At 55.6% G+C, this 57,671-nt stretch carries 46 protein-coding genes (1 of these 46 only partly in view); 20 read left to right on the top strand and 26 right to left on the bottom strand.

Going from position 1 to position 57,671, the window contains the following annotated elements:
- The 9 genes from H6F46_RS14725 to H6F46_RS14685 form a co-directional block, all read right to left on the bottom strand.
- Positions 1-325: the 5' portion of a Ni/Fe hydrogenase subunit alpha gene (locus H6F46_RS14725; RefSeq protein WP_099535042.1), read on the bottom strand. Its footprint begins 1,115 nt before the window's first position; 325 of the gene's 1,440 nt are visible here — the first part of the coding sequence; the start codon lies at positions 323-325; its stop codon lies beyond the left edge, outside the window.
- 97 nt (positions 326-422) lie between these two features.
- Positions 423-785: a hypothetical protein gene (locus H6F46_RS14720; protein ID WP_190355509.1), complete on the bottom strand. Its 363-nt coding sequence runs from the start codon at positions 783-785 to the stop codon at positions 423-425.
- 15 nt (positions 786-800) lie between these two features.
- On the bottom strand, positions 801-1,394 hold the full coding sequence (locus tag H6F46_RS14715; RefSeq protein WP_099535040.1) for an oxidoreductase: 594 nt from the start codon (positions 1,392-1,394) through the stop codon (positions 801-803).
- Complete coding sequence (hoxU, locus tag H6F46_RS14710; protein WP_190355508.1) at positions 1,382-2,098, bottom strand: bidirectional hydrogenase complex protein HoxU; 717 nt, start codon at positions 2,096-2,098, stop codon at positions 1,382-1,384. The genes H6F46_RS14715 and hoxU overlap by 13 nt, the downstream gene beginning before the upstream one ends.
- A gap of 149 nt (positions 2,099-2,247) precedes the next feature.
- Entirely contained in the window at positions 2,248-3,879 is a 1,632-nt protein-coding gene (locus H6F46_RS14705) for a NuoF family protein (protein WP_190355507.1), read from the bottom strand.
- A gap of 157 nt (positions 3,880-4,036) precedes the next feature.
- A complete protein-coding gene (gene hoxE, locus H6F46_RS14700; protein WP_190355506.1) occupies positions 4,037-4,603 on the bottom strand; it encodes a bidirectional hydrogenase complex protein HoxE in 567 nt (188 codons plus the stop codon).
- Positions 4,604-5,982: 1,379 nt separating this feature from the next.
- Positions 5,983-6,192, bottom strand: coding sequence for a hypothetical protein (locus tag H6F46_RS14695; RefSeq protein ID WP_190355505.1), 210 nt, complete (start codon positions 6,190-6,192; stop codon positions 5,983-5,985).
- Between the two features lie 78 nt (positions 6,193-6,270).
- Positions 6,271-9,363, bottom strand: a complete 3,093-nt coding sequence (locus H6F46_RS14690) for an efflux RND transporter permease subunit (protein ID WP_190355504.1) — start codon at positions 9,361-9,363, stop codon at positions 6,271-6,273.
- A gap of 179 nt (positions 9,364-9,542) precedes the next feature.
- A complete protein-coding gene (locus tag H6F46_RS14685; protein ID WP_190355503.1) occupies positions 9,543-11,018 on the bottom strand; it encodes an efflux RND transporter periplasmic adaptor subunit in 1,476 nt (491 codons plus the stop codon).
- Positions 11,019-11,172: 154 nt separating this feature from the next.
- On the opposite strand from H6F46_RS14685, the gene H6F46_RS14680 reads away from it, so the two are divergent.
- From H6F46_RS14680 to obgE, 3 genes are all read left to right on the top strand, one after another.
- Positions 11,173-12,531 carry a DUF389 domain-containing protein gene (locus H6F46_RS14680; RefSeq protein ID WP_242027973.1) on the top strand — a complete coding sequence of 453 codons (1,359 nt, stop codon included), beginning with the start codon at positions 11,173-11,175 and terminating at the stop codon, positions 12,529-12,531.
- Positions 12,532-12,727: 196 nt separating this feature from the next.
- On the top strand, positions 12,728-13,378 hold the full coding sequence (locus H6F46_RS14675) for a Mo-dependent nitrogenase C-terminal domain-containing protein (protein WP_099532896.1): 651 nt from the start codon (positions 12,728-12,730) through the stop codon (positions 13,376-13,378).
- Between the two features lie 152 nt (positions 13,379-13,530).
- Positions 13,531-14,664: a GTPase ObgE gene (gene obgE, locus H6F46_RS14670; protein ID WP_190355502.1), complete on the top strand. Its 1,134-nt coding sequence runs from the start codon at positions 13,531-13,533 to the stop codon at positions 14,662-14,664.
- Positions 14,665-14,697: 33 nt separating this feature from the next.
- Here the strand turns inward: obgE and H6F46_RS14665 are convergent, their stop codons facing one another.
- From H6F46_RS14665 to petB, 7 genes are all read right to left on the bottom strand, one after another.
- Positions 14,698-15,393 carry a DUF4333 domain-containing protein gene (locus H6F46_RS14665; protein WP_190355501.1) on the bottom strand — a complete coding sequence of 232 codons (696 nt, stop codon included), beginning with the start codon at positions 15,391-15,393 and terminating at the stop codon, positions 14,698-14,700.
- Between the two features lie 66 nt (positions 15,394-15,459).
- Positions 15,460-15,885: a biopolymer transporter ExbD gene (locus H6F46_RS14660; RefSeq protein ID WP_190355500.1), complete on the bottom strand. Its 426-nt coding sequence runs from the start codon at positions 15,883-15,885 to the stop codon at positions 15,460-15,462.
- A 73-nt stretch (positions 15,886-15,958) separates the two neighbouring features.
- Positions 15,959-16,687: a MotA/TolQ/ExbB proton channel family protein gene (locus H6F46_RS14655; RefSeq protein ID WP_190355499.1), complete on the bottom strand. Its 729-nt coding sequence runs from the start codon at positions 16,685-16,687 to the stop codon at positions 15,959-15,961.
- 142 nt (positions 16,688-16,829) lie between these two features.
- Positions 16,830-18,011, bottom strand: coding sequence for a hypothetical protein (locus tag H6F46_RS14650; RefSeq protein WP_190355498.1), 1,182 nt, complete (start codon positions 18,009-18,011; stop codon positions 16,830-16,832).
- Between the two features lie 270 nt (positions 18,012-18,281).
- Entirely contained in the window at positions 18,282-19,436 is a 1,155-nt protein-coding gene (locus H6F46_RS14645) for a sulfate ABC transporter substrate-binding protein (protein WP_190355497.1), read from the bottom strand.
- 464 nt (positions 19,437-19,900) lie between these two features.
- On the bottom strand, positions 19,901-20,383 hold the full coding sequence (gene petD, locus H6F46_RS14640) for a cytochrome b6-f complex subunit IV (protein ID WP_099533292.1): 483 nt from the start codon (positions 20,381-20,383) through the stop codon (positions 19,901-19,903).
- Positions 20,384-20,598: 215 nt separating this feature from the next.
- Positions 20,599-21,246: a cytochrome b6 gene (gene petB / locus H6F46_RS14635; RefSeq protein WP_099533293.1), complete on the bottom strand. Its 648-nt coding sequence runs from the start codon at positions 21,244-21,246 to the stop codon at positions 20,599-20,601.
- 315 nt (positions 21,247-21,561) lie between these two features.
- On the opposite strand from petB, the gene ctpA reads away from it, so the two are divergent.
- On the top strand, positions 21,562-22,836 hold the full coding sequence (gene ctpA / locus H6F46_RS14630; RefSeq protein ID WP_370567161.1) for a carboxyl-terminal processing protease CtpA: 1,275 nt from the start codon (positions 21,562-21,564) through the stop codon (positions 22,834-22,836).
- 135 nt (positions 22,837-22,971) lie between these two features.
- Here ctpA and H6F46_RS14625 read toward each other — a convergent pair whose 3' ends face one another.
- The 5 genes from H6F46_RS14625 to H6F46_RS14605 all read right to left on the bottom strand — a co-directional run bounded on the left by H6F46_RS14625 (position 22,972) and on the right by H6F46_RS14605 (position 28,359).
- Positions 22,972-23,748, bottom strand: coding sequence for a BMC domain-containing protein (locus H6F46_RS14625; RefSeq protein WP_099533294.1), 777 nt, complete (start codon positions 23,746-23,748; stop codon positions 22,972-22,974).
- Positions 23,749-23,880: 132 nt separating this feature from the next.
- A complete protein-coding gene (locus H6F46_RS14620; RefSeq protein ID WP_190355496.1) occupies positions 23,881-24,909 on the bottom strand; it encodes a hypothetical protein in 1,029 nt (342 codons plus the stop codon).
- Between the two features lie 36 nt (positions 24,910-24,945).
- Entirely contained in the window at positions 24,946-26,913 is a 1,968-nt protein-coding gene (locus H6F46_RS14615; protein WP_190355495.1) for a ribulose bisphosphate carboxylase small subunit, read from the bottom strand.
- Between the two features lie 330 nt (positions 26,914-27,243).
- On the bottom strand, positions 27,244-27,579 hold the full coding sequence (locus H6F46_RS14610) for a EutN/CcmL family microcompartment protein (protein WP_099533297.1): 336 nt from the start codon (positions 27,577-27,579) through the stop codon (positions 27,244-27,246).
- Positions 27,580-28,050: 471 nt separating this feature from the next.
- The gene (locus tag H6F46_RS14605) at positions 28,051-28,359 is read right to left on the bottom strand and encodes a carbon dioxide-concentrating mechanism protein CcmK (protein ID WP_099533298.1); all 309 of its coding nucleotides are present in this window, start codon (positions 28,357-28,359) and stop codon (positions 28,051-28,053) included.
- Positions 28,360-29,303: 944 nt separating this feature from the next.
- Here H6F46_RS14605 and H6F46_RS14600 point away from each other — a divergent pair.
- The 6 genes from H6F46_RS14600 (at position 29,304) to H6F46_RS14575 (ending at position 37,850) form a co-directional block, all read left to right on the top strand.
- Positions 29,304-31,157 (top strand): NAD(P)H-quinone oxidoreductase subunit F, encoded by a 1,854-nt coding sequence (locus H6F46_RS14600; protein ID WP_190355540.1) that lies wholly within the window; start codon positions 29,304-29,306, stop codon positions 31,155-31,157.
- A gap of 148 nt (positions 31,158-31,305) precedes the next feature.
- On the top strand, positions 31,306-32,817 hold the full coding sequence (locus tag H6F46_RS14595; protein WP_099533313.1) for an NADH-quinone oxidoreductase subunit M: 1,512 nt from the start codon (positions 31,306-31,308) through the stop codon (positions 32,815-32,817).
- Between the two features lie 313 nt (positions 32,818-33,130).
- The gene (locus H6F46_RS14590; RefSeq protein WP_190355494.1) at positions 33,131-34,255 is read left to right on the top strand and encodes a CO2 hydration protein; all 1,125 of its coding nucleotides are present in this window, start codon (positions 33,131-33,133) and stop codon (positions 34,253-34,255) included.
- A gap of 57 nt (positions 34,256-34,312) precedes the next feature.
- Positions 34,313-34,699 (top strand): DUF4346 domain-containing protein, encoded by a 387-nt coding sequence (locus H6F46_RS14585; protein ID WP_099533300.1) that lies wholly within the window; start codon positions 34,313-34,315, stop codon positions 34,697-34,699.
- A complete protein-coding gene (locus tag H6F46_RS14580; RefSeq protein WP_190355493.1) occupies positions 34,677-37,118 on the top strand; it encodes a hypothetical protein in 2,442 nt (813 codons plus the stop codon). Before H6F46_RS14585 ends, H6F46_RS14580 begins: the two co-directional genes overlap by 23 nt.
- Before the next feature lie 138 nt (positions 37,119-37,256).
- A complete protein-coding gene (locus H6F46_RS14575) occupies positions 37,257-37,850 on the top strand; it encodes a Uma2 family endonuclease (RefSeq protein ID WP_190355492.1) in 594 nt (197 codons plus the stop codon).
- A 4-nt stretch (positions 37,851-37,854) separates the two neighbouring features.
- Here H6F46_RS14575 and H6F46_RS14570 read toward each other — a convergent pair whose 3' ends face one another.
- From H6F46_RS14570 to H6F46_RS14560, 3 genes are all read right to left on the bottom strand, one after another.
- A complete protein-coding gene (locus tag H6F46_RS14570) occupies positions 37,855-38,526 on the bottom strand; it encodes a Uma2 family endonuclease (RefSeq protein ID WP_199291585.1) in 672 nt (223 codons plus the stop codon).
- Positions 38,527-38,583: 57 nt separating this feature from the next.
- On the bottom strand, positions 38,584-39,987 hold the full coding sequence (locus H6F46_RS14565) for a (Fe-S)-binding protein (RefSeq protein WP_190355490.1): 1,404 nt from the start codon (positions 39,985-39,987) through the stop codon (positions 38,584-38,586).
- Positions 39,988-40,080: 93 nt separating this feature from the next.
- Positions 40,081-41,379 carry an FAD-binding oxidoreductase gene (locus H6F46_RS14560; RefSeq protein ID WP_242027978.1) on the bottom strand — a complete coding sequence of 433 codons (1,299 nt, stop codon included), beginning with the start codon at positions 41,377-41,379 and terminating at the stop codon, positions 40,081-40,083.
- A gap of 502 nt (positions 41,380-41,881) precedes the next feature.
- Between H6F46_RS14560 and H6F46_RS14555 the strand changes: the two genes are divergently transcribed.
- From H6F46_RS14555 to H6F46_RS14535, 5 genes are all read left to right on the top strand, one after another.
- Complete coding sequence (locus H6F46_RS14555; protein ID WP_099533307.1) at positions 41,882-42,466, top strand: hypothetical protein; 585 nt, start codon at positions 41,882-41,884, stop codon at positions 42,464-42,466.
- Positions 42,467-42,740: 274 nt separating this feature from the next.
- A complete protein-coding gene (locus H6F46_RS14550) occupies positions 42,741-43,619 on the top strand; it encodes a hypothetical protein (protein ID WP_190355488.1) in 879 nt (292 codons plus the stop codon).
- 500 nt (positions 43,620-44,119) lie between these two features.
- Entirely contained in the window at positions 44,120-45,619 is a 1,500-nt protein-coding gene (locus H6F46_RS14545) for a TAXI family TRAP transporter solute-binding subunit (RefSeq protein ID WP_190355487.1), read from the top strand.
- A gap of 825 nt (positions 45,620-46,444) precedes the next feature.
- Entirely contained in the window at positions 46,445-48,490 is a 2,046-nt protein-coding gene (locus tag H6F46_RS14540) for an elongation factor G (protein WP_190355486.1), read from the top strand.
- A 508-nt stretch (positions 48,491-48,998) separates the two neighbouring features.
- The gene (locus tag H6F46_RS14535; protein WP_190355485.1) at positions 48,999-50,057 is read left to right on the top strand and encodes a Fe(3+) ABC transporter substrate-binding protein; all 1,059 of its coding nucleotides are present in this window, start codon (positions 48,999-49,001) and stop codon (positions 50,055-50,057) included.
- Positions 50,058-50,326: 269 nt separating this feature from the next.
- Here the strand turns inward: H6F46_RS14535 and H6F46_RS14530 are convergent, their stop codons facing one another.
- Positions 50,327-51,334 (bottom strand): hypothetical protein, encoded by a 1,008-nt coding sequence (locus tag H6F46_RS14530; RefSeq protein ID WP_190355484.1) that lies wholly within the window; start codon positions 51,332-51,334, stop codon positions 50,327-50,329.
- Entirely contained in the window at positions 51,331-51,846 is a 516-nt protein-coding gene (locus H6F46_RS14525; RefSeq protein ID WP_190355483.1) for a pentapeptide repeat-containing protein, read from the bottom strand. The genes H6F46_RS14530 and H6F46_RS14525 overlap by 4 nt, the downstream gene beginning before the upstream one ends.
- A gap of 770 nt (positions 51,847-52,616) precedes the next feature.
- On the opposite strand from H6F46_RS14525, the gene H6F46_RS14520 reads away from it, so the two are divergent.
- The 5 genes from H6F46_RS14520 to tgt all read left to right on the top strand — a co-directional run bounded on the left by H6F46_RS14520 (position 52,617) and on the right by tgt (position 57,668).
- The gene (locus tag H6F46_RS14520) at positions 52,617-52,880 is read left to right on the top strand and encodes a DUF3493 domain-containing protein (protein ID WP_099532774.1); all 264 of its coding nucleotides are present in this window, start codon (positions 52,617-52,619) and stop codon (positions 52,878-52,880) included.
- Between the two features lie 721 nt (positions 52,881-53,601).
- Positions 53,602-54,156, top strand: a complete 555-nt coding sequence (locus H6F46_RS14515; RefSeq protein ID WP_242027970.1) for an LptA/OstA family protein — start codon at positions 53,602-53,604, stop codon at positions 54,154-54,156.
- A 58-nt stretch (positions 54,157-54,214) separates the two neighbouring features.
- Positions 54,215-54,943: an LPS export ABC transporter ATP-binding protein gene (gene lptB, locus H6F46_RS14510; protein ID WP_190355482.1), complete on the top strand. Its 729-nt coding sequence runs from the start codon at positions 54,215-54,217 to the stop codon at positions 54,941-54,943.
- 153 nt (positions 54,944-55,096) lie between these two features.
- Positions 55,097-56,218, top strand: coding sequence for an LptF/LptG family permease (locus H6F46_RS14505; protein ID WP_190355538.1), 1,122 nt, complete (start codon positions 55,097-55,099; stop codon positions 56,216-56,218).
- 298 nt (positions 56,219-56,516) lie between these two features.
- A complete protein-coding gene (gene tgt / locus H6F46_RS14500; RefSeq protein WP_199291584.1) occupies positions 56,517-57,668 on the top strand; it encodes a tRNA guanosine(34) transglycosylase Tgt in 1,152 nt (383 codons plus the stop codon).
- Positions 57,669-57,671 lie beyond the last annotated feature (3 nt).

Genomic DNA, 57,671 nt, shown 5'->3' with positions numbered 1-57,671 from the left:
AGCTGAGGGCATGGGATTGCAAAATTTGCCCCAGGTTCATCATCCGCCGCAACTTTTCACCCGCGATCGGGACACGCACGGCCAAAATTTTGTCGCCGGTTTTTGCAGAGGCCAACAAGTGGCTCACGGGGCAAATGCCACAGATGCGGGAGGTAATTCCCGCCATTTCCCACATGGGTCGTCCTTCGCAGAATTTTTCAAATCCGCGAAATTCAACCACATGAAAGTGGGCATCTTCAACCTTTCCCGCATCATCCAAAAATAGGGAGATTTTGGCATGACCTTCAATGCGGGTGACCGGATCAATAACCAGTTTGGAACTCATAATGCTCGCATGATTTCAGAGGATTACCGCAGTCCAATTTGCCCATTTTCAATGGCTAATTTCTACCAACGCTAGCCCTACTTTACTGGGGTTACGCTTAGGTTAAGCCCGGGAAGCTGGTGACAAACTGAATTTTGAAGTCAGGAAATGCCGTCACAAATTTGATTTTGAAGTCGGGGAAAGCATTGACAAATTGCCACTCACCACACCGATCGGGAAATGCGTTGACGATTTGCACTTTCAAATCGGGGAATGCTTCAACAACCTGCACCGTAAAATCGGGAAAGGATTCAACAATTTGCACCTTGCCAAATAGGGGGCGCTCTTTGTATTGACAGGTGCTGGGGGAATTGGCCCTGGCTCCTAAGCTCCAAAGGGATAAGATCAGCCCGATCGCCCCGATCAAGAGTCCCCTCGAAAGCCAAATTCGCCATGGTTGCCGCCGTCGATCGCCTGCCATTGCTGCCCCCTGTCCCTAACCGAATTTCAGCTTGGCTGCTTGGGCTTCGCCGGTAAAAAGTGACTCCAGGGCGCTTTGAATTTGAGCAGCCGAGGGCGGACAACCGGGCAAAAACACATCCACAGGAACCACTTGATGGACGGGCAAGGCCTGTTTAATCAAGGGCGGTACAATGCCCGGTTCTCGAGGATATTGCGGCGATAAATCCGCCAATTCCAGATAGCAACGATCGAGAATTTCTTCAACGGTAGCGCTCGGATTGCGCATGGCGGTTACATTGCCATTCACCGCACAATCGCCAAAGGAAATTAACAGCTTGCTACGCGATCGCACCTTTTGGATAAATTCCAAATTTTCCTCATTGGCAACGGCTCCTTCTGCCAGGCAAATATCCACCTGATCGGGAAAAATCTTGGCATCGCTGCCCACGGGGCTAAACACCACCTCCGCGTATTTCGCCAGCTCAAACAGCCATTCATCTAAGTCCAAAAAGGACATGTGACAACCGGAACAGCCCCCTAACCAAACGGTTGCAAAGCGCAATTTGGGGCGATCGGCTCCTTCCGTGGCCACCGCAGCCCCTTGAGCGGGATTGGTTAGCGTGTCCATTGGTGTTCCTCCCTGGCGGATTGCAAAAATTGCAGGCGATCGCGATCGCGCGTCATTTCCGCAACCGTTGATCCTTTTTTAAACAAAGCACCCGTGGGGCAAGCATCCACGCATTTACCGCAGGATGTGCAAGCCTCCACATCACCCCAGGGCTGATCCAAACCGGCAATTAATTTGACCCGTTCGCCCCGGAACGCAATATCCCAAACCCTGGCTCCTTCAATTTCGTCGCACACTCGAATGCAGCGGGTGCAGTAGATACAACGGTTGCGATCGAGTCCGAATTTTTCATGGGAAACATCCACATCCCGCTTGGGAAATTGGTAGGCAAAATGGCTATGATCCATTCCCACCGTGGTGGCCATATCCTGCAATTCACAGTGATTATTGGCCACGCAAACGGAACAAACATGGTTGCCTTCTGCAAAGAGCAATTCCACCAAGGTTCGGCGGTAGGACTGCAACGTGGGCGTGTTGGTTTGCACCGCCATGCCCTCGGCCACTTGGGTCACACAGGCGGGCAATAGTTTGTTAATTCCCGCCACTTCCACCACACAAAGACGACAGCCTCCCACATCCGAAACCCCTTCCAAATGGCACAGGGTGGGAATGGCAATGCCAGCCGATCGCGCCGCCTGCAAAATACTGGCTTTTGCTTCAGCGGCGACCGCCACCCCATCAATTGTCAGCGTTACGACAGCCATACGTTAAATCCCTTCAGTCCCATGAAATTGCTTGCTTCGATCAGCCAAAGAAGATCAGCAAAAGATCAGTAATTAGGTTCAATCATTAGGTTCAATCATTAGGTTCAACCACTGGGTTTAATGATTAGGTTCAACCTGATGCATCTCCCTCAAGAAACCGTCGCCGGAATTCGCCAGCGATCGGGCTGCAACAGGGCTTGATATTCCTCCGGGAAATAGCGCAACGTGCTCATGATCGGATTCGGAGCCGACATGCCCAACCCGCAAAGGCTGGTGTGGCGCACCACCTGACAAAGGCTTTCCATTTGCGCCAGATCGAAGGCCGTGCCCCGACCTTCCACCAGCTTGGTCAGCAAATCATGGAGTTGAACCGTGCCCGTCCGGCAAGGCACACAGCGCCCACAAGACTCACTGCGGCAAAATTCCATATAGAACCGCGCCACCTCCACCATGCTGGTTTTGTCATCCATCACCACCATGCCGCCGGATCCCATCATTGACCCCAATGCCGCCAAGGACTCGTAATCCACAGGCGTGTCCAGATAGCTGCTGGGGATGCAGCCGCCCGAGGGGCCGCCCGTTTGAACTGCTTTCACCTGCCCTTCGGAAACACCGCCGCCCATTTCTTCCACGATCGTTCGCAAGCTAATGCCCATCGGCACTTCAATGAGGCCGGTGTTGCAAACCTTGCCGGTCAAGGAAAAGATTTTGGTGCCCTTGCTGGTTTCCGTGCCAATGCCCGCAAACCAATCCGCGCCCTTGCGAATGATCGGGGCAATGTTGGCGAAGGTTTCCACGTTGTTGATCAGGGTGGGCGCTTGCCAGAGGCCCGAAATGGCCGGGTAGGGCGGCCGGGGGCGGGGAGTGCCGCGCTTGCCTTCCACGGAAGCAATCAGGGCCGTTTCTTCGCCACAAACAAAGGCCCCAGCCCCCACCCGAATATCCACCTTGAAATCAAAACCCGATCCAAAGATTTGGCTCCCTAAAAATCCCTTTTGCTTGGCCTGTTGAATGGCCTTTTGCAGGCGATGAATCGCTAGGGGATATTCCGCTCGCACATAGATAAACCCTTGGTCAGCTCCCACGGCATAGCCCGCGATCGCCATGCCTTCTAGGATCCGGTGGGGATCGCTCTCCAGAACGCTGCGATCCATGAATGCGCCTGGATCCCCTTCGTCTCCATTACAGATCACATACTTCTGGCCGGGGGGCATTTTGGCCACCGTGGCCCACTTCAACCCTGTGGGATAGCCCGCACCGCCTCGACCCCGCAGGCCCGATTTCGAGATTTCTTGAACCACCGCTTCTGGGGTGAGTTCAAACAGGGCATGGTGGAGGGCTTGATAAGCACCAAGGGCGATCGATTCTTCAATGCGCTCCGGGTCAACTTTGCCGCTGTGGTTCCGCACAATCAGCAACTGCTTCGCAAAAAATGGGTGTTGCGAATTGCCCTGTAGGGCATCGGTTTCGCCCCCTTGAATGGTGTCAATAATTGAGGGGGCCTGTGCCGGGGTCACCTTTTCGTAATGGGTGGTTGTTACCTGGGGATCGGTGGAGTCCAATTCCACCATCGGCCCCTGACCACAAAACCCCATGCAACCCACGCCAACCACTTCCACGCGATCGGCTAGTTGGCAATCCTGAACCCGTTGTTCAAGGGCTTTTTTAACTTCGAGCGATCGAGCCGCTTGGCAGCCCGTGGAAGTGCAGCAATGTACACGAATGGGCTTTTTCGCCTGGGCACATTGTTCCGCGAGATCGAGCAGTTCATGACCATCCATGGATTCGGACTCCTCAGGCAGCTTGGTCAGTAGATTGGGGGCAAACGGGGCGACAAACGGGGCAGCACATTAACGGATAATGCACGTCATTTTGAGTAGGTCATTCAGGGCGAATCATGGGCAGGCCACAGGTAACCACGATTCGCAACCCAACGATTCATGCATCACCACGCCACTGATCAATGCGGGCGATCGCCTGTTCTGTGGTCACCTGCGCCGCCACTTGCCCGTCAAACACCACCGCTGGCGCAATGCCGCAGGCTCCAATGCAACGGGCCGTCACCAACGAAACTTTGCCGTCGCTGGTGGTGGCTCCCGACTGAATACCGGTGTGTTTTTCCAAAGCATTCAGCACATCGCCGCTCCCCTTGACATAGCAAGCGGTTCCCAAACAAACCACGCAGGTATGTTCACCGCTGGGCTTGAGGGAAAAGAGGTGATAAAACGTGGCGACACCCAACACATGGCTCGCAGGTAATTGGAGCGATCGAGCCACATGCAGTAGCGTTTTTTCCTCTAAATAACCGAAAATTTCTTGGGCCCGGTGCAGAACTTCAATCAAAGCATCCTGGCGATATTGTTGGCGTTTCATCACCAAATCCAACGCCTTGAACCGTTTATCAACCGCCGAAGAATCAGTTGCCCTTGCAGTTTTAGAACCCTTCGACCCAGAAGCCTTTGATCCAGCCGACCCAGCCGACCCAGCCGATCCAGATTGACTCATTGGGGCATTCGCAGAGACAGCACCAGAGGGTTGACTGACCGGCTGATCTTGATCAGGCTTAGTTGCAATAGCCATAGTTCCACTCACTTTCATGACTCTCAACCAATGTTGTGCCGTTGTGCCAAGGCAGCACAAAGCAACCCCTTACAGCGCTGCCATGGCAACAACCTTGCAGCGATCAAGCGGGTGATTGGTTATCTCAAATGTTCAAAAATGTTCAGAAAACTGGATCAGGCGAGCTTCCTTTGGCAAAGGCTGAACCTCAGAAGCATTGAGCTGATGCGGGTAGATTCAGGACAGCCAATTCAAAGGAATTAATTCAGGGCAGCCAATTCAAAACAGCCAACTTCATTGGGCGCGGTTGAATTTGATTAGGCTAGCTTGATGCGGCTAATGGGTTGGTTAAGGCAAAGGAAAGCAATCAAGTCGTGAGCTGGTAGCGCTAGATCCGGTGCAGAAGCCACGGAAGGGTTAGCCAGAAGCATCAATCCTTCGGGGAATTCATGCCAAAAGAGAAGGGAAAATCATGACCCGATCGCCGTTCCGTGATTTCCATCCCCGATCGCCCGTGGAGGTCGAGCATGGGTGGCCACAGCGGGGGCAAGATCGAATCACAAATCTAGCCTAGCGTCAGTTCCCAGATGAATTGAGGGAGCGATCGGTTTTCTTAAGGAATGCCGAGCAAAATAGTGCGATTTTTGTAAAATTTGTAAATACTTGCTTGGGCGATAGAAATCTAAACAAATTCTCTTGGGTTGTTTAGCGGCCGAATTTTCCCAAATTAGCAAAAATTTCCGATGAAAAGTGTCGATTGATGCATTTTGGAAGAAGCCATTAAAACAACAAAAAGCGATCAAAAATTACTTAATTTCTTGCATCGATCGATTCTTAACCGGTTCCTTCCCATTTTTACCGTGGCTTCGTGGGGCAATTAGCACACCCTCCGGCTAATTACTGGCCAATTACCGGCTAATTGAGAAATTATCTATGAAACGGAGCAACCAGCCGATTAGACTCGATCGAGATCTGAAGTTTAACCCAAGTTTAAATCACGGTTTCTTAACCTATCTTGATGAAATATCTGAACAGAATTCGCCAGAAAATTCGCTAACAAGTCGCATCATTCCCATCAAGGCGAATGGAAACCTCACTCAACCAAAGCATTCTCGTTTAATGGAGCTTTTGATCTCGGTTCAGCCGCCTCATGCAGTCACCCCATTGGGCCGATCGATTTAGCTACAGAATTGGGCTATTGGTGAAATTGCTTTGGAAATTTGATAGGAAGTTTGATAGGAAATTTAATAACAAGAGGCGGGCATGGACAACCTAATTGCCACACCCGCCATCCACAGGTCACTGAAAATCGCGCAGCTAAAGACTTAACCCAAGTGGCTGCGAACATCCGCTAGGAGAAAACCCATCTCACACTCATAGCAAGCGGGTTGGTTGTCGGCGGCAGGGCGCACCGCATGGGCACAGGAGAGGTGACCATTCTGCCAACGCGGGTTACCCGTGCGATCGGCCCACAGGCAACCTTGGCAAACATCTTTAGGGGTCAACAAGCCACTGTTCAGGAGCATGACCAACATCAAGACACCCCCAGGCTTAGGTTCGCCGGTTCTGATCTGATTGTATGCCGTTCTTAGGGGGCGTTCCTGTGGCGGAGATCACGACTCCAGAACTTTGCGAACGGTCGATCGACGGCGGCGACGCGGCTCAATCCCCACCAGTTGCTTGAACCAATGCTGGATATTGTCCACATAGGTAAACAACACAGGCACCACCAACAGCGTCAGCAGGGTTGAAGTGGTGAATCCGCCAATCACGGCGACGGCCATGGGGCTGCGCTCTTCGGCTCCGGCTCCCAAACCCAAGGCCAGGGGAAGCAACCCCACCACCGTTGACACGGAGGTCATCAAAATGGGGCGCAGGCGGGCCACACCGGATTCAATCACGGCTTTCGATTGGGGGAGTCCGTGGCGTTCCGCTTCGAGAGCAAAGTCCACCAGCAGAATCGCGTTTTTGGTGACCAGCCCCATCAACAGCACAATCCCAATCAGGGCAAAGAGACCCAGTTCCTTTTGCATCACCAACAGGCCCAGGAAAGTGCCTCCCGTGGCCAACGGCAGGGCCGCCAGAATCCCGATCGGGTAAAGGAAGCTGTTATAGAGCAGCACCAACACCCCGTAGATCGAGAGCACGCCTAACCCCAGCGCGGACAAAAACCGGCTGAAAATATCGCGCATGATTTTGGCATCGCCGGCCGGTTCTTCTTCAATGCCGGGGGGCAAGGGGTTCATGGCCGGCAGGGCGCGAATCTGTTCCAGAGCCGTGCCCAGGGAGATGCCTTGCAGATTGGCATCTAGGGTGACTTGACGCGATCGGTTGTAGCGATTAATTTGGGCGGGCCCGCTGATGAGCTGAATATCCGCCACGCTGGTGAGGGGAATCATGGCTCCGTTGCGACCGGGAACCCGCAAATTTTCGAGGGTTTCGATGTTGCTGCGGAATTGAGGGGCAATTTTTACCCAAATCGGGATTTGCCGATCGCTCAGGTTGAATTTAGCCAAGCTCGATTCGTTATCCCCGATTGTAGCCAGGGTAGCAGTACGGGCAATGGCCTGAACCGAAACGCCCAAGTCCGTTGCCCGTTGCACATCGGGAATGATGGCCACTTCTGGCTTCACCAGGCTGGCGCTGGAGGTGACTTCCACCAAACCGGACAGTCCGCGCATTTGTCGCTCCAAGTCAGCGGCGGTTTTGGTCAGCAGTTCCGGGTTTTCGCTCTTGAGCACAATCCGCAGATCTTTGCTGGTGCCGCCTCGGCTTTGCAAGCTTTGGAAGGTGACCCGGGCCCCGGCGATCGACTTGAACTGTTCCCGCATCTGTTGCTCAAACTGCCGCTGGGTGACGCTGCGTTGGTCTTCGGGTTTCAGGTTCACATACCCCGTGGCCAAGTTGTTTTGGCGAGCGGCAAACAACACCCGATCGACCGCTGGATTTGCTTTCAGCAGACCGTAGGTACGGCTCATGACTTCCACGGTTTCTTCGAGGGGCGTGCCCGGTGGCAGTTCAATTTCCACGGTGCTGAGGCCCGTGTCACCGCTGCTAAACAAGCCTTTGGGAATGAAGGGCACTAACTGCAAACTGGCGATGAAAAAGGCGATCGCGATCATCAAGGTGGCGACCCGATGCCGCAGGGCCCAAACCAGCACCCGGCGATAGGGGCCCGGTTGGGTTTCGGTCGATTGCGCCTCTGCCACCAGCTCCAGGTTGGCCTTGGGTTTCAGCAAGTAGGCGCTCATCATGGGCGTGACGGTACAGGCAACGGTGGTGGAAAAGACCGTGGACACGGCCACCGTGACCCCAAAGGGCTGGAAAAATTGCCCCGGAATGCCGCCCATGAAGGCCACCGGCAAGAACACGCCGATCAGGGTTCCGGCGGTGGCCAGCAGGGAAAAGCCCAATTCTGACGACGCATCCAAGGCCGCCTGTCGGGGCGATTTGCCCATGTTCAAGTGCCGATCGACATCCTCCACCACGCACACCGCGTCATCGATCAAGTTCCCGATCGCCAGGGCCAAGGCCAGCAGGGTCATGCTGTTGAGCGTGTAGCCCAGCATTTGCATCACCGCAAAGGTTGGGATGATCGACAACGGCAGGGCCGCCCCCGCAATCAGCGTGTAGCGAACGTTGCGCAGAAAGATGCCTACAACGATCGTGGTGAGGATGCAGGAAGAAATTAGCTCCTCAACGGTCGATCGATAGGTCATCCGAATCGGATCCGCGTCGCTAAAAATCAAATCAAATTTGAGATTAGGCAAGCGCTTTTGCAGTTCCGCCACCGCTTTGGTGACATTTTCTTCCACGGTCACCAGGGTGCTGCCAGTGCTGCGGAGCACGGAAAAGGCCACGGCCGGCTCCCCATTCAAAAAGGCCGCTTCCTTGGGTTCCGTGAAACTGTCGCTGACACGGCCCAGGCTCGCGAGGGGAATCGTGCCGCCATTGGGCAGGGTAACTCGGTAGTTTTGCAGTTGGCTGAGGGTGCGGGCGCTGCCCAAGGTACGGATCGTTTGCTGGCTGCCACCCACGTCCACCTGGCCGCCGGGGAAGTTGGCATTGAGCGATCGCACCTGGTCATTCACCTGGGTGGCCGTAATCCCATAGGCCGACAGTCGCCCCGGATCCAAATCAATCCGAATTGCCCGACTCACGCCCCCCAATCGCTCCACCTGGGCCACACCGGACACGGACAGCAATTCCCGGGCAATGGTGCGATCGACCAAATCGCTCAATTCTTCAACGGATTTTCCCTCGCCCGACAAGGCGTAGGTCATGATCGCCCCGCCGCTGAATTCCACCCGATCGACCAACGGCTCATCCACCGAAGCGGGCAGGCTCGATCGAATCTGGGAGATGGCATTGCGCACATCATTGGTGGCCTGGTTGGCATCGGTTCCCAGCACAAAGTTGACCAGCGTGAACGATCGCCCATCGGTCACCGTGGAGGTCATCTGGTCAATGTTGCCCAAGGCGGCGATCGCGTCCTCCACCTTTTTGGTCACCTCGGTTTCCAGTTCCACGGGCCCCGCGCCGGGTTGAATCACCGTGACGGACACCGCCGGTACATCGATATTTGGGCTTTGGTCGATGCCCAAATTCAAAAAGGAGGCAACCCCCAAGATGGCCGCCACCAAACAGGCCAAAATCGTGGGGATCGGTTTCCGAATCGAACCAGCGGACAGGTTGAAGTTACTCATCGGTCAAAAATCCGTTCGTCCGAAGTGACGGCATTGGGCATCTGAAAACATCGATACAACGGGCATTTGATCAATGGGCAATTGATCGACAGGCATTTGATCATTTGATCAATTGATTCAGCTAATCAACGGGCATTTGATCAACTCATCAACAAGCATCAACGGGCATTAACGGGCATTTAATTGGGCATCACACGCACCCGATCGCCATCTTTCAGGTAGGGCCCACCCTTGACCACGACTCCTTGGCCCGCTTGCAAACCGCTGCGCACTTCCACCCGCCCATCGGGGAGCACCTTGCCCACTTCAACGCGCTGGGCACTAACTGTGTTGTCGGGGTTCAGGCGATAGGCGATCGCCGTGCCATCCGGCTGTGGCAACACCGCTTTGGCCGGAATCGCCAGGCCGCGACCCATGGAAACCCCCACGGCGGCCCGCAAAAACATCCCCGTGCGCAGTCCCGGCGAGGGTTGCAGTTCCACCTTGACCGTGGCCAGGCGGGATTGGGGGTCGATCGTGGGGTCAATTTCGCGCACCCGACCGTTAATCACCTGCCGGGTGGCATCCACGATCGCCTGCACCGGTTGCCCCGGCTGAATACCCCGGAGTTGGGTTTCGGGAACTTTCAAATGCAGTTCCAGCTTGCCCACCGCTGCAATTTGGAAGAGCGGCGTATTGGCCGTCACATTGCCCACGGTGGTTTCCCGCTTCACAATCACCCCCGGCGCGGGAGCCAAGACTCGCGAATTTTTGAGTTGCTCCATGATTTGGCGCACCCGGCCACGCGCCTGCAAAAAGCGGGCTTCCGCTTGGGTAATGTCTTCTCGGCGGTTACCGGTGGCTAACTGGCGGTAGCGCTGCTGGGTTTCCGCAAAGCGGGCTTGGGCCTGTTCAAGGGCCGCCTCGTCGCCCCGGGCCCGGGTAATCACTTCATCCAAGCGATCGCGCGAGATTGCCCCCTCATTGGCCAAGGACTGGTTGCGATCGACTCGCAATTTTGAAAGGGCCAGGTCAGCTCTGGCGCGATCGACCCCCGCCGCAGCCTGGCGGGCCGCCTCGCGGGCCTGGGCAATTTCCTCCGGCCGGAACCCACTGCGCAACTTTGCCAGGGCCGCTTCCTCTTCCAAGGCCTGGGCGCGGGCTTGACCCAACTGGGTGCGCAACAAGGAATCATCCACGATGGCCAGGGTTTGCCCCTGCTGCACCACTTGCCCCTCATCGGCCAAAATTTGCAGCACCTTTAGCCCAGTACCCGGCGGTTGCACGGGCACTAGCTCACGGGCCTCGATCGTGCCGCTGGCTTCGATCGTCCGGCTCACTTGGGCCAATTCTGCGGTGGCAATGGTCACCGGCTGTTCGCTGCCGGTCGCCGGGGGCGCGGGGGCCGTCGCGGGCTGTTGGGCCACGGCGGGTTGCGCTTGGGGATTGCGGCCTCCCAGGGCAAAGCTCACCCCCAAACTGACCAACACCCCCGCCCCCAGTCCCACCAACAACCCCCGGGGGCCGCTCAGCCAAGCAGTTCCCGGGAGCCACAGGTCATCTCCAGGGTCAAGGGCTTCGTCATCCAGATCAAGGATCTCGTCATCGATCGGGGTCGGTGGCATGGGTGCGGGTGAAGCGTCCGTTGTGGTGCGATCGGGCAAGTCGAGGGCCATGGTTTAACCCCAGGCGGGTGGCAAGTGAGAGGCAATTGGCGGCGATGGCGTTAGGCGGTCTGTTCGCCCAACGTCACAGGGGCAATTCCAGCGGGTCAATTCCACAGGGTAAGGAATTCAAACCTGAATCGTGATCCCTGGAAGCTAAAGAAACATGAAATTTTTTTGCATCCTCTTTAAAGATTACCCCAACCATGCCCTGAGCTTGGGATCGATTGGCAGTTCCGATGACAGTTCCGATCGCCCCTCCATGCCCCCAATCGCTGCCAATCAACAGCCGACGCGGATTGGGCATCCAAATCCTCTCCATCCCCCCCGATCGCACCGCACCGATCGCGCCGTCAACCTCCTGCGGGCGCGATCGATAATGGAGCCTGCCCAATCCCACAGCAGTCCAGCAATCAGGAGCCAGTTCATGGCACAAAAGCAGCACAAGTCGGGGTGGATCAGGCAAGGGGGGTGGCGGGCTAGCCGGTCTGACCTTTGGCAATGGGGCAAGGCCGCCCGTCAGCGGCTGATTCAGTGGCAGCGCTTGTCACCGGAGCGATCGGCCCAGCTCAATCACATGCTCTGGGAAGATGCGCGGATCGATCGCCCTTACCTCACCCAAGTCCTCGCAGCCTGTCTGATTGCCTCCTTTGGACTGTTGGCCAACAGCGTCGCCGTCATCATTGGGGCCATGATCATCGCTCCCCTGATGTTGCCCATTCGGGCGATCGCCTGGAGCGTTGTGGCGGGCGATTGGTCTCTGTTTCGGCGGGGTTTTGGGTCGCTCAGTTGTGGTGTGTTTCTGGCGATCGGGCTGTCTGCCTTGGTTGGCTGGTTGGCAGGCATTCCCGCCTTTGGCAGTGAAGTGCTGGCCCGGGGAAATCCCAACCTGTTGGATTTAGGCGTGGCCCTCGTGGCCGGAGCGGTCAGCGCCTATGCCATGGTGCAGCCCAAGGTTTCGGGAACCGTGGCAGGAACCGCGATCGCCGTGGCCCTGATGCCGCCCGCCTGTACCGTTGGCCTCGCCATTTCCCAGGGCTATGGTCTGTTGGCCCAAGGGGCCGCCCTACTGCTGTTGACAAACCTCTGTGGCATTGCCTTGGCTGCGGCACTAACCTTCTGGATTCTGGGGGAACTGCCCCTGAAAACCGGCCGCCACGGCATGACCGCGATCGTCGGCATGACCCTACTGTTAGCCGTGCCGTTGACCTACAGCTTTTCCGAACTGGTGCGCCAGGCCCGGCTAGAAGCCAGCTTGCGCCAAGCCCTGCTCGATCGAACCCTCACTTTCCGGCGCGTGCAGCTCATTGACAGCAGCGTTAACTGGCTGGCCAGCCCACCAGAAGTTCGCCTCACCGTTCAATCGGCCGAGAGCATTTCGCCCTTTCAAGCCCAATTGCTCGAAGAATTTCTGGAAAAAGCCATGGGTCAACCGTTCCGGCTCGTATTCCTGGTCAGTAAAGTTTCGGAAATTCACTCAGATTCGCGCACTGAGCCGGAGCCACCCCCGCCAGCCCCCCAATAGTTTCAACCGATCAGCCCGATTCCTTGGCCAAATTCACCAGCCAGATTCAGTTGTTAAAACAGTTGTGATCCGTTGTTCAAAGATCAGTTGTTAAGAGAAGTGGGTACTGCGGGCCAGGGCGCGATCGCCCCTCTTAGGATATTGATCAAGACACAAAGGGATTGAGACACAAAGTTGCGATTAGGTGTCAGTTTTTATGACTCTTGTGGCAGAACCATCCGATCGCGTTCGTACCCTGCTGTGGTTGCGAGGCCTGACCACCGTTGCTTGGGCCGATGGTCACCTTGATGATGAAGAACGGGAAATCATCACCTCCCTCACCCACGAAACCCTCGACCCTGAAGCCATCCTCGAACCCCTCACCCCCGAAGAACTGGCCGCCGAACTCGGAGACGACCCCCACCACGCAGATAACTTCCTGCGCACCGCCGTGATGGTGGCGATCGCTGACGGCATTTACTCCGACTCCGAAGATCAGCTCATTCGGCAGTTCAGCACCGCCCTTGGCCGCAAAATTCCCGCCTTTGAAGCCCTACAACAAACCCTCAATTGCGCCGAGCCGATTCAGACCCACCCCGACCCACACCGGGGCGATGTGCTCAACCCCGTGCGCCATTGGCTCGATGGTTTGGAAATTCACAATCCCAAAGTTGCGCATTTTCTCTGTAAAATGATCCCCGCCCAATGCCCCTTCGAGCGGGATGTGGTCGTTTTTGGGCGCAAGCTGGCCCACATTCCCCCCATGTGCAAGCTCAACCCACTCTACGACCAGCTCATGGGGTTGCGATTCCGTGCTCTCTCCTACTTGGCAGACGACTGTGGTGAAGACATCACCCCCTACTGCTAGGTGGGTTCTGGGGGCGATCGGGGATCTCCGCCCAACCCAAAGCTACCGCTAGCTCGATCGCGAGCCTTCATCCCCCGGATCATCTGCGATCCCCGGCTAGGGTTGCTGGACTTCCCCAATACTGCTTTCCCATCATTTCGCGCCACTATTTCATGCAATTTATTGATCATTCAGAAATCGTCGTCCAAGCTGGCAACGGGGGCGACGGCATCGTTGCCTTTCGTCGGGAAAAATATGTGCCCGCCGGGGGCCCCGCTGGCGGTAACGGGGGCCGGGGCGGCTCCGTTTACTTTGTTGCCACCGATCGCCTGCAAACCCTATTGGACTTTCGCTACAACGCCCGCTTCAAGGCCCAAGATGGAATGCGCGGCGGCCCCAACAATTGCACCGGCCGCAGCGGCGAAGATTTAGTGGTGGAAGTGCCCTGCGGAACAGCGGTTTATGATGCCAACACCCGGGTTTTGGTGGCCGATTTGGTGCAACCCGGCCAGCGGATTTGCATCGCCAAAGGGGGCAAGGGCGGCCTCGGGAATGCCCATTTTTTGAGCAACCGGAACCGCGCACCGGAACTGGCCCTGCCTGGGTTACCCGGCGAAGAATTTCGGCTGTATTTGGAGCTGAAGCTGCTGGCGGAGGTGGGGATCGTGGGGCTGCCGAATGCGGGCAAGTCCACAATGATTTCCGCGCTCTCGGCGGCCAAGCCAAAAATTGCCGACTACCCCTTCACCACCCTCGTGCCGAACTTGGGCGTGGTGCGCCGGCCCACGGGCGATGGCACGGTATTTGCGGATATTCCCGGTTTGATTGAAGGGGCCCACGAGGGCTTGGGTCTGGGTCATGAATTTCTGCGGCACATTGAACGAACGCGGCTGCTGTTGCACTTGGTGGATGCGACAGGAGAAGACCCGATCGCGGCCTATCACACGATTCAAAACGAGCTACAGGCCTATGGACGCGGCCTGACCGATCGCCCGCAGATCCTAGCCATTAACAAAGTGGACGCGGTGGATGCCGATTGGGTAGATACCCTGATCGAGGAGCTGCAACCCCACCACCCGGAACCGATCCTGAAGGTATCCGCCGCCACCCGCCATAACTTGGATGGGCTGTTGCAGCGGGTTTGGGATTGGCTGGATCAGTTGGGCCCCGTCGTTTTGGAGTTGCCCACCCTGCTCGATCGCCCCCTGCGCGGTGATGGGGTTGAGTTTGATGATGAGGACTTTGACGAGGACGAAGACTGGGAAGACGACGAAGACGGCCCCGAAGTGATTTGGGTTGGCCATTAAGCGCCGGAATCTCCTCAGGTCAACCCAGGCCGGTTAGTCGGCTAATTCTGTCCAGCCGGTCGCATCCTTGGCTGGGCCGGGAGCTGGGGCAGCCGCCGGGGCGGAACGCGGGGCGGCCGGCGTGGTGGCGGTGGCGGGATCGGTGCTGGCGGGGGTGGAACTGGTTTCGGGGGCGATCGCCTGGGCTGGTAGATTGCTGGGCCGCTGGGCCGTCAAGGCCGGCGGGGGCGTTTGCCAGGTGATTTGCCCCTGATCGCGCACATCCACCGTGATCGATCGCACCTGTCCTGCCCCAATCACTTGGCATTCAAAGCGGTCGCCCGGTGAAACCACTCGATAGGGTTGTCCACAGTCAATTTTCAGGCTGTTGCTGGGGCCGCTGGTGGCCTCTTGGGCCGCCAAGGCTGTTTGTAAGTCGGTCTGCAAGGAGCCTAAATCCAGCAGCCGCCAAGAATTAATCACTTCCCAACGAATGGTGGCGCGATCGTCCACTTGGGTCACAGCCACAAAGAAATTGCCCTCCGGTTCCAACTTGCCCACACATTCAAAAGTTTGCCCCGTCCGAGGGGTTAAATTCGCCGGGCAACGCAACTGGTTGACCGGTACTTTAGCGTTGAGTAATTCCTGCTGAATTTGAGCGGAAATTTTTTCCGTATCGAGTTTGGAGCAGCCTCCTAGAAGCAGCCCCAAGCCAGCCAGGGCGATCGCTGATCGAGCACTAATTAACATGATCAATAAATAGTGAAATAGATCAAGATTCCAGTCAAATTAAGGTTTTTAAAAAATCATGACTATCTAGGGTGACTCGATCGCCAATGACACGCGATCGCCCCCAGCTTTCTGCAACTTACCCAAGAGTTTGGCGAGTTGCTCATAGGCAACTTTGTTATCGGCTTTTAATAAAACAGCACCTTCGGGACTTTTGCTCAAATAGGTTTGCACCTGCGAGATCAAATCTGCTTCGGAAACCAGTTGGCTACCCACCGAAATTTGCCCAGTACTGGACAGGCTCACCATCAGCGGGTCGGGTGTTTTTTCTTTGCTGGCTGGGGGAGCATCTGCCTTGGGCAGGTTAATTTTCAGGGCGCTATTATTCCCCGTCAAGGTCATGGAGACAATGATAAAAAAGGTCAAAATGGTCATGATCACATCCATCATGGGCACCAAGTTAACCTCGGGAATCTGCGAAGAAGGCTGATTACGACGATTGCGGGAATACATATCATGTGCTCCTAGAAAACTGTTTTGCGCTCTGCATCAATCAAGATTTATTCATAACTTAACTTGGCATGAGTTAGTTAGTTGTTGCAGTTTTTTCAGATCTTAGATTGATGCCATTCAAGTTTGAGTCAGATTCTGCTTCTGACGCATTCGTGTTTGAATCATCTCGGTTGGCTTCATACCAGACCTGCCGATAAATCAGTTCGAGGGCAGCGCCTACCTGGGAAAAGTACTGCATTTGCTTAGTTTGGAAAGTCACTAAGATTCTGAGAATACTCAAGGCTAAAATCGCCGCGATCATTCCTCCGGCCGTTGTGGTGAGGGCTTCCCCAATCCCGGCTGCTGCTTTGCTGGCTTCTTCCGCACCGCCAGAGCCGCCGATGTTGAGGTTGGCAAAGGTGGCAATCAAGCCGGTCACTGTTCCCAACAGACCCAGGAGCGGGGCAATGCCCACAACGCTTTCAAGGAGTTTGTCCCCACGATGCATTTCAATAAACTCGCGATCGGCTGCTGTTTCCAGGGCAAGACGGAAGGTTTCTGGGGTGGGATCTTGGAGCCGCAAAGGAGCTAATAAAAATCGCCCGATCGGCAATTCCTTGGCTTGGCGGGCGATCGCTGCTGCATCTGCCAAATCGTAGTGGGCGGCTTCTAAAACTTCCCGCACAATACGATCTTCACGGCTCAGGAGTTGATACCAAAACCACGATCGCTCTAGTCCGCAACCAACCGTGGCGATCGACATCCCGACAATGGGGATCATCACCGGCCCACCAACAGCAATCAACTGAAACAAATTCGACATCGATTCCTAGCTCCTATTTGGGTTCCTGAACAATGGCTACGATCGGGCGATCAATGAATCCATATTTTGTGGAAGGTGATCATTGGAAATTAAACAAGCGATCGCCCAGGTAATTCTGGTTTTGTGCGGCTGGGTTAATGTCTCATTGAGGTGCAACCCGCCAAACAACCACGATCGTGCCGCTGTTGTCAGCCGTTGGTACTAGGTTGAGGTAAAGCACCAAGCTGGCTTTTTTCACGCGATAAACAAAACCACCGCCATATTGCTGATTGGTTTCTTGGGGATCAAAGCCGTTGTTAACCAGGTTGGTGCGGAAATAGGCATCAAAGAACGTCGTGGGATCTTCGCCAGCCACAAACTTCATGGCAGCAATTTCCGATCGAGCCGTGCCAGCCGGGAAGAAATCATTGGGTTGAGCAAACTGAGCGGCGGTTGCATCCTCTGCCGCCAAACCACTCAGCACGCTGTAGATTTCATTCGGCACTTCGATCGCCTTGGTCAAATCTCCCAAGCCAACAGGCTGCTCTGACAAAACATAAATTGCCCCCAATTCCTCCGCATTCAAAATGCTCAAAAATTGCGTTAACCCATCACGGGAAACCTGCAAAACAATCCCGCCGTTGGCACTACCATTAGCCGGTTGAACTGAATACTTGCGAGCCGCCAATTCTTTTTGGAAAAACTGCGACACTTCCGCCAGAGATGTGCCCGTACTGAGGCAAGACTGCAAATTAAAGCAGCCTGGTTTTGCCCCTGGATATTGTGGAAAGTCTTGCCAGGGGTTGGCTCCGGTGGCGGGTGGGGCGGTGGTCGCGGGTGCAGTGGTCGCGGGTGCGGTGGTGGCAGGCGGGGTCGTCGCGGGTGGCGGGGTTTGGCGAGGCCGCTGCACGATCGGCCGCTGGGCGGGGCGCACAGGGGGGCGATTAGTCGCTGGTCGTTGAATGGGCGATCGCGCGGGCGGTGTGGGTCGTGCCGGTGTCAGGGGGGCTGCCTTCGCGATCGGCTGGCCCGGCATGGGCAACTGCACGATGCGCACCTTTTTCTCTTGAGGATTGGTGGGCGGTGCTTTTGCCTCATCTCCAGTGGAAATGAAGCCGAGCACAAGATGCAGACCCAATGCCAACGCCATCGTGCCCCAAAACAAACCCTTCGATTGCGGAACCGGACTTTCTAAAACATGCAACCAAGCGATCGCCTCGGGGGAATCGTCATCAGGATTCGCCGCCAAATCGACCTCGATCGAGGGCTGAAACTCTCCGGTCTTTCGTTCAAAAGCCAGAGAGTCCAAATTCGGTAATGAAGGAAACAGTTTAGGTAAAGCCACGATTAGGGAGCGAGGAAGGAAGCGTCACGTCAATTGACGAGATAATTCACTAGAGGCAAGCAATGAAGGCAAACAAGACCACACAACATCATCAGAGAAGTCATTCGAGGTTAACGTCTTTGCTTACAAGGAAAGGCTGCCTTCGCAAATTCACTCATTTTCGTGAACTTGCAAAAACTGCCTTTGAGTTAACCTCGACATTCTTCAACAAACTAGTCAAGCCACTCCAGAAAGTTAATTACTTTTGATGTTGCTCAAAAGCATCTTTCATTAGCGGTTGGTATAGATTTGATCGAAGACTGCACCCTCATCAAAGAACTTTTTGTTGACGGCATCCCACCCGCCAAAGTCATTGACCGTGTAGAGTTTGTTCACCTTGGGGAATTTATTTTCAAACTCGCGGACAACACCAGGCTCCACAGGACGGAAGCCAACTTTGGCAAATTCGCGTTGGGCTTCTGGCGTGAATAGGAATTTCACGAAAGCTTCCGACACCGCCCGAGTGCCACGACGGTCAACAATTTTGTCAACCACTGCTACAGGCGTGTCGATCGAAATATTGGTTTGCGGAACCACATAGAACAGGGATTGTTGGCCTTGCAGTCCGGCCAAAATCACTTCGTTTTCATAGTTCAGCAACACATCGCCTTGATTCGCTCGGAAAAACACATCCGACGATTCGCGAGCATCCTTGGGCAGCACCGGCACCTTGCGATAAACCTGCCGCACGTAGTCCAAGGCTTGTTCTTCGCTGCCACCGGTATGGGTAACTGAACCCCAAAGGCCTAGGAAATTCCAGCGAGCCACCCCGGAAGTTTTGGGATTGGCGGTAATGATGCTGACTTCAGGCTTCAGCAAGTCTGGCCAATTGCGCACAGCCTTGGGATTGCCCTGACGGGTGACGAACGCAATCACCGATCGCGTCACGATCGCATTATTGGGCGCTTCACTTTCCCAACCGGGGTTAATTAAACCGCCCTTTTCTAGGCGCTTGGTATCTGCGGCCAAAGCCAACGCTACCACGTCCGCTTCTAGACCATCCAAAACTGCACGTGTTTGGGATCCGGAGCCGCCGTAGCTAGCATTAATAACAACTTCTTGCCCCTGTTCGCGTTTCCATTTCTCCACGAACAACGGGATGATTTTGTCGTAGGCAGCCCTGGTAACGGCATAGGTCACCAAGGTAATTTCTACAGGCTTGTTCTGGCTAATTTGTAACGGCTGATTTTGGGGAGACGGATTGCCTAGGCGTGCGCTCGCCGCATTGGTGCTGGTGGGCGACAGTGCCAAAACACTGAGTCCGCTGGCCACGGCCAGGGCGATCGATCGCAGGGCTGTGCGGCGGCCAAGGCGCTGGGCCTTTGAGTTCAGGGGGTCGAGCTGTGAGCGGAGAGCTTGCAGGGATTGGAGGAGAGACAATCGCATGGTGCTTGGCTGAAGGGGGGCAGGCTGTTTTTTATAAACCCCGGTATTCCGATCGGCTTTTAGGATTTATTGAGCAAGATGATACTCATGCCCCCAGGGAAAGTCAATCGAATTTGCTCAAAAACGGTCTAAAAATCAGGAAATTCTCAATTAGCTCTGCAAAACGAAAGCCGCCTATCAGTTTGATATGCTCAAGACAAGATCTTTAGAATACAAAAACGGAATACAACAACCAAAATAGGCAATTCGGCACTTGAGCTTAAGCCAGAAATAGAAAGATGAAACTAAACAGAAAGCCCAAACCAAGCAAAAATTCAATCAAGAATTCAATCAAGAACCCAATCAAGAACCCAATCAAAACGGGGCGATCGAACTGAATCGATCGCCCCGTTTGATATCAATGGCAACTGATAGCAACTAATCGCCGCAATCAGTCTCAGCAGTTGTCCAGCAAACCCGCTGCCTTAGAACAAGCCCAAGGTCAGGGACTTGTCGATCGGCATGATTGCGCCGATACCCAACCAGATGGCAAAGGCAGTTCCAAACAGGAACGAAGCCATGGCCACCGGACGACGGAAGGGGTTTTGGAACTTGTTCACGTTCTCAATGAACGGAACCAGCATCAAGCCCAGAGGAATGCCGCCCATGCAGGCGATACCCAACAGCTTGTTCGGCAGAATCCGCAGGATTTGGAACACCGGATACAGGTACCACTCCGGCAGAATTTCCAGCGGCGTGGCAAACGGATCCGCCGGTTCACCCACGATCGCCGGATCCAGCACAGCCAGACCCACCATCAGGGCGAAGGTTCCTAGGATCACCACCGGAAACACATAGAGCAAATCGTTCGGCCAAGCGGGTTCACCGTAGTAGTTGTGACCCATGCCCTTGGCCAGCTTCAGGCGCAAGTTCGGATCGCTCAGATCCGGCTTTTTGAGGATGGACATCGCTAAACGCTTCTCCGTGAAGGGAATTTAAAACGGCAGGTGGGACAAGGGTGGAGCCGGTTGCTCCCTGTGTTCTTTAGTCCGATCCTGAACGATCCTTAAGACCAATCCTGAAGACCAATCCTAAAAAAGCTCCCGAGGGAGTTCAAGACGGTGATACACAATTCAACAACCGGCGAATGAGCACCAAGCCAGCCACACCCGGTAGCGCATCTTTAGAGGGGGCCCGAGATCCCTTGCTTGCGGATCATCAGGAAGTGCATCAGCATGAACACGGCGATCATCCAGGGCAGGACGAAGGTGTGCAAGCTGTAGTAGCGAGTGAGGGTGCCTTGGCCAACGCTTTCGCCACCGCGCAGCAGTTCAACAATGGTCGAGCCGACGACCGGGATCGCCTCAGGCACGCCGGACACGATCTTCACAGCCCAGTAGCCCACTTGGTCCCAGGGCAGCGAGTAGCCGGTCACACCGAAGGAAACGGTCAACACGGCCAACACCACACCCGTTACCCAGGTCAGTTCGCGGGGCTTTTTGAAACCACCGGTCAGGTACACGCGGAAGACGTGCAGGATCATCATCAGCACCATCATGCTGGCAGACCAGCGGTGGATGGAGCGGATCAGCCAGCCAAAGCTCACGTCGGTCATGAGGTATTGCACCGACGAGAACGCTTCTGCCACGGTGGGCTTGTAGTAGAAGGTCATGGCAAAGCCGGTGGCAAACTGGATCAGGAAACAGACCAGCGTGACACCGCCCAGGCAGTAGAAGATGTTGACGTGGGGCGGAACGTACTTGTCCGTCACGTCGTCGGCGAGTGCTTGGATTTCCAAACGCTCGTCGAACCATTCGTACAGTTTCGACATAGCTGCGGAGTCCCTTGCTGGAAACGGATGAGGCTGAAACTTAAAAATGCATGGCGCTTTTTAAAAAATTTAACACACTGGAAATCCTCCCAACCTGATACGGAGACCCGATCAGTGGTGCGATCGCGCGGAGGGGGGGATTTACTTTGCCTTCGGGAGTGCCTGGCTATGGCGCTGACCCATCCGGGGAGTCCGTAAGCCATTCTCAGGAAGGGGATGGCTCAGGGGGCGATCGCGCCGGGCCGGGTTGTCACTCGACCGCGCAAGTTAAACAATTTTGGGTAGGGTTTGAGGAAGCCCCTTTCAGCAGTTAGGATCGGTTTCATGCTTAAGAATCTGATTCAAAAACCATTTAGGGTTGGACTCCTCCTAGGGTTATGGGTGCTGCTGCTGTGGCTGGGTGGGCCCACCGATCGCGCTTGGGCCATGACCCAGGAGCAAAAGCTGCTGAGTGAAGCATGGCGAATTGTTAACCGCGCTTATATAGACGACACGTTTAATCATCAAAACTGGTGGTGGATTCGTGAAAAGGCGCTGAAAAAGCCCTTGCGCGATCGAACGGAAACCTATGGAGCGATTCAAGAAATGCTGGCGGTCTTGGGGGATCCCTTCACCCGATTCCTGTCGCCGGAGCAATATCGCAGTTTGCAAACCAACACTTCCGGGGAACTGACCGGGGTGGGGTTACAAATCGCGCTCGATCCCGAAACGGGCGCTTTGACGGTGGTGGCTCCCTTGGCGGGTTCACCGGCCGATCGCGCGGGAATTTTGCCCCAGGATCAAATTCTGAGCATTAACGGCATCCCCACCAAGGCCATGAGCTTGGATGAAGCGGCGGAGCGAATGCGCGGCCCCTCGGGCAGTCAGGTGCGATTGCAAATTCAGCGATCAGGGGAACCGGAACCTAAGGACTACGACTTGGTGCGCGATCGCATTGCGATTAATCCGGTAGTGGCGGAGTTGCGGCGCGATCAGGGGCGCAATATTGGCTACCTGCGCCTCAGCCAGTTCAATGGCAACGCAGCGGCGGAAATGGCCACCGCCATCAAGCAACTGTCGCGACAAGGGGCTGAGGGGTTTGTGCTCGATCTGCGCAATAATCCCGGCGGACTGCTACAGGCGGGCATTGCGATCGCCCGACAATGGATTGATAGCGGGCCGATCGTTTATACGGTGAATCGCCAAGGGGTGTTCGACTCCTTCGAGGCCAGCGGCAATGCCCTCACCGATGCGCCGTTGGTGGTGTTGGTGAATCGGGGAACCGCCAGCGCCAGCGAGATTTTGGCCGGGGCGTTGCAAGATAGCGGCCGGGCCCAATTGGTGGGCGAACGCACCTTTGGCAAGGGGTTAATTCAATCCCTGTTTGACTTGGCCGACGGCTCCGGACTGGCGGTAACCATCGCTAAATATGAAACCCCATCCCACCGGGATATCAACCAAGCCGGCATTGAGCCGAATCGCCCCATTGATGGCCCACCCCCGCTGCCGATTGGGGATCGATCCGCCCCCGATCGGGTCGATCCCCAGTATGATGCGGCGGTGCAAACCCTACTGGCCAACTTGACGGGCACGGTAACGGCCCGTCGCTAAAATCAGCCCCTGGCGCAATCATCATGCCCAGGGGCGATTAACTTGGCTATTCAATTTGCAGGTTTTGGCTGGTTGCAGCTTGGCCGGATGCAGATTGGCTTCAATCAGGCAACCATCACGAAACCCAAGCGCGTCCTAGAGGCGCTCCTCAAAGCGTTCCAACTGCTGAGGCTCACGCATCGGCAGCTCCACCGGTTCTAAGCGTTGCAGCTCCGGCAGGGCCACCGGTTGCATCACCCGCCGCTCCACTTGATGCAGCTCGATCGGGATCGCTCGGCGAGTTTCCACTGTCGCTTGCCAATGTTCCGCCAAGGGCAAGGCCCGTTCCAAGTCTTCCAAGGCGCGGGGAATCACCATCACCGCATGGAGTTGGCCAATCCGTTCTGCTTCAGCCATGCCAATTTGAATCGCCATACCCACGTCAGCCACGGAGCCGCGAATGATGGCGGTGCAAAGGCCATCCCCGATCGTCTCGTAGGCGGCCAACCGCACATCGGCTCCCTTGAGCATGGCATCGGCGGCTCCCACCATGGCCGGAAAGCCGACGGTTTCTAATAAGCCCACCGCTTGATTAGCAAACGGGCTGCGGGGCATTTCCGCCAAAGCGTCCCAACTGGGTGGCCGAATCGGCAACACCGCATCCAAGTTAGGCAGCGGCCGCGGAATCACGGTTTTGCCCACCAGTTGCCCAAATTGTCCGGCAGTTTCTGCGCCAGCTTCCACGGCAATTCGCACATCAGCAACGTTGCCCCGCACGATCGCGGTGCAATGGCCGCTACCGGTTTTCTCGAAACCCACCAGGGTCACCCCCGAAGATTTCAGCATCATGTCCGCAGTGCCGACAATTGCCGGAAAACTGCGGGTTGAGACCATGCCGAGGGCAGATTGATTTGCGGGAGTGGCAGCGGTCATCGGAGAAAAGGGAGGGACGCAAGGGGAACGATCGGGGCAATTCGGGGCAATTCAGAACATTGCTGCCTCTATCTTAGGCCTGCCACAGGTTCGGCCCGCCACAGAGATTGGCGCGATCGGGAGAAGAGGGACTCAGGGTTCATCCCGATCATCCGCGCCTGGCGAGTGGGCAGAGGGCAGTTGACCGGCTCCATGGGTTCCGTTCAGGGATTGCTGATAGGGAAACATCATGGACAGCAACCGATTCACGTGGCTGCGTCCATAGACTTCCACCTTTTGCTCCACAATTTGATGCTCAGTGGTTTGGGTAACGATCGCGCTTGGGGTGGGCGGCAGCTCGGCCACAGTCGGTGTCGAGGCCAGCGGCTCTGAGGTGGTTGAGGTTGCTGAAGTGCCGGGAAGAATGGCTGGCGTGGCGATCGGGCGCGGCTGGATGGGGCTGACACCGGGGGCCAAACCCGGCGGTGCTTGGTAGGGCACGGGTTCCGGCAAGGGCGGCGCAGCGGGCGGTGCAGGCGGAAAAGGACTCCCGGAAAATCCCGGGCGGTAGAAACGGCCGCTCCGATCCTGGCGTTCTTCATCGTCCTCATCCCAGGGAGAGGGCAACGGATCGGGCGGGTCGTCGGTCACCGGGGCGTTTGGTTGCGGGCTGGGGGCGATCGAGCTTTGGTTGAACTGAGCGGCGGCCGGTAAATCTTCAGCCCTCAAATCTCCCGTATTTAAATTCTTAGCCCCTGGATTTTCAGCCCCTGAATTTCCCGGATTTGAATTTTGAGTTCCTGAATCTCCTAGGTCTGAATCTCCTAGACCTGAATCTCCTAGATATTGACCCGGCGCAATTCGCTGACCAGGGGCGATCGACTGGTTCAAAACAGTCGTGCTGGGGCCAATGCAAGCCGATCGGCCCACCCGTACCGCACCAATCAGCAGCACAGCGGCCCCCAGATGGGCCGAGGCTTCCAGGACAATCTGCCCCCCTTGACAGGCATGGACAACAGCGCCCATCCCGATCGTCACGTGGGGGCCGATCGTAATTCGGCTGCCCGGATCCGCCTGTAACAGCACCCCGGGGGCGATCGTCGCCGTTGGATCAAGCGTCACTTCGCCGGAAATCCAGGACTGGCGATCGTCCACCGGATGTAGCGGTTGCAGGGTCATCATGCGGCAGCCGAATAGGGGGATGGGGGCCTCCGGGTCTTAGCGACCGGGACGCTGAACCACTTCTTCGTAAACGCGCTTCTTGGCCGTCGGGTCGATGCCAATCACACGCACGTAGCTTGTGGGATTATTTGCCAAGCAAGCCGTCAGGGCCGCCAGCACTTGGTTAGCCGAGGAGCCTTCCAGACCGCCGCAGCTCGTCCAAGCATTAGCCCGGAACCGACGCGCATCGGCATATTCAGCGCCAATTCGGTAGCCTTGGCTCAGGAGCTTTTGGATTTGCTGGGCCACGGCAGCGGGCACGTTTCCGGCACTCACCGGAGCAGAGCCATTGGTGCTGGCCGCCGCAGGAGCGCTGAAGCTCACCGCATTGTTGGCCGCTTGCACACCGGGACGCTGAACAATGATTTCAGCGGCGCGGCGCTTGCTGCCGGGTTCCACAGCCACCAAACGCACATAGGCGGTGGCGTGCTCGGCCATGCAGGCGCTCAAGGACGCGATCGCCTCCCGTTCCGAAGTGGCTTGCACCGAACCGCAAGTCGTCCAAGCGTTGGCTCGGAAGCGACGCACATCGGCAAATTCCGCCGTGATTTTGCAACCCCGGGCCACCAGTTGCCGAATTTGGGCTGCTGCTTCCGCCGAAATGCCACCCGTAGCCACCGCTGCACCATTGCTGGCAGCGGCTGCCGAAGCACCGGTCACCGCCTTGGCTCCGGAACCGTCGGGCCGTTGAATCACCGATTCAAAAACGCGCTTCTTAGCCCGTTTATCAATCCCAATCAGGCGCACATATTCGCCCGCATGGTCAGTCAAGCAGCCTTGGAGCTGGCTCAACACCTGGGACTCGCTGGTGGAGTCGATCGGCTTGCAGCTCGTCCAAGCATTGGCCCGGAAGCGGCGCGGATCCGCATGTTCCGTACCAATTTGGTAGCCCTGGGCTAGCAGTTGGCGCACTTGGGTGGCCAAATCACCACCAACCGCACCGTTACTGGTCGGAGCTTTGGAGCCGTTGCCGTTACTGCTCGGTTGGCTGGCTTTGGCGCTGGTGACCGTGCCTTGACCCACCTTGTCGCCCGGGCGATGGACAACCGATTCATAAACCCGTTTCTTAACCGCAGGATCAATTCCGATCACCCGCACATATTCACCCGCGTGATCACGCAGGCAGCCTTCTAGGGCCGTCAGCACGTCGCTTTCATAGGCCGATCGCGGCAGGGCGCAGCTCGTCCAGGCATTGGCCCGGAAGCGGCGTGCGTCGGCATATTCAGCGCTGACTTGGTATCCCTGAGCCAGCAATTGGCGAACCTGTTGCACCAACTCGGCGCTCAACGTCGTCGTAACCACGGAACCCCCAGAACCTTCAGAACGATAATCTTGAACAGCAGAACCGTTGGCGGGCCAATTGCCCGTCGGGTTGGCGATCGCCCCCTCAGGCCAATGATCCAACCCGGCCAACTGGCGCACAAACTCCCGATCGCGCTCCCGAGCCACCGGCAACGCATCGGCCTGTTCCTGCGTCAGAATCGTTGAACCCGACGGCACGTAACGCCCCGACGGAATTTCCACGTCTTGAATCAGCACATGCATCATCACAATACAGCCATCGCCGACCCGCGCATTAAACACGGTCGATCGAAAGCCAATGAAGCAATCGCTGCCGATGTAGGCGGGGCCATGAATCAGCGCCAGGTGTGATACTGTCGCCGATTCACCAATCCAAACCGCATAATCTTGGCCGTCATCCCCCAACACACAGCCGTCGGCCAACCCATGGATCAACGCTCCATCTTCCACCGATGCCCCCGCACCGATGTGAAACGCTGCGCCCCGATCGGCTCGCACCGATGTGCCTGGCCCCACCCTTGCCCCAGCGGCGATCGTTACTTGACCAACCACGTTGGCGAACGGATGAACTTGAGCCGTGGGATGGATGGCGGGCCGCACGGATTGATCGGAAGCCAGTGACTTCCGATCAATAACCGTTCCATTTGCCCCTCGCGATCCCATGCTTAAAACCTCCGTCACGACTTCACTAACAATTGCTGCGATTCGCTAGCGAATGCTGCAACCAGGAAGCTTCCTACTCAATCGCGGTGCAGGTGGCTGCGTTTGCGACCCAGGCTGGCAGGGCCGAACTGGCTGCCTTCCATGTCGTTGATTTAGATGATCAAGTGACTCCATTGAGTTGACCTGATCACTAGATCGCCGCACTTCAGTTGCCATTCACCCAAGCTGCCATGAGTCCCCATTGCCATTAGCCACCCTTAATTGCAAATCCCTAGAACAGACCTAGAAGTAAGTCCCTAGACCATTCCTGGCAACTCCGCACTGGTGACCCTAATTCGGCAACCGGGCATTATTGGGCAACAGCAGCCGGTCTTCATCACTCTTGCTGTACAAGCGCATATTCTCAGCGCTCACGGTGTCGATGATCGCAATGGCCGCCGCGTCAATTGGACGACCTTCGCCCCCCTCCACTTGACGAGCAGCACTGCCCCGGGCCACCAGCACCCATTCATCCATGCCAGCCCCCACCCCGTCAGCCACCACCTCATATTTCGGCGTGAGCTGACCAGCCGCATCGACCAACTGCACTAACAGAAACTTCACACCCCGTAGGCTGGGTTCCTTTTGGGTGCTAACCACCGTGCCGCAGACCCGTGCAATTTGCATAGCAACTGATTCAAACCAGCACTGTGAACGATCGCGAAAACAACAGGCACTTTGAAGCTTTTTTTACGAGGACTCACCCTCAACACTCCTATCCGTTTTAGCCACTGACCTGATCGAAGCGATCGCCTCGATCAGAAAGTTCTAAAAACGCTTTGCAATTCAATAAATTGCATTGTTTCGGAATATCGGGACAAGCACTGACTAACCGACAGTGCGATCGAGTCGTTATCAGACCCAAACAAAAATTTTTGGCCCGTTGGATGAAGTTAGGTCTTAACCAATTTCGATAGGGCGATCGCGTCATGCCAGCGCATTCGGAACCTTGATCTCAACACCAATGGTTTAAGCTCCCCAGTCCCCTGGGGTTTGCCCGCTGATGGAGACGACTGATTCTCATGCTCGATCGCTTAAAAACTGCTGCCCGCTGAAATTGCGTCAAAGCCTAACGCAGCCAACTTCGCGCTTGGATGACTATTCCGAGAACTGTTGCACTGCCTCGGTGTAGCGGATCGGCAGCACATACTCCAGGTTTTCGTGGGGACGAGCAATGATGTGGGTCGAAACCACTTCACCACCGTTCACGCGGCGCACGGATTCCACGCCAGCGGCCACGGAAGCTTGCACTTCCGACACATCGCCACGGACGATCACGGTCACGCGGGCGCTACCAATCTTCTCGTAGCCCACCAAGGTCACCCGAGCGGCCTTCACCATCGCATCAGCGGCTTCCACAACGGCGGGAAAACCACGGGTTTCAATCATTCCGACTGCAATAGGCATTGCCGAACTCCTTATGTTGTGTCGTAAACGCGAATGTTGTAGAACGCCTTGGTTGTTTCCAAGGACGATCGTCCCTGCGCTAGTGCGATCGCGGCATTTATCGTACCCCCCTTGGGGATCTGGCGCTAGCCATTATTTCTCAAGAATTGGAAATAATACGCACGATAGAACGCGGGTTTTCGTAAAAAAACCCACTAAACCCGCGATTCCCCCGCAGAATAGCGTTGACGAACTTCCCAAGCCTAGTTACGGCTCCCTAAGCATTAGGCTACAGGGGGCAGCACCTAAGGCAATTCGCCCCGCAACGATTCGTTACGGATTGCTACCTGGGCAGGAATGAACGCTTTACTAACTAGTTTGCCTATTCCCTAGTGTAGTGAAAAGCGTCCCCAATCAGCTTTTTTAATCTCAATCGTTTTGATAACTTGCGGTTAAGCCCTCGTTCGCTTATCAGAAAATCAGAAAAATTAATCCCCCTGCAAAGGAATTGCAAAGTTGATCTCGATTGCCCAAGGCATCCCATCAACGCCTTTGCATGACCTTTGCATGAAATGATCAAAAACATTGGATCATCGTCTTCAACGTTGATATCCTCCCCAGCCTAAAGGCGTAGGGATTCCGGCCCTAACCGAACAACTGAAGTTGCTCGACTAGACCATGGGGTCAAAATACCCGATCGCCCCGGGCGCAATTCCCTTGGCAGCGGCACGAACCCAGCTACAGGGGATGCCAAACTGAGGATCGTAGAGGATCAAAACCGATCCAATCCCTTGCTAGGCTTAACGATGGCCGGCCAACTTGCCGTCGGTTTCGCGCCTGATTGTTTTTAGCTCTATTGCTGGCTATTGCTGTCTTTTTCGCCTGATTGCGCCTTTTTGCGCCTTTTTAAATTTTCCTGTTCACCCTTACCTTGAACGCGATCGCCCATGACCGCCTTACCCCCTCTGACTCAATGGCTGGTGCAAACCGTCTGGCTTGTGCCGGCCTATGGCTTGATTGGGGCGTTGATGACCCTGCCTTGGGCCACGGGAACCATCCGACGCACGGGGCCCCGGCCCGCCGCCTACATCAACCTATTGATGACGATTTTGGCCGCCATCCACGGCGGTTGGCTGTTTCGGGAGTTTTGGGGCCAGGAGGCGCAATACCTCAGTTTTAATTGGCTGGAGGTGGCGGATTTCAAGCTCTCCTTTGTCTTGGAGGTTTCGCCGGTCAGTTTGGGGGCCATGGAGCTGGTCACGGGGCTGAGTTTGGTGGCACAGGTCTACTCTCTGGGTTACCTGGAAAAGGACTGGGGCTTAGCGCGGTTCTTCGCCATGATGGGCTTTTTTGAAGGGGCCATGAGCGGCTTAGCGATCAGCGATTCTTTGCTGTTGAGCTATTGCTTGCTGGAAATGCTGACCCTTTCCACCTATCTGATCGTGGGCTATTGGTATGCACAGCCCTTGGCCGTTACAGGGGCCCGCGATGCTTTTCTGACCAAGCGGGTGGGGGATATTTTGCTGCTGATGGGGACATTGGCCCTTTCGACCCTCAGCGGCAGTTTGAATTTTTCGGACTTGGCGGATTGGGCCCAAACGGCTCAGTTAACGGACTGGCAAGCGGGTTTGCTAGCGATCGCCCTCATTGCGGGGCCCACGGGCAAATGTGCCCAATTTCCGCTGCACCTGTGGCTAGACGAAGCCATGGAAGGGCCCAATCCAGCTTCCCTGATGCGGAATTCGATCGTGGTGGCCTGTGGAGCCTATGTGCTGATTAAGCTGGCTCCGGTGTTGGCCCTGTCGCCCTTGGGGTCGGCGATTCCCATTGCCTTGGGAACCATGACGGCGATCGGGGCTTCGTTGGTGGGAATTGCCCAAATTGACCTGAAGCGGGCCCTGTCCCACACCACCAGCGCCTATCTGGGGTTGGTGTTCATTGCGGTGGGGTTGCAACAAACGGATGTGGCGTTGCTGTTGCTGCTGACCCATGCGATCGCGAAGGCGGCTCTGTTCACCAGCATTGGCGGTGTCATTCTGAACACCAGCACCCAAGATATGACCCAAATGGGCGGCCTGTGGTCAAAAATGCCCGTTTCGACTATGGCTTTTGTGGCTGGCTCCATGGGGATGGTCGCCCTGTTGCCCTTGGGATCCTTTTGGGCCATGGAGCGGTGGCTCAGTGAGCCAGCCATGCCCAGTTGGTCGATCGCGGTGGTCTTGTTGGTGAATGGCTTGACAGCACTGAATTTGACCCGGGTGTTTGGGCTGGTGTTTGGTGGCTCCACACAACCCAAAACTCGCCGGGCCCCGGAGGTGGGCTGGACCATGGCCGTGCCGATCGTGTCCTCGATCGTCCTGACCCTGTTGGTTCCCTTGATGTTGGAGCGGTGGCAACTGCTGTTAACCCGAGTGGGAATGCTGCAATTTCCGATCACAGAAACGATCGCCCTGGTGACTTCGGCGGCCCTGGGCGCGGCGATCGGGATTGCCATCTATAGCTTTGGGGTTGTGGCGCGGCCGGTGAAGTTGCCGATTCCAGCCCTACAAGATTTGTTGGCCTACGACTTTTATATCGATCGAATCTATCGGTTTACCATTGCCCTCGTGGTCGGGGCGGCGGCCCGGTTCACGGCCTGGATCGATCGCTACGTCATTGACGGCCTGGTGAATTTGGTCGGGGTAGCGGCCCTATTTGGTGGCGAGGGCTTGAAATATAGCACCTCTGGCCAATCCCAAGGCTACGTTTTGGTGGTGCTGATCAGCGTCAGCATGATGGTCGTTTTGGCTGGATGGTCTTTGGCGCAACTGTGGTTCTAGGAACCCAGTGGGCAAGAAACGGAAGATTCAGAAGCGAATAGCAGGCAAGTCACGGGCGAGCCACGGGCAAGTAAACGGCTGATTGATGGCTGAGATAGATGATTGGTTGCTGATGATTGATGGCTGAGACAGAGAGGCAAAAACTGTGCTGCTGAGTTTGTTGGTTTGGATTCCCATTGTCGGAGCGATCGCGATCGCCCTTTGGCCCGGCAAAGTCAACGCCACCCAGGCCCGCCAGGCGGCCATCTTGAACTGGATTGGCCTGACAATTATTACCGGGGTGATCGTGACCCAGTTTGACCCCGGCACCGATCGCCTGTCCCTGGTTGAATCCTTCCCCTGGATCGATCGACTCGGCCTCAGCTACAGCCTCGCCATTGATGGCCTGTCCTTCCCGCTGGTGGTGCTCAACACCATGCTGGTCGGCATCGCCATCTTCAGCACTAACGAAGCCATCAACCGCCCCCGGTTTTACTACAGCCTGCTGTTGTTGCTCACCAGCGGTGTCTATGGAGCTTTCCTAGCACAAGACCTGCTGCTGTTCTTCCTGTTCTATGAACTAGAACTCATCCCGCTCTATTTCCTAATTGCCATTTGGGGCGGGGCCCGGCGCGGCTATGCGGCCACCAAATTTTTGATCTACACGGCCGTTTCTGGAATTTTGATCTTGGCCGCCTTCCTAGGATTAGCCAGCGCCGCCGGTTTCAGCACCTTTGGCTATGAACCCCTGCGGGAATTTGCGATCGCCCAAGCCACCGCCCCCGAATCCCTCTTGCCCGCCGCGTCCCAACTCTTGCTGCTGGCGCTGCTCGTGGTGGGCTTTGGCATCAAAATTCCCCTGGTTCCTCTGCACACCTGGCTGCCCGATGCCCACGTGGAAGCCTCCACGCCCATCTCCGTTCTGCTAGCCGGTGTGCTGCTGAAGCTGGGAACCTATGGCTTAATCCGGTTTGGGTTGGGCATGTTCCCCGAAGCCTGGACCCAAATTGCACCTTGGATGGCCGCCTGGGCCGTGGTGAGCGTGCTCTATGGTTCCTTTGCCGCCATTTCCGAAGGCATCGCCAATGGGGACATGAAACGCCTGGTCGCCTACAGTTCCGTGGGGCACATGGGCTTTATTTTGCTGGCGGCGGCAGCGGCCACCCCCGTCAGCCTCATGGGTGCGGAATTTCAGATGGTGGCCCATGGCTTGATTTCTGGCCTGTTGTTTCTGCTGGTGGGGATTGTTTATAAAAAGGTGGGTACTCGCCAACTGAGCGCCCTCAGCGGGTTGTTTAATCCCCAACGGGGGTTGCCGGTGGTGGGGTCGTTGATGGTGTTGGGGGTGATGGCCAGCAGTGGCATTCCCGGAATGGCGGGCTTCATTGCGGAGTTTTTGATCTTCCGAGGCAGCTTCCCCACCTATCCGATCTATACCTTGCTCTGCATGGTTGGCACGGGGCTAACGGCGGTCTATTTCCTGATTTTGCTGAATCAGTCGTTTTTTGGGCGGCTGACGGAGCGGGTGGCCAATTTGCCCTCGGTGAGTTGGCTCGATCGAGCCCCGGCCATTGCCTTGGCTGTCCCGATCGCCCTGTTTGGTCTGCAACCCAGTTGGCTAGCCTACTGGAGCGAGCCGGTCACCACCGCGATCGCCCTAGCGGCCCATCACAGTCCCTAAATAATCACCGCTTCAGGCCCCGTTTCAGGGCTTGGCACTGCCCGATCGCCCGTCATCACCCCGCGATCGGGCACGAACATCACCAACCGCCGGCCGATTCTGATTGCTCCTTTGGGATCCTCATATAATCAGATCATCATCAGTAATCAGACCATCATCAGACCCGATCATTAGAACTGTCAGTTCCCAAACTGTGAATTCAAACTGCGAATTCAAGCTATGAATTCAAGCCACGAATTTAAACCGCAAATTCAAGCTGTGAATTCAAGCTGCGAACTTCAACACCATTGCCCCAGCTTAAGGTTTTCAACCCATGCTCTCTATGACTGCCACCCATCCCCTAAACAGCACGATCGAGCGGCTCTTGCAAGGGGAAGCCATGCTGAAAGACAGCCCCAGCAACGTACTGGAAGTGGTGGGCATTTTGCATAGCTATGGCATTGTTTTAGATGCCTATTCTAACAACCTAAACTATATTGCTCTGCATCAGTTTTTGCGATTTTTTCCATTTTTTAAATACTTTAATGGCGAAATTTCGCTACCGAAGTTACTGAAACATTGGCGGCACGATCGAATCAATTTTGAATATGCCGAATATTGCATGAAGGCTATGTTCTGGCATGGGGGCGGCCGATATGATAACTATCTAGATTCACCAGAATTTATTGCCCTTGCCAAAAAAGCGATTCGGGCCCGTTTTGCCAAAAACCCGATCGTCTTGGGAATGGATCAGCTCTTTCCTGAGTTTTTGCTAGAACAAGTGCGGCAATTAGCCTATTACCGAGCCTTGGGGCAATTTTGGCGAATCATGAGCGACATGTTCATGAGCCTTTCAGATCAGTACGATCGCCGCAAAATCACCACCATTCCCCAGGTGGTTCAACATATCCAAGATGGTCTGGTGGCGGGGGCCAATTCCCCCATTGAATATGCCGTGGAATTGGGCGGGGTGACCTATGACATTGTGCCCCGATCGGCCAAGATGACCTTCCTGATGGATGCGGCTGTGCCCTACGTGGAGGCGGTCTTTTTCCGAGGAACCCCCTTCAGCGGCACGATTTCCTACAATGCCCAAGCGGCCCGCATTCCCACCGAACAGGGCGATTTTGCCTATGGTGCGCTCTACGCTGACCCGTTGCCCGTGGGCGGCGCAGGCATTCCGCCGACTCTCCTGATGCAGGACATGCGGCATTTTGTGCCCGATTATTTGCACCAATTCTATGAAAATAGCCTGCGCCATGAAGACGATTTATTGGTGAAAATTTGCCAATCATTTCAAAAGTCCATGTATTGTGTCACCACGGCGGCTCTGCGTGGCTTGGCTCCCCATCCCCTGGAGTCGGTTGACCCGGCCCATCAATCGGCTAATATTGCCTACTTGAATGGTTGGATGGATCGGTTTATTTCGTCGCAGCTTGGCAATGTGAACCGTGATTAGGCATCAAATTCATCTGATAATTGATCCATTCATCTACCCGTCAATATGTCAGTTGATATGACCCTCAATTCTGTGGAAACACGCCAGGCGATCGACGATGAATTATCCAAACGGCCTTTAGACCTTGACCCGGCTGGCTATTTCGTGATCTACCTCGATCGGGAACAGGCCTTAATTTGCGCCAAGCACTACAGCACCGTGATTAACGATCGGGGCTTGGCCACGGATCCGGTCACCGGCAAGGTGATTCCGGCGAAGGGTTCTGTTCCGCGCACGGCCGAGGCCCTCTATACCGGACGCACCGCCAAGGAACTCTGTGTGAAATTGCTCGAACAAACCCAGCCGATACCGGTTTCAATGCTGGATCATGCGGCTTATTTAGGCCGAGAGTTCATGCGTGCAGAACAGGCTTTGGCCACCGGTGCGGAATATATTCAAGACTAAGACCAAGGCCCTGGCAGCGGCCTGGCGCAGCGCCCGAACACAACATCCTCAGGGGTGGTGGTTGGCGGCGCTGTTGTATGGTCTGCTGGGGGTTTTGATTTTGGGGCCCCAGCCCTGGCTCCCGGTGGTGGGAGCGGGGGACACGGATCTCTGGGAAGCGATGGGATTTTATGTGCGGGAGCATTGGCACTGGTGGCCCCTGCCGCATATCGATTTAGTCAGCGATCGGGCGTTTTATCCCTACGGGGGGCAAGTGGCTCTCCAGGCCTGGGGTCTGGAGCGAGATTTGTTCTATGCCTTGCTTTTCAGTCTGGGCGGGGCGGGCCCTTGGCTGAAGCTATATTTTCTGCTGTCGGTGGCGATCGCCCTCTTTGGCATCGCGCGAATTTTGCAGCCGGACTTTGGGGAACGGCGGGCAATTTTAACGGCGATCGGGGCGGTGTTTTTGAACATCTACGCCCTGATTTGTAAGTTTCCGTTTCACAGCAACATGGCGATCGTCCATTGGCTGGGTCTGAGCCTGGCCACGGATTTTGTGTTGGTGTGGCGATTTGTGCAGGGCCGGGCGATCGGGCGGGCCTGGTGGCTGGGGCGCGGGGCGTTGGTGCTCCTGAGCTTGGGCCAGGACTTGGGCTATGTGGCGGGGTTTGGGCTGCTGTCGCTGGTGCTGTCGGGGGGATGGATGTTGGCGGTGAGGTGGTGGCGGTGGCGAACCCAAGCAATTGAGCTGGCCGCCGATGCCCACCAAGACGCAAAGAACCCAGATTGGCAGCTCCGGCTTGGCTATTGGATTTATGGCTGGCCACCCTTCCGCCCGATCGAGTGGGGATTGATCGCCCTCATCATTTGGGCCGCTTGGTTATATCTGCTGCCGGTGATTCCCATCGTGCAGTTAGCCAAGGAGTTGGACTGGAGCAACACCTTTGATCGCGCTTGGTTTGCCCATCCCCTGCGCCTTTTGGCCCCCTATTGGCCGCAAATCAACCCGATCGCGGCGGCCGGCTGGTGGCGAGCCGTGCTGCCCAGTCCCCTAGAAACAGATTTTGATGGGGTGGTTGGCTGGGGGTTGTTGCTGGCGGGGGCGATCGGCTGCTGGCAACGGCGGCGCTGGTGGGCGGCTTTTGTGCCCCTCGGTTTGCTGATGGGCTGTTTAATCGCCTATCGCCCCTGGGATTTACCGATTTTGCAGTGGTTTCCCTGGTTTTCGTTTAATCGCGTGGCCGGACGGGGTACGGTGGTCTTCCCAATCGCCCTGGCCCTATGCAGCCTGGGTTGGCAGCCGGATGCAAGCCGATCGGCCCGAACGCGACAATGGAACCGCTGGGCCGCCTTGGCCGTAGCAGGCATCTGCTTGCTGGACTTAATCGGCGGCTATGGCCTCAAACCCCGCGCACAACCCCTAGACCCCAGCTTTCAGCCCTACATGGCCCTGGTGGCCCAGCAGCCAGGCACGGCTGTTTTGGACTGGCCCTTTTGCGTAACAGGGGGAAACGGCGTGGGCAGTGGCGATGGCACCTGCCCTTTTTTTGCCCATCATCCCAGCACCCACGCCCTCAGCCGGTTTCACCACAAAGCCACCGTGGGGCAATACTTGGGGCGATTGCACCCCAGCCAGCTCACCCCCTACCTCGAAGCCGGTTGGCAATATTTGGCCCTGCCCGATCATCCGGATTTAAACCAAACCCAACGCCAGCGCCGCTGTTTTCGCAGGGACGAATGGGAGTTTTTTCGGCGATTCTTCCAATTAGGCGATTTTGCGGGCATTAATCTCTATGTCGATCGCCTGGCCCGGGGATGTGAAAGGGAGTTTTATGCCCAATTGGGCCACCCGATCGCCCAAACCACCGTGCCGGGCATGGGGCGTGTGGTGTTTATTCCCAAACCAGCCCCCTGGCAAGGCCTAGTTGATTTGGATCAGGCGCGACTGTTGCGTTTTTCGCCCTTTCTCGACCCAGCCCCCGTCAGCCCGGATCCTGCCAATCGCGATCGCCTGGATCCGGAAGCCACCCCCCTGAAAACCGCCGTGCCGGAGCTAGACCTCGTGCAGTTCGGAACCGTGCGCGGTGTGGAAATTCGCGGCGGGTTAGATCGCAATCGCCAAGGTCAACGCTGGGGTTTGGCCCCCATGACCGTCCTGGATTTGCAGAGCGATCAGTCTCAAACTCGACAGCTCAAAATTCAAGCGACAGTTCCTGTGACCAATCAGCAACTCAGCATCTTTTTAGATGATCAACTCCTGTGGCGCAGTGAGCTTTTATCCCGTAACCAAGCCCTGGATTTGAACTTACCGATCGCCCTACCGGCCGGCAGGAGTCAGCTATGCTTGGTTTATGAACAATCCATCATTCTGCGCGATCAAATTCCTGCGGCTGGCAACCGCCCGATCGCGTTAACTTTCCAGCATTTAGCAATTGAATAATTGTCAATTCAAGTTACTTAAAATCACAATAATCACTAGCCCAAATCACGATCAGACAAAATCCCAAGCTATCTCGAACTTTAATGGAATCAAGATTTCAAACAAGAACCAAAATAGCCAACATCAGGACAGAACTCGATGGTTACAACTCGCGATCGCCTCTTGACCTTTGAGGACTATCTGAATCATCAAGCCGATGACTCAGCCAGTGATGTTCGTTATGAATTAGTGGATGGTGAACTAATTCCCATGAATCCACCCAGAATCGAGCACTTTTTGATTGCTCAGTTTTTAAGTGACTATCTTCGCCAGGTAATTGGTCAAAACAACCTACCTTGGATGGTATTTGCCGAAATTGGTGTCAGAACGGGATTTAGGCGATCGCGCGTGGTGGACTTATGCGTTGTGCAACGGGAGCAGGTGCAGGAATTAGCGGGGCGATCGGCAGTTTTTGAAACGCCGCCCTTGCTCGCTGTGGAAATTGTCAGCCTCGATTCGATCGGGCGGGATTACCGGTACAAGCGATCGGAATATGCCGCAGCGGGCATTCTTGAATATTGGATTGTGGATCCCCTCGAAAATCGCTTAACCATTCTGCAATTACAAGAAGGGTTTTACGATGAAATTTCACAAGATGCGTCTGGGTTAATTCTGTCGCCAACCTTGGCTCAATTCAACCCATCACCACGCCTGATGGTTGAGCAAATTTGGCAAGCAGCCAAGGTTGATTAATGCCTTAAAGGGCTGAATCATCAGACACCGAAGCCAACTCAGACGCATTGTCTAGATTGCGATCGAACCGAACTTCCTCATAGATCATCGCCAAAGTGCTGTTGAAGTTCAGGCTTTGGAGTACAAAGGAAATTTCAGCTAGTAAGCGCTGTTGCTGATCGAAATCGATCGCCTTGGGATTAAACTCAGTTGCCCCATAACGGGTCAGTTCCCAGCAATTCGGGGCAGCATCCTCGGACCGATAGTAGCGATCGAGAGCCGGGCGATCGCTGCTAATCAACACATATTCCTTGAGGGATTCCATCCGCGCGTATTGCTGAAACTTTGGGTCGCGATCGAACTCAGCAGTTTCGGGCGACAAGACCTCCGCAATCAAGCAGGGATATTGAATGGCTTGGCGCGATCGAAAATCCCGAGGATCGCCAGTCACCACCAAATCGGGATAGAAATAGGGCCCTTTTTCGGAAACATGCACCTGCACTTCACTGATGAATGCTCCACAGGATTTACCTCGTAGGTGACGCTTCAGCGCAATGGCAAAATTCGTCGTGATCGTGTTGTGATCCAGCGTGCTATCAGCCCGGGCATAGACTCGACCGTTGAGGTATTCATGCCGCCATGGTTGTTGTGCTTCCCAAGCGAGAAACTCTGCGGGAGACAGATAGCGGGAATCCATGGCATCAATCATGGCCGGACTGACAGGCTGGCTTATTGAGATGGGATGAAACCCAGTCTAGCGATCGCCCTTGGGTAATGCTTCACCCCGCATGGCGCGATCGAGCAGTTCGATCGGGTGTAGCACGGGCACGGTTTTGCCCTGCAATCCCAGGTGTTTTTGAATTTGCAACGAACAGCCCGGATTGGGCGAGGCGATCGCGTCGGCTCCCGTGTTGGTCAGGTTTTGCACCTTCAGTTCACCCAGCTCGTCGGCAATTTCCGGTTGCAGCAGGTTGTAGATCCCGGCACTGCCGCAGCAGAGTTGCGAATCGATCGGCTCGCGCAGGGTCACGCCGGGAATTTGCCGCAGCAGGTCGCGGGGTGGGGCGCTGATTTTTTGGCCATGCAATAGGTGGCAAGCGTCGTGATAAACCAGCGTCACCGGCTCCGGGGAGATCGGCTGGAGCGGCGCAATCCAACCCACTTCCGCGAAAAATTCGTGGATGTCGCGCACTTTTTCCACAAAGGCGACGGACCGATCGCGGTATTGCGGATCGTCTTGCAGGATGTGGTGATATTCCTTGAGCGTGTGCCCACAACCGGCGGCGTTGATGATGATGTAATCCACATTGGTGGCCGCGAAGGCATCGATCATCTGGCGGGCGATCGCCTGGGCCTGGTTGGTTTGGCCCTGGTGGGCGGGCAGGGCCGAGCAGCAACCCTGGCTGGGCGGAATCACCACCTCGCAACCGTTGGCCGTCAGGGCCCGCAGGGTGGCGGCATTCACCCCGCTAAAGAGGGTGCGCTGCACACAACCGAGAATCATCCCCACCCGATAGCGCTGGGTTCCTTGGGCGGGAATGGTTTCGGGAAAGTCGCGGTTGAGGGTGTCCCAGCTCAGGCGCGGCAAAATTTCTTCCATGGCCGCCAGGTTGGGCAGCCATTTTTTGAGCAGGCCGGTCGATCGCACCAGGGTTTGCAAGCCCGACTGTTGATAGAGCAACAGGAACGGCATCAACAGTTTCAGGCGATCGGGATAGGGAAAAACCTGGAAAATCAGCGTTCGCAGGGCCTGTTCCGGGAGCGATCGGGGCACGTTGCGCTCCACCTGGGGCCGGGTGGCGCTGATCAGTTGGTCATATTTCACCCCGGACGGGCAGGTGGTGACGCAGGCCAGGCAACCCAAGCAGGTGTCGAAATGTTGGGCGGTGGTGCGATCGAGCTGGGCCGTGCCTTCGTTGATCGCATCCATCAGATAGATGCGGCCGCGGGGCGAGTCGGTTTCCTTGCCCAGCACGCGGTAGCTGGGGCAGGTCGAAAGGCAAAACCCGCAATGGACACAGGAATCGAGCAGCTTGGGATCGGGCGGCGAGTCGGGGTCAAAGCCCGATCGCTGACCGGCGGCCAATTCACCCAAGTGGGGGTTTTGGGCCAGAAAGTTGCTCTCTTTGGCGGGAATCGGGCGATCGCTCGTTTGCATGGGTCGGTGGGGTGAAACCAATGGGCGATGGCAATGAACAAACCGTGAACAAACCGTAGGGGCGCACCGCCGTGCGCCCTCCATAATCGGTTGCTAAACCACGAATCGGCCGGGATTCAGGAGCTGGTGCGGATCGAACTGCTGTTTTATTTTCCCCATTAGGGCCAGGGCAGAACCGCAATCGCCCCAGCGATCCGATTGCTTAAACTGATGGATCAGTTCAGCGGGCACTTGCAGCAGCGTCAAAAATCCCTGTTCCGCTTCGCAGGCGGTGCGCAATTGCCGAATCCAACGGGAAGTCCGCAGCCAGTCGCCCTCGATCGCCCCGAAGCTGGCCCAACCGAGGCCGCTGCTGGCGTGGATTTGGCCTTGACTGATCGGGCCGCTGGCCAGGCGATCGAGTAGGGCCGGGGCCGCCGTGGGCAATGCACCAAACTTGAGCGTGATCGGGCGATCGGCTGTGGGAGTGGTGCTGGCGGCGCGGCTGGCCTGCCAAAAGTCCGCCTCCTCCGGTTCGCTCAACACCCGGGATTGCAAGCCCAACTGCTCGGCCAGGGCGATCGAGCGGCGTACCTGTTCCGCCACGCTGGGGGCCACGCTGCCAAACCGCAGGGCCAAGCCCACCGCCCGCTCCGGCAGGGCCGGGTTACCCCAAACCCAATCCAGGGCGATCGGGGTGAGGGTGGAATTGCGGAGGACTTGGGCCGCCTGGGCCAGGGCCGGGCGATCGCCCCACAGCAACAGGGTTTGGCACTGTTCGGGAATCGGGTAAGTGCGCACGGTCAGGGTCGCCAGCAAACCCAGCGTGCCAAAGGAGCCGGTGAATAGCTTCATCAGGTCATAGCCCGCCACGTTTTTGACCACGCGGCCACCAGCTTTGGCGATTTGCCCATCCCAGCGGACGATCGACAAACCCAACAGCAAATCCCGAATGCCGCCGTAGCGTTGGCGCAGGGAACCCGTATCGGCCGTGGCCACAATGCCGCCCAGGGTAGCCGTTTCCGCAAAGGCCGGGTCGATCGGCAACCACTGACCCGAGGGAGCCAAGGCCGCTTGCAGATCCCGCAGTTTCATCCCCGCTTCCACGGTGGCCACCAAGTCCGCCTCGTCATGCATCACCAGGCGATCGAGCCGGCCCAATCCCACGGGTAACACCGATCCTTTTGGAACATCGCCCCAAGCTAGCTTGCTGCCGCTGCCGAAGGGGGCGATCGGCTGGCGTTGGGCCGCACAGGCCGCCATCACCTCGGTCAACTGCTCGATCGACTCGGGCATCACCGCCGGGCGAGCCAACTGGCCGATCGATCGAGCAATTAACTGATCGATCGATGGATCTAATAAATCATTTAAATCATTGGGATCATTCAGATCGTTTGGATCGATCGCACGCATCACGGGCCCAACCTCAAGACAATCAGCAATTGATTTGAAATACCTTGAAATGCATTGAAAATGCTTTGATCAGAGTTTCTAGAATTCACCCCAGGCAACGGGTTAAATTTAGCCTTAAAAAACGCCGAAATTTCCAGAAGGTCAGGGACGATGGAGCAAAATCCATCATTCTTCAAGGTTGCCGTTTTGCTGTCCCCAGCAACCGTTCCGCACCGGAGCGATCGGGTCGATCGCCCATCAAGTCCCCATCGATCATTAACCAATTCTTAAATTATTTACTGAATTGATCGAATGTAATCGATTGGATTAATTGGACTAATTGGACTAGTTAGATGGATCCCGAGGCCAATTCGATCCAAATTCAATTCCCCTGCTTGCGCCGATCGCTGCCAAGTGTGGTGAACCCATCTTCTCGGGCGGTGGGCACATCTGTCCGGTGATGAAAAACGCTGCCTAGACTGGAAAACAAGTGACCAAACCCTCATGATAAGGAAATTTGCCCATGAATGCGCCGTCTAAGGCCGGTCGTTGGCTGGCGGGTGCTGTTTTGACCCTGTTGCTGGTGGTGGGCGGTTGTGTGGCCCTCAACGATCGCAGCGATCGCGGCCCGGCTCCCAGTCCCACGTCAACCACGGTGGTCGATCGCTCCGGTGATCAGTCCACCGATCGTGGTTCCAATCGTCGATCGCCCAAACCCAGCCCCAGCGTCAGCCCCTCGCCCATTGATAAAAAGCCAGTGGCGGGTGGCAAGCTGAATAAGTATTTCCCGAAAACTAGCGATGGCTACAGCCTGGTTTTCCAACAGGAAAAGAAAGGATTTGCGGAAGCCAAGCTGAAGAAATCGGGCGAAGAAGTGGCCAAGTTGTCGATTAATGACTTGGCGAACAATGCGAGCGGTCTCAGCAAATTCCAAAGCAGCGATGATGACATTGACGGCTATCCTGCCGTTCAAGTGGGCAAAAATCAAACGGCTGTCTTGGTGGGCGATCGCTATCAGGTGAAGGTGCAGTCTACGACGCTCAAACCAAGCGATCGGGAAGACTGGATTGAGAAATTTAATCTCTCAGGCTTGGCCCGTTTGAAGTAGTTGGCTTTTCTATTTTCCAAATTGGCGCTTAGTTTGGACTTAGTAGCGTGGCAAGCTAATTTTGATCGATCAGGTCAAATAGCTATCACCGTTGCCTAACCATTAGGCAGCAATGGGATTAAGCCCATTGTTATAACGACTGATTCCGAAACCTTGCCCCCACGATCTAAAACAGTCACGCTATTAGCTTGAGTCTAGCCCTTGCCCAGTTTCGGTTGAGCTTGTTGTTTGTTTCTTGTTTGGAAACCCTGTGTCTTAGTGAGGATCAAAATTCATGGGTAAATCCATTGTGCAATTGGTTGATGAATTGCCCACCAGCGGCATGACCATCACGGTTCTGAATGCGTTGGATTTTGTGGTTCCCGGCGAGTGGGACAACTTGATTGGGTTCGATCGCACGATCAAAACCGTCACGGGCGAAGACGATCCGGGCTTAATTTCCCAAATCAAAGATCGGGCGATCGAGCTTTACAACGACGAAGGCGAGGGCTATCAACGCGCCGTTTGGCTCTATCAAACCGTGGACACGGCCGCAAGTGCCTTGGGCACGGCTGCCATGGCCAATAAGGTGGGGCAAGATATTTCGTTTTTGGGCTTTTTGCAAAATTTGACCCCCAAACCCGAAAAGGCCCAAGCGATCGATTTGGGAATGAAAATTGTGGTGGAACTGCTGGCCTATTGCCAAATTAATGGCATTCCTGGCGACAGCATTGGCGACTTTTTGGGTTCCTTGGCCGACTACGGCGGGGAATCCAAAATGCGGATGGCCGCCATGGTTTGCTTGGATGGCTTAGTGCCCTTGGGCCCGAACTTCATCAAAGCGGCCGGCGATTGGATCGGCAGCGCCACCCAATCCAGCCTGGAAGAAAACGAGGCTTTCCGGAATATTCAAAAGATGATTCCGGGCACTGACAAGGTGGCATTTGTTGGCCAAGCGTTCAACTCGGTTTCGAGCTGGATGGGGAACTTTGTGAGCGATCGCGGTCTCAGTCCCCAAACCATCCTGCAACACCTACAAGGGTTTGTGGATATTGCCGATGACAAGCTGGATTATGTTGGTGCATTTTTGGACATGAGCACCAATTATTACTATCACACGGGTGTCCAAACGGTTGCCAAGCGCCTGATCGATCGCGCCTATGCTGAAATTTAGCGCTTGAACTGGATTGGCTGAATTCAAACAACGATTGATTATTGGCTAGATTTTATTAATCATCTGATCAACAATCACTTGGTTAAAAATCACCTAATTCAACGTTGTCCAAATCCCAGTCGCTAAAGCGTTTAAAAAACGACACTCAAACAACGGGGCTGCTAAGCTGGAATCATGATCCTAATTCATGACATGACCCAGGGTAGTCCCGCTTTTTGTTTATATTTTGATTGAATATTTTCAGTGACCCGTAGCCCGTAGGGTGGGCAATGCCCACCGAATCGTTACTTCATAGTATCTGCGATATGGCGTGCCAATTATCTTAGGTAAAGGCTGTATTCTGGTTGAATATTTTTAGGTTAAATATTTTTAGGTTGAATGTTTTTAGATCGAACTATTTAGATATATGGTGTAAGCGCATATTTCTTGGATACATAATTTTGGACGCATAATTTTGGACGTATGGTTTAGTATTTTGGGAATTTGCCGGGGGATTTTTGATGGTGAAGCTCAAACAACGGGGCTGGGGCTTGGTGTCGCTGGTGATTGTGGGGGTGATTGGGGTTGGCGGTTGCGGCCAGTCCAAAAACACGGTCTCGATTTCTGCGGGCAAGGCCGGTGTGGGCTATGACCTGATTAGCGAGCAATTGGGGCGATCGACCGATCGAATCGTGAGCCTGAAGCTGACCGACGACAAAAACTCCAATGGTTCCCGCGATAACCTCGATCGCCTGGTGCAAGGTCGGGTTGATTTTGCCCTCGCCCAACTCGACGTTTCCCGCGATTTGTTGCGCAGTGGCCAGGTGGAAACCGTCGCCATTTTGGGTCATGAATATCTGCATTTGTTGGTGCGGGCCGACTCTCCCTTCAAAACCCTGACCGACATCAACGGCAAACGGGTGGCGATCGGGATTCAGGGCAGCGGCACCAACTTCACCACCACCCAAATCTTGACCCGCAGCGGCTTGCGAGTGATCACCAGTGCGCCTCCCCTGAAGGAAGGCCTGGCTAAGTTGAAGGCCGGAGAGCTGGATATGGTGGCCTACGTGGGCCCCTTGGGATCCAGCAGCATCATTCAAAATGCCATTACCAGCGATCCGCCCCTGCGTTTGCTGGAAATTCCCCCCTCCATTACCAATCACCTGGCGGTGCGCTTCCCTGAGTCCTATCGCTCTTCGGTGATTCCCGCCGGAACCTATGACCCCCTGCGCCCCGAGCCGCCCCAGGATTTGCCGGTCTTGTCCACGGGAATTGGCTTGATGGCCCGAGGCGATGCCCCCGCCGACCAAGTGGGCCTAATGGCTTGGTCGATTTTGGCCACGGCGCGTCAATATGCCAGCTTTTATCCAGAATTGGCCGATGGTGATCCGGCTGGCCTGTTGCAACGGGGTGGGGTTTATATGGCTCCGGACGCGACAGAAACCTATGAAAAAGGGGATCCCCGATCGGCTTGGCTGCGGTTCATTGAAGAAAACCAGGTTGTTCAGGAATATTTGCTGGTTTTGGGCTTGAGCAGTGCGGCGGGGTTGTTGGTCACTTGGCTGCGATCGCGCCGATCGCGCCAGTTGGTGAAAAGCAGTCGCCAAGCCTTGACCGAAATTAAGGAAGTTCATGGCAACAAAACCAAGGCAGCCCTGGCAGCGGCCCAAGATTTGGCAGAGCGCTATCGGTTGATGTTCATTGACGGCAATCTGTCACCGGAAACCTACGAGGAGATCGATCGCCCCGTTCAGCTCTATCTCCAAAGTTGCCAGGCGCTGATTGAGCAGGAAGACCGCCAAACCCTCAGCGAAACGGTGAACCTGCTGGACGATTCCGAAGCATTGCTGAATATGCCGCTATCGGTGGCGGTTCAGCGGTTGCAGGAATTGGAAGATCGCTACTCGCAAATGTTGCTCTCCGGCACGATCGAACTGATGACCTATCTGCAATTCCGGCAATGGGCGTTGGCGGTTTTGCAAGCCAAGTCCCATGAACCGGAAACCCCAGCCATGTCATAGGTTTCGGGAGCCAGCGGCCAAGTCGCTGGCTTCTGGGTCACTAAAATTGAGGATCGTGGATGGCGGATCGATCGCCGGATCCAACTCCCAACCCCAAGCGCCGCCCGATCGATCGGTAAATTTTTAACCAAAGGAATTGACCTAGCTTGAATCGGCAGCGATTCAAATACGAGTTAATCTTTATTCACAATCCCTAACAAAAAACCAAAAACAGTTGATAAACTGCGCGAATTTATAAACAACCATTGAGTAATTGGCCTAAAGAATTCTGCAAGCACTCATAATCAAATCAGAGCCAAATCAGAACCCAGTCAGAACCCAATCAGATTTCTTGTAGACAGTCCCGATCGCTCCTCCTTTTCCCTGTCAACGGGCGATCGCACCATAATTCTTTCTACTCGCCAATCATCTGATCCATTCAATCTAGTCAACTCAATTTTGCAAATTTCATCCAGTGGCTTTGAGCACTGAGCCTACGACGCTCGCCCCTGGCAACACTCCATTACGGCGTTCATTGAATATTTGCTGAGTATTTGACGAACATTGGCCAAGCATTATCCGAGCATTTTTCTCTTGTTCTCGTTCATTGGGAATCGGGAATCTTTTAGGCATGAATTAGGCATGAATTTGATCTTGATCTGATTTCTCATCAAATTTTGCAAGATTTTGAATTTGATATTGATCAGACATCACACTGATCAACTCTGCACTTCATCCCTAGTCCTATTTTCCCTAGTTCTATTTTCTCAATCTGCAATCATTTCAGCCTGCATTGAGCTGACATCAATTTTTTTACTGGGAATTTTCATTCCCATGGAGGTTTTCATGAAAGGTGACCGTACCCCCCGCATCAGAAATATTGCCATTGTGGGTCCCTACTCCAGTGGCAAAACGACGCTTTTGGAAAGTATTTTGTTTTTGTCGGGCGCAACCACGCGCAAGGGCAGCATTAAAGATAACAATACGGTGGGTGACAGTTCCCCGGAAGCGCGCGATCGGGGCATGGGCCTGGAGCTAAATGTGGCCAGCGCCGCTTATAAGGATGTGCAATTTAATTGGATTGACTGCCCAGGTTCCGTGGAGTTGGCCGCAGAAACCTACAACGCTTTGGTCGGGGTTGATGGGGCCGTGGTGGTTTGCGAACCAATGATTGATCGCGCCATTGTGTTGGCTCCTTTGTTTCAGTTTTTGGACACCTGGAAAATTCCCCATGTGTTGTTCATTAACAAAATGGATCGGGCATCGAGTCCCATTGCCGATATTTTGTCGGTGTTGCGGCCCGTTTCCAGCCGCCCGATCGTGCTGCACCAATACCCGATTCGCCAAGGCAACAGCCCGATCGGCTACATCGATTTAGTCAGCGAAACGGCCTATCACTACCACCCCGACGCGGAAGGCGATGACCCCGTGCCGCTGCCCGAACATTTGCGGGCGGAAGAACAAGCGGCTCGCCACGAAATGCTGGAAAGCTTGGCCGACCATGACGATGTGCTGCTGGAAAAATTGCTGGAGGATATTCAACCCAGCGAAGAAGAAATTTTGGTGGATCTGAGGCTGGAGTTGGGAGCCGATCAGATCGTGCCGGTGTTTGTGGGCATGGCGGAACAGCACCTGGGTGTGCGACCGCTGTTGGATGCCCTGCTGCGGGAAGCCCCAGACGCAACGGTGACGGCCACCGAGCGCGGGGTGGACGCGATCGCCCCCGATGCCGATCGCCCGATCGTGCAGGTGCTGAAAACCATGTATGCCAGCCAAGGGGGCAAGCTATCGATCGCTCGGGTCTGGAATGGCGCGATCGAAGATGGCATGAGCCTCAATGGCGTTCGCATTGGTGGCCTCTATCGATTGATGGGCAGCCAACAAAAATCCCTGACCCGGGCTGAAGTGGGTGACATTGTGGCCCTTGGGCGACTAGACGGGGTGGCCACCGGAGAGGTGCTGGCACTCGATCGGGCGATCGGGCGGGATGAGTTGCCCAAAGCAGAATTACCGCCACCGGTTTTTGCTTGGGCGATCGTTCCCGAAAACCGCAGTGACGAAGTGAAGCTCACCGCCGCCCTGGCCAAGCTCACGGACGAAGACCCCGCCGTCCGCTGGGAACAACATGGCGACACCCACGAAATCATCCTTTGGGGCCAAGGGGAAATTCACCTGCAAATCGCCATCGATCGACTGCGGCGCAAGTACAACCTGCCCATGGCTCCCCACCTGCCCCAAGTGCCTTACAAGGAAACCATTCGCAAACCCGTTTCCCGAATCCATGGGCGCTACAAGCACCAAACCGGCGGCCATGGTCAGTTTGGGGATGTGTATTTGGACATTCAACCCCAACCACGCGGCGCAGGCTACGACTTCCAGCAAAGGATTGTGGGCGGTGTTGTGCCCAAGCAATATATCCCCGGTGTGGAATCGGGGGTGCGAGAAGCGCTCGATCGCGGGCCCCTGGGCTTCCCGATCGTCGATGTGGCCGTGACCCTCACCGATGGTTCCTACCACTCCGTTGACAGCTCCGAGCAAGCCTTCAAGATGGCGGCCCACGTGGCCATGAAAACGGGCATTCCGGCAGCCCAACCGGTACTCCTGGAGCCGATCGACCTGGTGGAAGTTGCCATGCCCAGTGAGTTCACCGCCAAGGTCATGCAGCTAGTGACCGGGCGGCGCGGCCAACTGATGGGCTACGGGCCCAAGGACGGTTGGGCCGGCTGGGACACCATGCAGGCCTATCTGCCCCATGCGGAAATGCAAAGCCTGATTTTGGAATTGCGATCGCTCACCTTGGGCGTGGGAACGTTCTCTTGGCAGCATGACCACTTGCAGGAAGTGCCCGACAAACTCGCCGATCGGGTCTTGGCCCAAACCGGCAAAGGCTAGAAACGGTCGCTCGTTTCCATCCATTCCCCAAACTTCCCATTCCCCAAACTCCGATCGATCCTTTTGAAACCTTAAAAGCGCCTGGCCATCGTCTCGATGGGCCGGGCGTTTCCCTTTGCAGCCCCCGCTCGATCGCCCAACACTTCCCCACCGGCTCTCCCCCCAAACACCGCGCCCGCCACCGAGGACAGTTCCGAAACCAACTCAAGATTAGACCTCTTGTATTAATTAAGACCCTCACCCTAAATCCCTCTCCCAAGTCGGGAGAGGGACTTGATCACCCGCCACGAGATCGCCGTAACCCAGCAGTTCTGGCTCCCCTTCGCCCACCTTGGGAGAAGGGGTTGGGGGATGAGGGCAACGAGCTGATTCGTGCAAGAGGTCTATTTGTTCAAGCCATTCGGAGAGTCCTTAGGAAAAATTCCAGAGAATTTTGAGAATATTTCTCAGTATTGATATACTGCTTTCGCCACCCAAAATTCAATTACTGCATTCCTAAGAGCGAAAAATGACGAGTAAACTGACTCGGCGGGTGTTCTTGGCAGGGGGATCAGCCCTAGCCACCGTGGCCCTGAGCGGACTGAACCGGGCCAACGCCCAAGGTGCAGGGGAAGTGAACCTGTACTCCGGTCGCCACTACGACAGCGATCGCCAACTGTATGAAGCCTTTACCCAAGCCACCGGCATCAAAGTCAACCTGGTGGAAGGCAGCGCCGATGCCCTAATCGAGCGCATCCAATCGGAAGGGGTCAACAGTCCCGCCGATGTTCTGATTACCGTGGATGCCGGTCGCCTTTGGTTAGCCGACAAGGCCGGCCTGTTCCGTCCCGTGTCCCAAAGCGCTGCCCCCAACCTTTATCGGGCGGTTCCCAGCAACCTGCGTCACCCCAATGGTCACTGGTTCGCCCTGTCCAAGCGGGCCCGCGTGATCATGTACAACAAAGACCTGGTGAACCCCGCAGACCTCTCCACCTACGAAGCCTTGGCCGATAGCCGTTGGCGCGGCAAGATTTTGGTGCGGACTTCGAGCCATGTGTATAACCAATCCCTAGTTGGCGAGCTGGTGGGCGCATTGGGCGAACCCACCACGGAAACCTGGGTGCGCGGCCTGGTGGCAAACTTCGCTCGACCCCCGGAAGGCAACGATACGGCTCAGATCAAGGCCTGTGCAGCGGGTCAAGGGTCGATCGCGATCGCCAACACCTATTACCTGCCCCGTTTGGTCAATTCCAAAGATGCTGCTGAGCGGGAGATTGCCGCCAAGGTGGGTGTGTTCTTCCCGAATCAACAGGGACGCGGCACTCACGTCAACATCAGCGGCGGCGGCGTGATTAAAACCGCCAAGAACCCGGAAGCAGCCGTGAAGTTCCTTGACTTTTTGGCAACCCAAAAGGCCCAAGAACTCTTTGCCCGCAGTGGCTATGAATATCCGGTGTTGTCCGGTGTGGCATTGGATCCCACCCTGTCTAGCTTTGGACAGTTCAAGTCTTCTAGCGCCAGTGCCAATGAGTTTGGGGGCAACAACGATCGCGCCCTCCGACTGATGGATCGGGCCGGTTGGCGCTAGGGCCAATTGGCAAGCGGGGGCTGATTGCGCGATCGGCCCACGGCGTTCCACTGTCTATGTTCAGCAAGCATCTATCCCAAGCGAGGCTATGTCTCGGCTTGGGAGTTTTTCATGGCAATTGTTGATCGAAACCTTGCCTTGGTGGAAACGTTTCCATGGCAATTTTGCCCAGAGATTTTCTAGCAAGCTGCTTTCCGAAAACCTCTTTCCGAGAATTTCTTTTAAAAATCTCTCAATCTCTTTTCAAGACTCTTTTTTGAATTAACTCATTAATTAATTTCCGCACCCGCCGCCGCTTGGATAGCATCCAGGGATAGCAGTCGATCACGGCTGCCGACAATGATGGCTCCCACCTGACCACGCACTTGAGTGGAAATTACGTAGTAATAACCCACCACTTGATCGGCTGAATCGCGACGGGGATCCGACACCACAAATTCCCGAGCCTGTTCCGTGTTTTCGTAGATTGCGGGAATTTCGGCCACCGTCACATCGGGGCCCAGGGAATTTTGGATCACCTCTGGCGTGACGCTGTGAATGCTGAGATTTTCCGGCAGGGAATAGCACCCATCAGGGCGATCGGGGGCACAAGCGGCCCCGCCAGCATTCAACCCCGCCAACGCCGGTAAACCTTGGGGCGTGGGGCTAGGGCTAGGTTCGGGGCTAGGACTTGGGCTGGGCGTGGGGCTGGGTGTGGGATTGGGGCTTGGGCTGGGTGCTGCCGACGGAGCCGGGGCCGGTTTGGCGGTTTGGGGCTTGGGAACCACCACCCGATTGGGCTGATTGACTTTCGGTTTTGGGGTTGCAGCCCGATCGGCCCGGCGTTGGGCCGGGGTCGATCGCGCGGGGCTGGGAGAAGGGGTCGATCGCGCCGGGGTGGTTTTCGGCAAATTGGTGACCCGAATGGGGGCCTCTTGGGCGCTCAGGGGCAGGGCCACCTTGTCCGGCTCCTTGGGCATTGGCAGCAACAACACCGCCCCATGGAGCACCACGGACACCACCACGCCCAGGCCCATGGCCCCCCAAAGGCTGATTTTGGCACTGGGAGACCAATCCACCAACTCGGGCCCTCGCCTTGGGGGGGCGTTTTGTTGCGATGCGCTGCTGGGTGATGGGTTTCTGGTGGGGGAATGGCTAGGCGGGGACTCCTCCATCGGGTCGATCGCCCCTGCGTCGGGCCCCTGGCTCCCCACGATCGCCGATCGAGCAGTCCTAGGAACTTCTTCTGAACGCACAGTCACCAAGGCCTGATCGGAAACCGGAAGGTTACTGCTCATTTTCCTTGGCTCCCATCCGGCAAGGTTGTGCCCAGGGTTTTGACCCCGCTGAGATCAAGCTTGGAGGGGCTGGCGTTCAGCAAATCTGCGCCGCTCAAGTCGGCCCCCGTCAGCTTGGCTTGGGTCAAGTCAGCCCCCCGAAGATAGGTTTTGGTGAGCCGGGCTTCGCTGAGGTTCGCCCCCGTCAGCTTGGCTTGGTTCATGCCCGCCTGGCTCAGGTCGGCTTTGGTTAAATTCGCTTGCTGAAAATTGGCCCCGTCCAGCTTGGCCTGGCTCAGGTTCGCCCCGGTCAAATTGGCCTTTTGAAAGTTGGCTCCATTCAGGTTCGCCCCGGCAAAGTCTTGATTGCTCAGATCCTTGCCCGCAAAATCACACCTCGGGCAGTCCTTGGGGTTTCCGGGCGATCGCTGGGCCGTGGGCTGGGTGGGGCAACCGCTCAGGGTCAACCCCAGGGCGATCGAAACCGTGAGCAACATTCCGCGCCCGATCGCGCCCCCAAGTTCCCATTTCAATGAGCGCTCCCTCTTACCGGTTGCCGCGCGATCGCCCACAATCGCCCCTCTGATGCCAAGCCCCATGCCCAAACCCGAAGTCGTGAAAGTGTTCCCAAAACCGTTTTAACTCAAAGATTTCTCAATAAGCGAACTGCTTTCAGGTTGAGGAGGATTTAGATCTTTGAGAATTAGTTTCAGTAAGCATAGCATATTCTTACTGAGGTGCTTTCTGAAAGCCTTTTCCAGGTAGCTTCGCCAAGGGATTGAAATTTCTCTCAGAGGCTGTCTGAACAGTATTTTTGGACACAGATCAAGCACTAATCGTCGTTAGAGCAAGGGACTGAAGCTTCTTATCTTCGTTAGTGGGTAAGACCCGCAAAGCAAAACCAGATACTCTAAAATTCATTCGTTGTATTACAAGTTGCATTCTAAGGATTCACCAAAACCAATCAAGAACCAGCTCCAATTTGCTTAAAATAAAGACAATTCTTGAATTGATCAAAGCAAGCAATCATAAAAATCAAAAACAGAGATTAACTAAAAATCAAATTAATTAAAAAAATTAATTGAGAATTTTTAATAACTGAACTGCCATCGATCAACCCTTGATTAGCACAAATCGATCCTTGATCAGCACAACCGGCAGTCAAGAGAATTTCAATCATCAACAATCCTTTAAGTCACCAGATCAGGCGATCGAGTGACCTGGTGATAAAATAATCAAGCGGTTTCCCAAAGCCGTCCAAATGTTCCAAATCAACGCCAATTCCATCAGGCAATCCCCCAACATGGCCAATCGTCCTCGCCCCCTAGATGCAGAAACCATGGCTCGACTGCGAGCAGAAGCCGCCGCTCCCTATCGAGGTCTTCGACGCTTGTTCTATGGTGCTTTTGCTGCTTCGGGAGCACTGGGTGGGTTCATTTTTTTGCTGAAACTGTTAGCGGGCGAAAACCCAGCGGATGTTTTGCCTAATTTGGCACTGCAAGCGGGTGTGGTGGCATTGATGGTTTGGTTATTTCGGATCGATCGGGGACGGGAGCGAAATCAATAAGCATCATCAATGATTTGGGGAAATTAATTAGAACAATTAATTAGAGCATCTAAAGAATAATCGTCAGAAAACAACTTACAAATCGCAATTGATTGATCGCGATTCATAGGCAACCATTCATAGATTACGCACAGATGATTTTTAGGTAGTTCATCGACCATCTGCCAGGGTCATCAAAAGCCAATTCCCAAAAACCACCAGCAACGAACCAGCAACAACTACAGACAAACTAGAGGCAAACTACAGACAACGATCGCCGGATGCATTCAGCCGCTAATGGGAACCGGGGCGATCGGTTCTGAATCTTTAGAGTTCTGAGGCGGGGAGGCAAGGGCGAAATGACCGACCGCACGAACCTTTGAGACATGGGCCACCACCACCGTTTGGCAAATGGGCAATGACGAACGGTTGACGTTGCAAGCGTTCGCTAAACTATCTGGGGCGATCCTATGATCTCGATTCATCTCAACGCTGCGGATCTCAAGGCTGCGCGATCGCCGTCGGGTGATCTCCCCTCTTGGGTTAATGTGGGTTGTCTCTGGTATGTTGCCAAATTCAATAGACCACTGAAGCAGCAGCCCCCTCAAGCACCCTGAAACGTCGATCCAGCGATCGAACCAATCAGTTGCTAAGTGGGCTACTGGGTGATCGTTGAGTTAGCCATCTTTAGCATTAGCCGTCTCTTCTTTGCCTTTAAACCTTCGTTTTTGAACCAATGACTATGGTGGGTCAACCAGTGGGCAGAACTCGATCGAGCCAAAGGGCCGCAGCCAAGCGGGCCCGGCGGGCCATGGGAGCCAGTCTGATGGCGGCGGCGATGGGAATTGGGCAGGTGTCCCAGGCGATCGCCCAGCCAGCGCCCCCCACGCAGCCGGTTCCAGTGCGCCAGCCGATGACGGTCATCTCCGACGTGCAAGAGGCCAACTCGATCGCGGGAATTGTGACGGCGCGGGGCAACGTTCAGGTGGACTATCCCGCTCGGATGCTCAAAGCCACCGCCGCCCAGGCACAATATTTCAGCAACGAACGCCGCTTGGTGATGTCGGGCGATGTGTTTGTGCTGCAAGACGGCAATAGCCTGCGGGCCGAAACGGTCACCTACTATGTCGATGAAGGGCGATCGATCGCGCTGCCCTTGCCCAACCGCCAAGTGGAATCGGTCTACTTAGTGTTGGACACCACCACGCCCACGGTCTTGCCTTCGTCTTCGGGGCCGGCGGGGGGACTGCCTGCCGCGCCGGCCGTGCCTTCGCTGTTTGCCCCCACCGCGCCCTAAAATTTACCGCTGTTCGATCGCCGCTGGCCGGCTTGCATCCTTTCGTGGGGGTACACCGTTGAAGATTGTTCTTGAAAACGTCCAGAAAGCCTACGGTGAGCGTCTAATTGTCAACCGCGTTAGCCTCACGGTGGAACGGGGGGAGGTGGTTGGGCTGCTGGGGCCAAACGGCGCAGGCAAAACCACCGTTTTCTATATGGCCACAGGGTTGGAACGGCCCGACAGCGGCCATGTGTGGCTTGATGACCAAGACATTACCGAACAACCCATTCACCAACGGGCCCGCCTCGGCATTGGTTACCTGGCCCAAGAACCGAGCGTGTTTCGCCACCTGAGTGTGGCGGATAACTTGCGCCTGGTGTTGCAGCAAGCCAAGCTTCCCCGAGAGATGCAGGAGCGTCGTCTCCAGCAGTTGGTGCAAGATTTTGGGCTGGAGAAAGTGGCCCACACGCCGGGAATTCAGGTGTCAGGGGGTGAGCGCCGCCGCACGGAAATTGCCCGCGCCTTAGCCGTGGGATTGGAGGGGCCCCAGTTCCTGTTGCTGGATGAACCCTTTGCGGGCATTGACCCGATCGCAGTGGCCGAAATTCAACGCATCGTGGCCGGCCTGCGCGATCAGGGCATGGGGATTCTGATTACCGATCACAACGTGCGGGAAACCCTGGAAATTGTCGATCGCGCCTATATTTTGCGGGAAGGCCAGATCCTCGCCTCCGGAAACGCCACCGAGCTGTATGGCAACCCCTTGGTGCGGCAATATTACTTGGGTGACAAATTTCAGCCCTAACGTTCCACCCCTGCCTCAGCCCCCACTCCAACCCTCGCCTTCTCGCAGGCCCCTCAGCCGCTATTCCCGACCAGACACCCTATGACCTCCAACACCGTACCCCAGCCATCCTCCGCCCCCCCTTGGCAAAACTGGCTGCCACAAATCAGCGTGATGGATCGTTACCTGGCCAAGGAATTGGCCATGCCCTTTCTGTTTGGGGTTGGTGCATTCTCCTCGATCGGGGTCTCCGTCGGCACGGTTTTTGACCTCGTGCGCAAAGTCGTAGAAGAGGGATTGCCCATTCACCTGGCCATGCAGGTGATGTTGCTGCAAATGCCCTACTTCATCGTGCTGTCTTTCCCCATGTCCACCCTGTTGGCCTCCATGATGGCCTTTGGGCGGCTGTCCAACGACAGCGAATTGGTGGCCCTCCGCAGTTGCGGCATTGGGGTTTATCGAATTGTTGCGCCGGCCTTGGTACTCAGCCTGTTTGTCACGGGTTTAACTTTTGTTTTTAACGAAGCATTAGTGCCCGCTGCCAACTACCAAGCCACCACCATTTTGGAGCGGGCCCTAGGAACCGACGATAATCAACCCTCTTTCCGGGAAGAAAATATTTTCTATCGGGAATTCAGCGAAGTTGAAAAACCGGACGGCGAGAAAAAAAGCATTCTCAGCCGTGTGTTTTATGCCGAGCGCTATGACGGCAAGCAGATGCTGTCCCTGACGATTATCGATCGCTCCCAGGCGGGCATCAGTCAAATTGTGACCGCCAAATCTGCCGTTTGGAATCCCCAAGAACGGGCCTGGGATTTCCGAGATGGCACGATTTATTTGGTGGCTCCCGATGGTTCCTACCGCGACATTTTGCGTTTTGAACAACAACGGTTGCAGCTACCCCGAACGCCCCTCGATTTGGCCGTGCGCGATCGCTTCTCCAATGAGCTGAATATTGCCGAAGCCCAGGAACGTTTGGCCATTTTGCGTCAGAGCGGCGAGCGAGCAGAAATCACCAAGTTAGAGCTGCGAATTCAGCAAAAATACGCATTTCCCTTCATTTGCGTAGGCTTTGGTTTGGTGGGTTCAGCACTGGCCAATCGTCGCCATCAACGCCTTGGCCGCGCCACCAGTTTTGGTGTGAGCGTGGTGGTCATTTTCGCCTATTATTTGTTGGCTTTCCTGATGGATGCCTTGGCCCGCACAGAGTTTCTGTCTCCGATGGTGGCGGCTTGGTTGCCTTTGTTGGTGGTTGGGGCGTTGGGGACGGGGCTGCTGGTGCGGGCGGCACGCTAAATTCCCCAGTTCAACTCCATCCAACCCAATTCAATTTTCCCAATTCAATTCAATCCAACTCAATCCAACCGTTCATTCCAAGCTCAATCCAACATTCAATTCAGGAACCTACCCGAGTTTTAGGGATAAGAGACTTGGAGAATATTTGAAAAGTATCTTGAAGCCCTGATCAAGTCCCAATCGTCTTGGGCAGCAAGGGGCTTAAGCCCCTTGTCTGGATTGATCGTTGGAGTTCGCAAAAATTCGTTTTGGGTTTTCAGAAATTCGCTCAGCAGTCCGAAAAATTTTGCCCCCGTTCATGAGTGCTATTGCCCCCGATTTTCGGTTTGAGTTAGTGGCTGAATGTTCCCAAACATCGGCCCGCGTTGGTGTTTTTCACACGCCCCACGGCATTGTGGAAACCCCTCGCTTTATGCCCGTGGGCACATTAGCCAATGTCAAAACCCTGTCGCCGGATCAAGTGGCCGCCACTGGGGCCCAGATGATTTTGTCGAATACCTATCACCTGCATTTGCAACCGGGTGAAGGCATCGTGCAGGCGGCAGGCGGACTGCACAAGTTTATGAACTGGCAGGGGCCGATTCTGACGGACTCGGGCGGGTTTCAGGTGTTTAGCCTCAGTGAAATGCGGCAAATTAGCGATCGGGGCGTGACGTTTCGATCGCCCCACGACGGCAGCATCATTGATTTCACCCCCGAAAAATCCATTCAAATTCAAAACGCCCTCGGATCCGACGTGATCATGGCGTTTGATGAATGTCCGCCCTACCCAGCCACCCGCGAACAGGTGGAAAAGGCAACCGATCGCACCTACCAATGGCTGCTGCGGTGCATCGAAGCCCATCAGCGTTCTGATCAAGCCCTCTTCGGCATTGTCCAAGGGGGAACCTACGCGGATTTGCGAGCCAAGGCGGCGGCGGATTTGGCGGCCCTGGATCTGCCCGGCTACGCGATCGGGGGGGTGAGCGTGGGGGAACCGCCGGAACTGATTGAGCACATCGTGAAAGCCACCACGCCCCTGTTGCCTCCCCACAAACTGCGCTACTTGATGGGGGTGGGGACTTATCGAGAAATGGCCCAGGCGATCGCCGCCGGGATTGATGTGTTTGATTGCGTGATTCCCACAAGGCTGGCGCGGCACGGGGCGGCCCTGGTGCAGGGTGAGCGTTGGAACCTGAAAAACGCCCAATTCCGGGAAGATTTCCGGCCGCTGGATGAAACCTGCCCTTGCTACACCTGCCAAAACTTCAGCCGCGCCTACATCGGCCACCTGATCCGCGCCAAGGAAATTTTGGGCTACACGCTGCTGGCAATCCACAACGTGACGGAGCTAATCCGATTCACACAACGGATTCGATCGGCGATTTTGGCGGGCAATTTTGCCGATGAATTTGCCCACTGGTTGCGCCCGGCTGATGACCTAGCCGCTGCCGCCCGCCTCGATGATTGAGCA

This window comes from Limnothrix sp. FACHB-1083 (assembly GCF_014696485.1).
Classification (GTDB): Bacteria; Cyanobacteriota; Cyanobacteriia; order CACIAM-69d; family CACIAM-69d; genus CACIAM-69d.
This window is presented reverse-complemented; position numbering and strand designations above follow the sequence as displayed.

Bases quoted from the DNA above. Each gene is read 5' to 3' on its own strand.
- H6F46_RS14690 (WP_190355504.1), bottom strand. From the start codon at position 9,363: ATGAGTAACTTCAACCTGTCCGCTGGTTCGATTCGGAAACCGATCCCC.
- H6F46_RS14695 (WP_190355505.1), bottom strand. From the start codon at position 6,192: ATGTTGGTCATGCTCCTGAACAGTGGCTTGTTGACCCCTAAAGATGTT.
- H6F46_RS14625 (WP_099533294.1), bottom strand. From the start codon at position 23,748: ATGACCGCTGCCACTCCCGCAAATCAATCTGCCCTCGGCATGGTCTCA.
- H6F46_RS14675 (WP_099532896.1), top strand. From the start codon at position 12,728: ATGACTCTTGTGGCAGAACCATCCGATCGCGTTCGTACCCTGCTGTGG.
- H6F46_RS14555 (WP_099533307.1), top strand. From the start codon at position 41,882: ATGAATGCGCCGTCTAAGGCCGGTCGTTGGCTGGCGGGTGCTGTTTTG.
- H6F46_RS14535 (WP_190355485.1), top strand. From the start codon at position 48,999: ATGACGAGTAAACTGACTCGGCGGGTGTTCTTGGCAGGGGGATCAGCC.
- H6F46_RS14605 (WP_099533298.1), bottom strand. From the start codon at position 28,359: ATGCCTATTGCAGTCGGAATGATTGAAACCCGTGGTTTTCCCGCCGTT.
- H6F46_RS14720 (WP_190355509.1), bottom strand. From the start codon at position 785: ATGGCAGGCGATCGACGGCGGCAACCATGGCGAATTTGGCTTTCGAGG.
- H6F46_RS14575 (WP_190355492.1), top strand. From the start codon at position 37,257: ATGGTTACAACTCGCGATCGCCTCTTGACCTTTGAGGACTATCTGAAT.
- H6F46_RS14540 (WP_190355486.1), top strand. From the start codon at position 46,445: ATGAAAGGTGACCGTACCCCCCGCATCAGAAATATTGCCATTGTGGGT.
- H6F46_RS14705 (WP_190355507.1), bottom strand. From the start codon at position 3,879: ATGGATGGTCATGAACTGCTCGATCTCGCGGAACAATGTGCCCAGGCG.
- H6F46_RS14615 (WP_190355495.1), bottom strand. From the start codon at position 26,913: ATGGGATCGCGAGGGGCAAATGGAACGGTTATTGATCGGAAGTCACTG.
- H6F46_RS14645 (WP_190355497.1), bottom strand. From the start codon at position 19,436: ATGCGATTGTCTCTCCTCCAATCCCTGCAAGCTCTCCGCTCACAGCTC.
- H6F46_RS14585 (WP_099533300.1), top strand. From the start codon at position 34,313: ATGACCCTCAATTCTGTGGAAACACGCCAGGCGATCGACGATGAATTA.
- H6F46_RS14560 (WP_242027978.1), bottom strand. From the start codon at position 41,379: ATGCGTGCGATCGATCCAAACGATCTGAATGATCCCAATGATTTAAAT.
- petD (WP_099533292.1), bottom strand. From the start codon at position 20,383: ATGTCCATCCTCAAAAAGCCGGATCTGAGCGATCCGAACTTGCGCCTG.
- H6F46_RS14685 (WP_190355503.1), bottom strand. From the start codon at position 11,018: ATGGCCCTCGACTTGCCCGATCGCACCACAACGGACGCTTCACCCGCA.
- H6F46_RS14565 (WP_190355490.1), bottom strand. From the start codon at position 39,987: ATGCAAACGAGCGATCGCCCGATTCCCGCCAAAGAGAGCAACTTTCTG.
- H6F46_RS14715 (WP_099535040.1), bottom strand. From the start codon at position 1,394: ATGGACACGCTAACCAATCCCGCTCAAGGGGCTGCGGTGGCCACGGAA.
- obgE (WP_190355502.1), top strand. From the start codon at position 13,531: ATGCAATTTATTGATCATTCAGAAATCGTCGTCCAAGCTGGCAACGGG.
- H6F46_RS14515 (WP_242027970.1), top strand. From the start codon at position 53,602: ATGGTGGGTCAACCAGTGGGCAGAACTCGATCGAGCCAAAGGGCCGCA.
- H6F46_RS14530 (WP_190355484.1), bottom strand. From the start codon at position 51,334: ATGAGCAGTAACCTTCCGGTTTCCGATCAGGCCTTGGTGACTGTGCGT.
- petB (WP_099533293.1), bottom strand. From the start codon at position 21,246: ATGTCGAAACTGTACGAATGGTTCGACGAGCGTTTGGAAATCCAAGCA.
- H6F46_RS14660 (WP_190355500.1), bottom strand. From the start codon at position 15,885: ATGTATTCCCGCAATCGTCGTAATCAGCCTTCTTCGCAGATTCCCGAG.
- H6F46_RS14590 (WP_190355494.1), top strand. From the start codon at position 33,131: ATGCTCTCTATGACTGCCACCCATCCCCTAAACAGCACGATCGAGCGG.
- tgt (WP_199291584.1), top strand. From the start codon at position 56,517: ATGAGTGCTATTGCCCCCGATTTTCGGTTTGAGTTAGTGGCTGAATGT.
- H6F46_RS14520 (WP_099532774.1), top strand. From the start codon at position 52,617: ATGGCCAATCGTCCTCGCCCCCTAGATGCAGAAACCATGGCTCGACTG.
- hoxE (WP_190355506.1), bottom strand. From the start codon at position 4,603: ATGAGTCAATCTGGATCGGCTGGGTCGGCTGGGTCGGCTGGATCAAAG.
- H6F46_RS14655 (WP_190355499.1), bottom strand. From the start codon at position 16,687: ATGTCGAATTTGTTTCAGTTGATTGCTGTTGGTGGGCCGGTGATGATC.
- H6F46_RS14505 (WP_190355538.1), top strand. From the start codon at position 55,097: ATGGATCGTTACCTGGCCAAGGAATTGGCCATGCCCTTTCTGTTTGGG.
- H6F46_RS14610 (WP_099533297.1), bottom strand. From the start codon at position 27,579: ATGCAAATTGCACGGGTCTGCGGCACGGTGGTTAGCACCCAAAAGGAA.
- H6F46_RS14680 (WP_242027973.1), top strand. From the start codon at position 11,173: ATGAAATTTTTTTGCATCCTCTTTAAAGATTACCCCAACCATGCCCTG.
- H6F46_RS14620 (WP_190355496.1), bottom strand. From the start codon at position 24,909: ATGATGACCCTGCAACCGCTACATCCGGTGGACGATCGCCAGTCCTGG.
- H6F46_RS14545 (WP_190355487.1), top strand. From the start codon at position 44,120: ATGGTGAAGCTCAAACAACGGGGCTGGGGCTTGGTGTCGCTGGTGATT.
- H6F46_RS14570 (WP_199291585.1), bottom strand. From the start codon at position 38,526: ATGGATTCCCGCTATCTGTCTCCCGCAGAGTTTCTCGCTTGGGAAGCA.
- H6F46_RS14550 (WP_190355488.1), top strand. From the start codon at position 42,741: ATGGGTAAATCCATTGTGCAATTGGTTGATGAATTGCCCACCAGCGGC.
- hoxU (WP_190355508.1), bottom strand. From the start codon at position 2,098: ATGGCTGTCGTAACGCTGACAATTGATGGGGTGGCGGTCGCCGCTGAA.
- H6F46_RS14665 (WP_190355501.1), bottom strand. From the start codon at position 15,393: ATGTTAATTAGTGCTCGATCAGCGATCGCCCTGGCTGGCTTGGGGCTG.